Genomic DNA, 57,671 nt, shown 5'->3' on the forward strand with positions numbered 1-57,671 from the left:
GTCGCACTATGATTCGGCCATTCAGTCTTATTTTGCCGGAACTACACAACGTGCGGGCACAACCGGGCCCATTTATGATTTCAAAACCCTCCCACCTAATCACCTGCGCTATGGCGAAAATCCGCATCAGCAGGCAACGTTTTACGGTGATTTGGAGGCTATGTTCGATAAGCTCCATGGTAAGGAGTTGTCTTATAATAACCTCGTGGATGTTGATGCCTGCGTGAGTTTGATTGATGAATTTTCTCATGATGAAGCCAAGGCGTTTGCCATCATAAAACATACCAATGCCTGCGGGATTGCTACCGCTCCAACAAGTAAAGGGGCATATCTAAGTGCACTCGCCTGCGATCCGGTATCGGCTTTTGGCGGTGTGGTAATCACCAACGCGCCAGTTGATCTGGAAACCGCCGAAGAACTGAATAAGCTCTTTATGGAAATTCTGATTGCGCCCGATTATGCACCCGAAGCCCTGAGCCTGCTCAAGTCGAAAAAGAACCGAATATTGCTCAAACGCAACGCTGTGGCACTACCCACGGTCATGTTCAAAACGATTTTGAACGGAGTATTAGAGCAGGATAAGGACAACCAGACCGAAACAACCGACCAATTCAAGGTTGTTACGCAGAAAGTCCCAACCGATAGTGAAAACCGAGCTCTGGAATTTGCTTTGAAAGTGTGTAAGCACACGAAGTCAAACACAATCGTTCTGGCGAAAGAAGGTCAGCTTTTAGCTAGTGGTGTTGGGCAAACGTCACGCGTGGATGCGTTGAAGCAAGCGATTGAAAAAGCACACTCGTTTGGATTCGATCTGAATGGGTCGGTTATGGCTTCAGATGCATTTTTCCCGTTCCCGGACTGTGTTGAAATTGCGGGTCAGGCGGGAATTACGGCGGTTGTACAACCCGGCGGCTCTATTCGCGATCAGGATTCGATTGATTATTGCAATCAGAACGGTCTGGCCATGGTCACGACTGGGGTAAGGCATTTTAAACACTGACTTTTTTGTCATGCTGAGGAACGAAGCATCTTAATGTAAGTTGACTCTCAAGTTTTGACGCCTTAAGATGCTTCGTTCCTCAGCACGACAAAAACTAGACTTTATGCGACTCCTTTACACAATCTGGTGCGCTATTTGTTTGATAGTGCTGTACATCGTGCTGTTCCCGTTCCAGTTTGTGTTTTTGCAACGCGACTCATGGAAACCCATCGCCCATAAAATCAACTCAATCTGGGGGATGTTGTTTTTTGTCGGAATAGGTATTCCGGTTCGGATTGATCGCCGGTTTCGACCCGATCCTGACCGAACCTATGTATTCTGCGCGAACCATTTTTCGTATCTGGACATAGCCGTAATGGGCGTGGTTGTGAAAAACTACTACGCGTTCGTTGGTAAAAGCGACGTGAAGCATATTCCCCTGTTGGGCTATATGTTCGCTAAGTTGCACGTTCAGGTGGACCGAAGCCAGCCGAACAGTCGGGCTTATTCATTAGCTAAATCGATTCGGACGTTGGCATCGGGACGGAGCATTATGATTTTTCCGGAAGGAGGCATCAAAGCTCCCGAACCACCCCAGATGGTACCTTTTAAAGACGGTGCGTTTACGATGGCCATTCAGCAACAAGTACCGATTGTGCCGGTTTCGCTGCTGAATAATTATCAGATTCTACCTGATAAAAGTCCGGTTCGGTTTCATTGGCATCCGCTTCGGGCCGTCATTCATCCCCCTATCGAAACAAAAGGGATGACATCAGACGACATAGAACGCTTAAAAGAAGAAACGTATAAAATTATAAACGCTGAATTAATGAGCGGAAAGAAAGTAGTGGCTTAACATTCGCTCTTTCAGTCATTCGCTCTTTCGCCATGAAAGTAGATCACGAAACATTGCAGAAAATTGCCCATCTGGCCCGGCTGGGCGTAAAACCAGAAGAGGAAGCCGATCTGCTCAACAGCCTGAATGGCGTATTGACCTGGATGGAGCAACTCAACGAAATTGACACCACGGGCGTTGAACCGTTAACGCATATTTCAATGGAAACTAATGTGTTGCGTGACGACGTGGTAGGTAATCAATTGTCTCGCGAACGGGCGCTTTCCAATGCTCCTCAGCACGACGAGCAGTTTTTTGAAGTCCCTAAGGTGTTGGAATAGAAGAAATAATTAGGGGTTAACATCGGCTGGACCGACCATCCGTAGGCCAATAATGCCTACGGTAATCAGGAGAATAAAAAATAATTCACCCCACGACCAGCTGATCTTCAGCCAGATCACATCGGCCGCTTTGATAAATACCAGTGAGACGGCCATCCAGACCGCAAAAGCGGTTGTTGTGGATATGGTGCGCATGGCAGCTGCCAGCATTACTGTATTAACTATACCGAAAACAACATAGGCTATCCAGGGTAGCAAGGCAGGCATTCCCCCATCGAGTCGGTAAAATGTGGTCCAGCGAAGGGCTTTCAAATCATCCCATCGCATATATTTGAGCGAATACGTCCAGGCCATTTCGCAGGCTGCTGCACCAAATAGATACAGCCACGATAGGATATTTTGCTTTATCACGGCTTTTTCTAAAAAGGCGAAAGAAACGAGTATTCATCCCTGAATCCAACCGTCTCTGGTTAACAAATTGTTTCTATTTTACCATAACAGTTAAGAATGGAATTTGTCTAAAAACCCGTTGTAAGAGCCTAATAATGCGCATAAAATGAATCATTTATTGCATAAAAAAGGACCGAGGTTAGCTCGATCCTTTTTTAGTATTGGCTAAGGTAGTTACGCCAAGATAGGTTTTACAATCTTTCCCGCCACGTCTGTCAATCTAAAGGGACGGCCCTGGAACTGGTAGGTAAGTTTTGTATGGTCGAAGCCGAGCAAATGTAAAATAGTGGCCTGAAGGTCGTGGACGTGTACTTTATCTTTTACCCCATAATAGCCAATATCGTCGGTTTCACCATAGGAGAATCCTTTTTTAACGCCACCGCCCGCCATCCAAACCGTAAAGGCATCAAGATGGTGATCGCGTCCCATGAAAGGAAGCACCTGCCCGTCGCGATTTTCCTGCATGGGTGTTCTGCCAAACTCGCCCCCCCAAACTACCAGCGTATCATCTAACAAGCCCCGCTGCTTGAGGTCTTGCAGTAGCGCAACAACAGCCTGGTCTGATTCTTTACACTTTGTGTGAAGACCAATGTCAATTGAGCCGTCGGCACTGGTGCCGTGGGTATCCCAACCCCAGTCAAAAAGCTGTACAAACCGAACCCCACGTTCAACCAGCCGACGGGCCAACAGGCAGTTCCGGGCAAACGAGCCTTTGTTTGGATCGACGCCGTAACTGTCCAGAATATACTGTGGCTCGCTCTTAATGTCCATTGCATCAGGTACGGACATTTGCATCCGAAACGCTAATTCGTATTGGGCAATACGGGTCAGGATTTCGGGATCTTTAACATCGTCGTACTGCTGTTGATTGATCTGACTGATGGCGTCGATGGTTTGCTTCCGAACATCCCGGTTCATGCCACTAGGATCTGATGCGTACAGCACCGGATCGCCATCGGTACGGCATTGAACACCCTGATACACCGTTGGTAAAAAGCCACTGCCCCAGATGGACTTACCTGCATCGGGCTGTTTGCCGCCCGATGCCAAGACGATATAACCCGGCAGATTATCGTTTTCAGTGCCAAGCCCGTACGTTACCCATGATCCCATACTTGGGCGACCCAGCCGGGCACTTCCCGTATGCATAAGCAACTGGGCAGGCGCATGGTTAAACTGGTCGGTGTGCATGGCTTTCAGGAAGGTGATATCGTCTACAACACCCTGCAAATGGGGCAAATAGTCAGACACCCACGCACCCGATTGCCCGTGTTGGGCGAATTTGCCCTGTGGGCCCAGCATTTTCGGAACCCCCCGAATAAAGGCAAACTTTTTGCCTTCGAGCAATTCCTGCGGACAGTCTTTACCATTATACTTGGCTAGTTCAGGCTTATAGTCGAACAACTCCAACTGACTCGGCGACCCAGCCATATGGATGTAAATGACCCGTTGTGCTTTGGGTAAGAACTGCGATGGGTGAGGGGCTGTCGGTTCTCCAGAAGGCAAAGCACTCCCAACGGTATTATTTTGAGGGTCGTTTTTTCCGAAAAAGCCGCAGCTTTCTAAAACAGAGCTAAGTGCCATAGCACCCAGTCCTGTTGAACAGGTATGTAGAAAATGCCGCCTTGTTTCGCGTTCGGCCGCTGCCTGTTGGAGTTCCTGAAGGAGTTTGTTCATTGTGTAATGCGGGTGGAAACCCGCTTTTTGTCACTATGAAATGTAAAAGTGGGTTTCCACCGCACGGACCGCCCGCGTTGCTTATTCTTTCGTAATTACTTCATCCAGATTCAACATCGTATTGGCCGTTACGGTTAAAGCGGCTAACTCAGGCGAAACCTTTTTACAATTGAAGCCCAGTCGATCTAGTAAGTTCTCTGCTTCACCGGGTTTCTGGCGGTAGTATTGCTCGGTATTTTGGTAAAGCCGAAGCAGTACGGCCAGCTTTTTCTGAGGTAGGTCGCGGAGCATAACTCGCCGGAAACCGGCTTGAATCTGTCGTTCTGGCGATGAACCATGAGCCTGCATGAAGCCCGCTAAATTCTGGGCGGCTTCAACATAAACAGGGTCGTTGAGGGTCACTAAAGCCTGTAAAGGCGTATTAGTCCGAAGTCGGCGTAGTTGACAGAATTCCCGACTGGGGCTATCGAACGTTACCATCGACGGATAAGGTGCGGTTCGTTTCCAGTAGGTGTACAAAGCGCGTCGGTGCAGGTCTTCTCCCGTGCTTTGTTTCCAGCTTTCGCCATCGTAGGGCGACTGCCAGATGCCGTCGGGCTGCATGGGCATTACGCTGGGCCCGTATAATTTATGGCTCAACAGGCCACTCACGGCTAGGGCCTGATCGTGTACCGCTTCGGAAGATAAACGAACGCGTGGCCCACGAGCCAATAGTTTGTTATAAGGGTCTTTGGCGATCAGTTCCGGCGAAGCATTCGATTGTTGCCGATACGTAGCCGACATCACCATCCTTTTTAAGAGTTTTTTTACACTCCACTGGTCTGTTTCCATGAACTCTGCCGCCAAATAATCGAGCAGTTCCTGATGGGTGGGTTGAATGCCCTGCGTACCCATATCTTCCACGGTTTCAACAATACCTGTACCGAACAGCTGTTCCCAAAACCGGTTTACGGCCACGCGCGCCGTTAGCGGGTGCTCCCGACTCACCATCCAGCGGGCCAGACCAAGTCGGTTTTTAGGCTGGTTAGAGTCCATTGCCGGAAACGACTTGGGTACATCGGGTGTCACCCGTTTGCCTTTTACCATCCAGTTGCCGCGTTCAAAAACGTGGGTTTCCCTGGCCAGATCGCCCGATCCATCGAGCATGATGGGCGTTTGTTCTGTATCTGTATTCAGAAGATCCAACAGCACTTTATCTTTCTCCCCAATAGCGTTCTGTGGCTGACCGGGTAGGACAGCAACAAAAGCCACCCACTTTATCTGCACCCAGTCTTTTGGTTTTTCGGGACTATTCAGCGATAGATACAAACTATGCCGTCCCTGAATAGGTGGCAGCAGAATCATCTGAACGGTATCTTTCCCCGGCTTGGGTGTGGGAAATTGCGCTAGAACAGGACCATCCAGCTTATCCTGGTGAAGTGTAACTGTAGCATTGGTTGCTTTTGTACCCCATTTTAGTAGTAGTCGTGGTCGTCCGGTTAGCGTTACGTTTTTGATCCGGCATGAGCCTTTATCCTGAAAACCAAAATACTTCGCATCAAGAAGAGACGCATTCACATATTGATCGAAATCGTGCGAATTAATTTTAGGCTCAACCGTTCGAACCAGATGGGTAAACTGATTGATGCTGGCCTTGGCTTGTTGCGGATTACGGAGGGTACTGGCTATATAGTGTTGTAAACCAACAAGTTTGAGTGAGTCTTCGGGTTTATAAAATCGGAGTGTTGGGGTATCGCTCGTCACATCTTCGTCGCGGGTATTGTTGAAAAACGCGAGGTATTTGTAATATTCGTCGTGCGTAAATGGGTCGTAAGGGTGACTATGGCATTGGATGCAGGCAAAAGTTGTTCCCCCAAATACATCCCAGGTTGTGTTGACCCGGTCGATCACGGCCGCCGTGCGAAACTCTTCGTCCTGCGTACCGCCCTCGTCATTCGTCATGGTATTGCGATGGAAGCCCGTTGCAATGAGCTGATCATCAGTAGGATCGGGTAATAAATCGCCCGCCAGTTGCTCAATCGTGAATTGATCGAAGGGTTTGTCCTGATTAAAGGCTTTGATGAGCCAATCCCGATAGCGCCATATTTTACGGCCTGGATCGCGTTCATACCCTTTGGTATCGGCGTAACGGGCCAAATCAAGCCACATACCGGTCCAGCGTTCGCCATAAGCCGGTGACTTAAGCAGCCGGTCAACAACTTTTTCGTAGGCATCCGGCGATTTATTACCCAAAAAATCGGCTACTTCCTTTTCGGTAGGTGGGAGGCCTATCAGGTCAAGCGATACCCGCCGGATCAACGTTGCCCGATCGGCTTCGGGAGAGGGTTTTAAGCCATCCTGTTTCAGTTTATCAAGAATAAAATTGTCGATTTCATTCGTTGCCCAATCGGTTTCATCATTTGCTGAGATACCCAGCCGACTCAAAAACGTACCAATTGCGGGAACAGCTGGTTTTTGAACAGGTTGGTACGCCCAATGGTCACCCCACTCGGCTCCCTGGTCAATCCATTTTCGAAGTAGATCAATTTCGTCGGGTTTCAGAGCCGGATGATCGAGTGGCATTCGTTCGTCAGGGTCGGTCAGCGTAAGCCGACGGATCATTTCACTGGCTTCGGCATCGCCGGGAACAATGGCGAGTTTACCCGATTTGGCTGGAGCAAGGGCTTCCTGCTTAAACAGGAGCGAAAAGCCGGCTGCTTTTTTTACGCCCCCGTGACAGACAATGCAGTTTTTGTTGAGTAAAGGCTTAATTTGGGTATTGTAGTCCACTCGCTTCTCGAAAATTCCGAGAAATGATGAAAGCAATAAGGCCATTGCCAAGCCTGCCACGCCAACAAGTATCCATTGAGTTCTCATAAAATTGATACAGGCACATCGCCAGCTACTAAAAGCAGATGAACTCGTTTTTGTACTAGTCAACTCACTGAGGAATGTAATTTTAACGAAGAATTAGCCTAAACCGTTCAGGTTGAGCGGCTACGTTACCGCACACGGACGTCTACCTGAGCTGTGTCATCTTCGCCATTCGTAGTGCCGTTTCCTGGAACGGAGTCTGGGTCAGATGTTGTAGCAGCCACAATCTGGGCCGTGCACACTCCTCGCCCAACAGCTGTTGCGGTTGCTCGAAAAATCAACGTAAAGCTACTGCCAGCAGGCAAACTGCTTATACCACTTGTAGGATTGCCGCCTGATAAACCAAAGTCGTCACCCGGTAAGAATGCCTGGCCAGCAGGCAAGTAAGCCGTTATACTTAATCCCGTTGCCGATAAACCGCCTTGATTGGTAATGGTCAGCGAGTAACTAATAACTTCATTCAATCTTGGGGTTCGATTATTGACCGACAGGCGTATGCTCACATCGGCTTTGGCGGGGTCGGGTACAGGCTGATTGCTAATGACATTAGGTAATGGAACCTGATTTGGGTTGGGGGACACGAACACAGAGCCACCAACCTGACGGGTTCGGAAGTCTACCTGAGCGGCATCATCCTGGCCATCGCCTGTACCCGAATTGGGCTGGCTATCAGGATCATTGGACGTGGCCTGCGAAATTTCCGCTGCATTTTGGTAGGTGCCGCTAGCCGTTGGCTGAGCCACAAAACTCAGTGATTGCGTGGTGCCCGCCTGTATATTCATGATCGAACTGGTCAGTACGGAGCCATTAGCCGAAAAATTTGCGGATGATACAAAGGTTAAATTAGTTGGCAACCGATTTCGAACCAGTACATTAGTTGCCTGTCCTGGTCCATTATTACGAACGAGTAAACTGATTGTAACAGGTGTATTCAGGTCTGGCGTTCGTTGCGAAACAGCCATCTCCAGGCTCAAATCTGCCTGCGTTTGGGTGGTTATCTGAAATAGGTTGGACGGTACGGCGGGTATAGCCGGTGATGTCGATACGACCCGAATCTGAAAATGCCCACTTTGCAAATTGCTGGGCAATGTTACCTGAATCGGGCTGGTGGAGCCGCTACCCAGAACACTTTTATATTGCCCCAGCGAATCGAGCAGTTGCACCTGCCATTGGTTACCTGAATTGAATGTGCCGAGCGTAACGAAGGATACCGCTACTGTAGAGCCGGGTAGTACATAATTCGCCAGATTTCCCGTAGCTGCAAATTGAATGGGTGTAATTGGCTGTGCATTCTGAAAAAATGCATTGTCCAGGCTATTATTCCAGTTTCGGGCAAATCGAGACAAACCCATGTTCAGAGGAACTGAAGCTGGGTTCAGGTAATATTGCGGATGGGGAGAAGGACGACTGTTGTTACGAAAGTGTACATCATTTGTCCCTGCATTTCGGAGTTGGATTGTATCATTGTAGGGCCCCTGAAACACGTTTAAACCCGACGTATTAATGACCTGCTGTTGCTTCGTGATTACATCAGACCGTGTTACACTCCCGTCAAAAGAAACACGGGCTACCATCCAGGGTAGATTCCGTCCTCCAAAATCCTGTCGTGACTTTTGAATAAGATTGGTTAAATTAGTTGCGTATGCAGGGATACTACCAGATGATAGATCGCCATATTCTGCTTCTCCCTGATGCCAAAGCACTGCCCGAGCTCCCGACACGGACAGATAATACTGCATTACATTTTTAAGATTTGTGTATGGTTGCAGATTAGGCCAGTTCCCGCTGTCGCAATTATACCGATTGCAGGTTGGAATGCCGTTGGCCGAGTTAATCCAGTTTTCTATCGTTGAGCCGTCCCAGCCTGTGACATAGAAGGCCACCGGAACATTGTACCGATTGACAATGTAATCACCTAATTCACCCCAGCCCCATGAACTCTCGGCCATAGGAAATACACGTCGTTTGGCCGTAAGGGCTTTAAAGACTGGCACTGGAGAAGGATCACCCGATGAGAAAAGGGCAACATTACCCGGCGGATAGTAATGATTGATGGAATCAATAGCGTTGACCCGGTCAGTATTTGTACCGAGGTCATTATCACCAATGCCCAAACCTCGTGCGTTTGATTGACCAGCTGTAACGAACACTTCGCCAATGCCAACTGGCTGCACGGTGGCCTGTGCTGTTACAACATTGTTTACAATGCTCCTCACTGTAAGTACATACCAGCCGCCAGTGCCAGTTATGTACCCCAGAAAAAGATTATTGGCCGGATTGGTCTGCACGGTTTGCCAGGCCGTTGTTGTGCCCTGCCCTGCTGCAACTGGTGTTAACTGGGCTTCTACCCGATCAACTGTGCTTGTTAACCTGCCTGCTATGTAAAGGCGTCCGTTGCCGTCTGCCCCACGTTGCACCACAAGGCGCGACATAGGGTGCGAAATCTGGAGTTGGGCTACACCCAACAACGGAGATAAAATTAGGAGTAAAGCCCATTTAAGAAATGTGGACATGAAGCAACAGGTACATTTACTGCTGCGAAATTACGGGAAAGTTCGTTTGTAGCCTAGAACTACATTTTTGATACCCTAAAGCTCTAGGCTACAATAGATATTAAACTTTCCCCTTCAGATACTCCGCCGTATAATTCCCATCAGTCAGTTTTACCATTTCTTCGGGAGTGCCGGTAAAGGTCACGTAGCCACCTGTTTCGCCACCTTCCGGGCCGAGGTCAATAATGTGGTCGGCATTTTTGATGACTTCCATATTATGCTCGATGATGATGACCGAATCTCCCTGATCGACCAGCGCGTTGATGGCAGAAAGCAATTTACGGATGTCATGGAAGTGCAGACCCGTAGTGGGCTCGTCAAAAATGAATAGGGTACCGCCTTTGTTTGGATTTCCTTTTCCTAAGAACGATGCCAGTTTAACACGCTGGGCCTCACCGCCAGAAAGTGTATTTGCCGATTGCCCCAGCCCAATATAACCCAGGCCTACATCCTGTAACGGTTGTAGTTTATCGGCCATTTTAGGCTCGAATTTCCGGAAGAAGTCAATAGCTTCATCAACCGTCATAGCCAGAATATCCGACACGTTTTTGTCGTGCAACGTTACTTCCAGGACTTCCTGCTTGAACCGTTTTCCGCCACAACCTTCGCACTTGAGGTAAATGTCGGCCATGAACTGCATCTCGATCTTCACTTCGCCTTCGCCCTGACACACCTCACAGCGGCCACCATCCACGTTGAACGAGAAATGGCTCGGTTTATACCCCCGCGATTTTGATACTGGCTGATCGGCCATCACCTGTCGCAGATAATCATAGGCTTTGATATAGGTAACTGGATTCGAACGGCTCGATTTGCCAATTGGATTCTGGTCAATCATTTCAATAGCCGCAATCCGGTCAAGTGAACCCGTCAGGGCATCATATTTACCTGCCTCTTCGGCTGCGTCGCCTTTTTGCCGCATCAGCGCTGGATACAGCACTTTCCGGATCAGTGTACTTTTACCCGACCCTGATACGCCCGTTACAACTGTTAGCGTATTAAGCGGGAAGCGTACATCTACATCCTTAAGGTTGTTTTCCCGCGCGCCTTTCAGTTCAATAAAGTTGGTTGCTTTCCTTCGAAAAGTAGGCACAGGTACAATCTCGCGGCCTGTGAGGAAGTCGAGGGTGTGGGACTGAAATGGATAATGATTAATGGCTAATGGATAATGCTCGGAGTCTGATGGTCTATTATCTGACGCCCCCTGTTCATTATTCATTAGCCATTTTGCATTATCAACTTCATCCCACGTTCCCTGAAATACCAGATGGCCGCCTAGTGAACCGGCATCAGGACCAATGTCGATGAGCTGGTCGGCGGCCCGCATCACTTCTTCTTCATGTTCAACTACAATGACTGTATTGCCCATGTCACGTAGCGATTCCAGGACACTGACCAGGCGTTTCGTGTCGCGGGGATGCAGACCAATACTGGGCTCATCCAGAATATACATAGACCCAACCAGTGCCGAACCCAGCGAAGTAGCCAGCTTAATGCGCTGATATTCACCACCCGAAAGTGTGTTGGTGAGTCGATTTAGGGTAAGGTAGCCCAGACCGACGCGTTCCATATAATCCAGGCGATTTCGAATTTCGATCAGTATCCGATTCGCAACCTGCCGCTGCGTTTGAGGAAGTTCGAGCGTCCGGAAAAAGGCTGTTACCTGCGTAATAGGCATCAGTACCAGATCGGTAATGGACTTACCAGCCACTTTTACGTAGCCCGCATCTTTGCGTAACCGTGATCCCCGGCACTCTGGACAGGTTGTTTTGCCCCGATAGCGGGAGAGCATAACCCGATACTGTACTTTGAAGGTCTGACTTTCAACAAAGTCAAAGAAGGCGTTCAGCCCATCGAAATAGGTATTGCCTGTCCAGAGCAATTCCTGCTCGGCGGGCGTAAGGTCTTTGTAAGGCCGGTGGATAGGGAAATCAAAACGAATCCCATTTTTAAGTAAAGGACGCAAAAACTCCTCGCTCATTTTCTCGCTTCGCCAGGGGGCAATGGCTCCTTCAAAAACAGAAAGGTTTTTATCGGGAATAACTAAATCAGGATCAATGCCCAGCACTTTCCCAAATCCATCGCATCGACGGCAGGCGCCATAGGGGTTGTTAAACGTGAACAGATTGACACTTGGCTCTTCAAAGACAATGCCATCCAACTCAAATTTATCGGAGAAGATGCGTGATTCCTTCCCAACTATATCGACCCGGCAACTGCCTTCTCCCTCGCTGAAAGCGGTTTGGACGGAGTCGGAGAATCGGTACTGGTTGTCTTCGTCAGGCTGACCGTTCTCGTCGTAAAGTACGGTTCCCCGGTCAACGAGGATTTCCAGATCGTTGGCAGAGAGTTGCTGCTCAACAAGCGTGTCCAGCGGCTGTTGTCCGTCAGTAGCAAACGCTAAAATATCCTCAATTTGTAGCACGTTGCCATCAGCAACAATACGGGTATAGCCTTTTTGAAGCAGGATATTCAGCTCATACGCCAGTGTCCGGCCTTCGCGAACCCGCAACGGAGCCATAATCATGACCCGCTGACCCGCTTCGTAACCGTACATATAATTGACAACATCCGTAACCGTATCTTTCCGAACTTCGTGGCCCGAAATAGGGGAGTAGGTAACGCCCGCCCGCCCAAAAAGTAATTTCAGATAGTCATAGATTTCGGTAGAGGTGCCAACGGTAGAGCGCGGATTTCGGGTCGATACTTTCTGCTCGATGGCAATGGCTGGCGAAACCCCTTTTATATACTCGACTTCGGGTTTCTCCATCCGGCCCAAAAACTGCCGGGCATAACTGCTCAGACTTTCGACATACATGCGCTGGCCTTCAGCAAACAGGGTATCGAAAGCCAAAGAAGATTTGCCCGAACCCGATAAGCCAGTCAGGACAACTAATTTGTTGCGGGGTATGGCAACGTCAATTCCTTTTAGATTATGTACTTTCGCCCCTTTGATGATAATGAACTGTTTGGGGTCAAGATGGTCAACCGAACGCATCGGACTGGCCGTCTGGCGTTCTGTTTCCGTGATCTGGGTCATTCTATAGTATTGAGGGTAAACTCTATCTAAATTTTAACGGTTTATTTCGAAATATGGTTTCTCCTGAAAGCTTTTCTTCGCGGACAAATACAACGTTGTGCGGTTTCTGAGGGTCATCTAGTTGCTAACGAAACAAATGGATTTTGCAGAAGAAGACATTATTCGATTAAGTGCCGCGCTGGTTATTGGTGGGCTGATTGGGGTTGAACGCGAGTATCACGGTAAGGCCGCTGGTTTTCGGACCATGATTATGATCTGTGTCGGCTCGGCTCTATTTACCATGGTCTCGGGCCGAATTGGTGGATCTGGAGATCGGATTGCGGCCAACATTGTTAATGGTATTGGCTTTCTGGGGGCTGGGATCATCTTTCGGGAAGATAGTCGTGTAAAAGGCCTTACTACGGCTGCAACGGTTTGGGCTGTATCTGCGTTAGGTATGTGCGTGGGCGCGGGTCATTATGATATTGCTATCGTTGGGTTCGTGTTTATTTTAGGCTCTCTGCTGTTATTGGTAGGATTTGCCAATCGGATTCAGAAAATGAACCAAACCCGCGATTATAAAATTGTGACAGCGTTCCATAATAAAACGCTGAATCAATACGAGACATTTTTCGAAGAATGCGGCCTGTCACCAACGCGAAGTCAGCAGCAACGCATTGGTACCGAAATTATTGGACACTGGCGTGTTGATGGTTCGGAGAAAAACCATGAAAAATGTATTAAACGTTTATTGAATGACCCTGAAGTAAAAGAATTTACGTTCTGATTTCGTTACTTAGTATAAGTTTTATTCTGTACAAAACAACATGAATCATATTCGAAAGTTACTGTTTATCACCGCTTTATTGAGTAGTAGTCTGGCATTTGGGCAACTTACCGAGGATCCTGATGATCGGCGTGACCAGGGACGTGATCCGTTACGGACACAAACACCCGAAGGCCGTCCTTTACCCTTCGGACAGCGGCTTCGGTTTGGGGGCGGCATCAATGGATTTCGTTTCGGCAATCCGTTTAGTTTGGGCATTTCACCCGTTGTTGCTTACCAGGCTACGGAGCGTATGATTGTTGGTATTGGTGGAAGTTATACCTACACACGTTATAAAGCGTATACAAACACCGGAGCAACTGTTCCGTACCTGACTTATAACCAGTATGGTGGCCGGGGTTTTGTGATGTATGAATTTATTCCGTCGATTCTACCAAATCTGTATCTGCATGGGGAACTTGAGAGCACCACTATTCAGGAAACGGAGAACCAAACCGGACTTAAGTCGAGTGCAGCCTTAACCTCTCCGTTGGTGGGTGTAACATACTCACAACCGATTTCGCGCCGATTTGGGGTCAATCTAACTGCGTTATACAACTTGAATTATAACGATAACTCATTAGCCCGTACCATTTACGGTAGCCCGTTTGTGTTGCGGTTATCGTTCTTTTAGAGAGCTGGCGAGGGAATTAGGCAAAGGGATCAGGGAGGTATAATGGCTCTTTGATCCCTTTTCACATTCTGGTCCTTTCCGCTAACTTTGGCCTGACTTATTGTCTGGAGTATGCTCTTTAGTTCGGCCATCTTTTTATTTCTGTTTCTCCCGTACTTCCTGATTATCTATTACTTGCTGCCTCAGCGTTGGCATGGTATGCGCTGGCATAATGCTTTTTTGTTTGGTGCCAGTTTACTGTTTTATGCCTGGGGAGAAGGAATAATTGTGTTGGTGTTGCTGCTGTCGGCGGGTATAAATTTCCTGGCCGGATGGCTTGTTGAAAAAGGGCAGCGACGGGCCGGGGTACTGCTGTCACTGATTGGTAGTTTGTCATTACTGTTCTATTACAAATACACCAATTTTCTGGTCGATTCGGTACATGGTTTTGCGGAAGCATTTGCGTTACCTTTCTCCGATAGTCTTACCGTATCACCCATTGCACTCCCGATTGGCATCAGTTTTTATACATTTCAGGGCATTTCCTACACCTTAGACATTTACTGGGGTCGTATTCGGGCCAACCGTAGTTTTCTGGATTATGGTACGTATGTGGCCATGTTTCCGCACCAGATTGCAGGTCCCATTGTTCGATATGCCGACATTGCCCCCGAACTCGCCGATAGAACTGTTAGCCTGGAAAAGGTTGGCGTTGGGGCTGAACGCTTTGTTATTGGTCTGGCTAAAAAAATCATACTCGCCAACACATTTGCCGGTGTGGCCGATACAATTTTCAAGGCTCCGCCGGATAGTTACTCCACCGCAACGGCCTGGCTGGGAATCGTTGCCTACTCACTTCAGATCTACTTCGATTTTTCGGGCTATTCCGATATGGCAATTGGCTTGGGAAAGATGGTAGGATTCGATTTCAAAGAGAACTTCAATTACCCTTATATTGCCCGTTCTATTCAGGATTTCTGGCGACGCTGGCATATCTCCTTGTCAAGCTGGTTTCGTGATTACCTATACATTCCACTGGGTGGAAACAGGGGGAGCAAAGCCCGAACCTACCGTAATCTGCTGATCGTATTTTTTGTAACGGGCCTTTGGCATGGAGCCAGCTGGACGTTTATTATCTGGGGATTGTATCATGGTGCCTGGGTAATGGTGGAGCGGGCAGGGCTGGGTAAATGGCTGGAACGGGTATGGGCTCCAATTGCTCACCTGTATGCGATCCTGGTGGTGTTGATTGGCTGGGTATTCTTCAGGGCTGAAGACCTGGCATCAGCAGTGACTTACTTGCAGAAAATGGCTGGTATGGGGTCAGTAGGACGCCTTGCTTTTCCATTGACTTATTTCCTGAATACTGAAGTCAGCAGTGCGCTTATACTTGGGTTCATCTTGTCGATGCCTGTTTATCAACGGTTTCAGTTGGTCTGGTATCGGTTGCTACTACGTATCGTGTCACTGCCAGTCCAGACTACATTAAGTGTAGCCTACATGCTGGGGCTTGTTGGTCTCTTTGTGCTTTCAGTAGCGTATCTGGCCGCTGACACCTACAATCCATTTATCTATTTCCGGTTCTAACGTTTGACCAGGCTCCCGTAACTCATGCAAGTACGATCACGCTTAATTGCTGTTGTTTTCGCCATTATGCTGCTCCTTCCAACGCTTGATCAAGTTGTTGGACTGTCAACCTTGTTCAGAAATACCGAGAACCGGCAACGCAGTCGTATGCCGTTGTTGCATTTTCCCTACGTTCGGCAATTTGTAATCCGGTTTGATCGCTATTACAAAGAGAATTTTGGGGGGCGGAATGCGCTGTTTTATGTGTATAGCCGATGGAAATACAAGGTACTGGGGCAATCGCCCTTACCCGAAAAAGTTGTTGTTGGAAAAAAAGGCTGGTTTTATCTGGGGAACAGTTATAACCGGGTTGTCGATCAGCATCGAGGGTTAGTTCCACTAGCTGATACATCAGCCGCACGCATTGCCACTCATCTGGCCCAAAAGCAGCAGGAGTTAGCTGAGCAGGGAATTAAGCTCTATGTGTTGATTGCTCCTGATGCACAAACAATCTACCCTGAATACGTGCCCGACCATCTACAGCAAACGAAAGGGCCTTCACGTCTGGATGTACTCAAACAGGCAATTGCCAAGACTAGCCTACCATTTATCGACATTCGGGATACGCTACTGGCTGCCAAGCGCGATCATATAGTGTATTATCAGACTGATACTCATTGGAATAAGTACGGAACACTGGTTGGCTGCGCGGCTTTACTGAAACGTATCAGACAGGATTGGCCTATGTTTCCGCTGATGAATGCATCAGATTATACCATTAAGCATTGCCAGGGTACAAGTGGCGATTTAACCACCATGCTGACCTTGCAGGATGCTATAAACGAAAATGGAGAGTACGTAATTCGCCCTGACGCTAAGCTGGTAAGCCATCAACTAGCTTCTATACCGAGCGCGAATATCGCGTTCCCATCCCAACGTTTTTCGGGATCAGGATCCGGCCGTTTGCTGTTCATCGGCGATTCATTTAGTAACAGTATGATGCTGTACTTGCCCGCCTATTTCCGTGAATCCTATTTTGTGCGGGATGGTAAACTAGATCTCACACTTATTCAGTCCGAGCGGCCTACTATTGTTGTACTAGAAATTGTGGAGCGAAATATCAATCAATTGGTAAGTTTTTGATTTGGTGGGGTAGGTGAAGTGAGTGGAGTAAGGCTAGGGTATGAAGTAGTGCTTGGGATTTACTTCACCTATTTCACTCACTCAACTTACTTCACTAAATTCCCAAAATAAGATCGGCGGCTTTCTCCGCAATCATAATAACGGGTGCGTTGGTGTTGCCTGATACAATCGTTGGCATAATAGACGCATCGACTACCCGGAGGCCTTCAATGCCATATACCCGAAGCTTATCATCCACCACGGCTAGCTCATCAGACCCCATTTTGCAAGTGCCTACGGGATGGTATACCGTTTCGAGCACGGACAGAATATGCTCCCAGAGTGCATCATCGGAGCTATGGTGAATGGGTAAGTTAATGCCTTGGCTGTAGGGACGAAATGCATCAGCATTCATTATATCGATGGCTTTTCGAACCCCACTAATCAACACCAATCGATCAGATTCTTCGGTTAAATAGTTTGGCTGAATAACTGGGGCATCAAGCGGATTGCTGGAGCGTAAGCCGATATAGCCCCGGCTTTTAGGCTTGAGTAGTGTCGGTAAAATGGTATAGCCATCCGTGAAGGGATAAGTCGCTAGATCATAAAAATCAGCCTTGCCGTCATTGCCAAAGTGAACTGGTGCAAAATGCAACTGCATATCGACTCGGCCTGAATTGCCATTCGTTGATGCATACTCGGTTTTCAGGAAGGCAACGGCTTCGAGCGGGCTCATCGTTAGTGGCCCTTTATGGGTTATGAAAAACTGAGCTAATCCCTTCAGTTGATTGAGTGGTTTGAGATGGAAATTGGCCGATGCGCCCCGTTGCGAACACAGGCTGCTAACGCCCGTAAAAACATGATCCTGCAAGTTTTGCCCAACTCCCGGCACTTCTTTTTTTATTGTAATACCAGCCGACCGGAGCGTATCCACAGGACCAATTCCTGATAACATCAACAACTGAGGTGAATGGAAGGCCCCTGCCGATAAAATGACTTCTTTGCGGGCAGTGGCTCTTTCTGTCTGATTTTTACCCGTACGAAACTCAACCCCGGTCGCCCGGTCATGCTGAATATGTATCTGAGTGGTTTGTGCCTGCGTAATAACGGTCAGATTAGGCCGATTGAACGCTGGTTTTAAGAAGGCTGAGGCTGTACTATGTCGTCGACCATCTTTAATCGTAAACTGAAAGAGCCCCGTACCTTCTTGCTTAGCTCCATTATAATCGGAATTGGCACAAATACCCATTTGAAGGCAGGACCTTACGAATGCGCCCGCCAAAGGTGTTTGGAAACCAGTTGCGAACGTGACATTCAAAGGACCTTTATTGCCATGATAGCCCGAATCAAGCTGATCGTATTGCTCATTGTGTTCTGAGCGGATAAAATAGGGAAGAACATCCTGGTAGCTCCATCCTCGATTACCCAGTGCTGCCCAATCGTCGTAATCAAGTCGATTGCCACGCACATAGGCCATGGCATTGGTTGATGAACACCCACCTAACGTTTTACCCCGTGGTTGATACATCCGTCGATTATTGAGTGCCATCTGGGGTTCCGTCCAGAAGCCCCAATCAACAGCTGAACCGTGCAGTTTGGTGTAAGCAGCAGGAATTTGAATCTCCAGTTTTGTGTCCGGACCACCCGCTTCTAATAAAAGCACTGATAAAGACGGATCTGTCGACAGGCGGTTTGCCAGTACACAACCTGCCGATCCAGCACCAATAATTATGTAGTCGAACCTCATACCGGAGAGGAGTTATTTGTTCGTTGAATATATAATTAATTCATCAAATAGTTTAAATTTTAGTGTATAGGCAGTCGTTAGCCAGTAGCTGATTTTGTGCTTACCTGTTCGTATGATAAGGTTTATGAACAAAAATTGATTGGCTGTCTTTACACTTAATGGTCAAAATTTTAATGTAGCCATTAGTGGATAGCACGGCACATTTTTTGAATGGAATACAACGACTCAACGATGATATGTTATGGATACTATACGTGTACTGGCAGAAGGCCTACGCTTTCCCGAAGGCCCGGCATTCGATACGAACGGTAACCTTTGGTGTGTAGAACAAGAAGGAGAGGGGCTTTTTTGCCGCTACAGCAATGGCAAAACAAAACGAATTCAGACGGGTGGACGCCCCAATGCACTCGCCTGTAACATGGGTTTTATGTGGTTCTGCGACTCGGGCCAGAATGCCATCCGGCGCTTAAACCTAAAAACAGAAGCTATTGAAACGGTCATTAGTCATGTCAGTGGTCAGCCATTGAATATGCCTAATGATTTGACCTTTGATGATCGTAACAATTTATTAATTACATGTCCAGGGCCGCCCGATGCAGGCCAACAAGGATATGTGGTAGTTTATTCAGCTAATGGCTTTGTTGAAATTATTGCCGATGGATTACTGTATCCAAATGGATTAGCTTTTTATCCAGATAAACAAACACTGCTGATCGCGGAAACGCATCAACAGCGGATTTGGAGTGGCTATTGGGATTCAGAAGGATTAAGTTGGGAGACCATTCGTGTATGGGCAACTGTTATTGATGCACCTGTTGGAGCGTCGATCCCTGGTCCGGATGGGATAACACCTGGTCCCGATGGAAACCTATACGTAGCGGTTTTTGGCGCAGGTATTATTCGAGTTTTTTCAGCTGACGGTGCCTTTGTCCGTGATATTAAATTGCCTGGGCAAAATCCATCGAACTGTATTTATGATCTTTCCGGAAAGCTGGGCCTTATTGTCACAGAGACCGAGAAAGGACAATTATTGAGTATCGTATAGTAGTGAAGTGAGTAGAGTTTGCAAACTCTACTCACTTCACTTACTTCCCTACTTCAGTTCTGCAATAACAGTAACGCCCCCTTTGGTAACATCGCCGATATTCACTTTAATTTCAGCGTCTAAAGGAAGAAACACATCAACACGCGAGCCGAATTTAATAAACCCAAATTCGTCACCCTGTTTTACGGGTTGTCCCTCTTTTACGTACCAGATAATCCGTCTGGCAACGGCGCCGGCTATCTGGCGTAAAAGTACTTCTACGCCATTGGCGGTTTGGATAACTACAGTTGTCCGTTCGTTCTCAGTGCTAGACTTTGGGTGCCACGCCACTAAATATTTACCTGGAAAATACTTGAAATACCGAACAATACCCGATACAGGATTTCGATTCACGTGTACGTTCAGGGGCGACATAAAGATAGACACCTGCCGCCGACGATCTTTAAAATACTCGTCTTCATTGGTTTCCTCGATCACTACCACTTTTCCGTCTGCGGGAGCTATAACTTGCGTGTCACCGGTTGTTAACAACCGGTTTGGTATGCGAAAAAATTGCACAACCAGCAGAAACAGCACCAGACTTACGACCCCTAATAAAGTTGTGGCAGTTGGGTTATCAGAAAACAGGTAAAAATAAGCGAGCAGGTTCAGGGCCAGTAAAACCAGCCCTGTTGTAAGCATTATTGTATTGCCTTCACGATGTAAGCGCATAGAAAGATGTGTGATATATTATGTATGATGTATTCTTAATGCATCAAGTACGAGCAAAATTATACATCATACAGTATACATCATACATTTTAAAATAAATCAATAGCCTCCCCGGTATTTATAAGTGCTGGCGACTTTATCAATGGCTACAATATAAGCGGCCAGACGCATAGGAACCTGGTAGCGCTGTGAGGTTTCAAAGACGCGATCGAAGGCATCTTTCATAACACGGTCGGCCCGGCGGTTGACACGGTCAAGTGTCCATTTGTAGCCAATACGGTTTTGTACCCACTCGAAATACGAGACAGTAACCCCACCAGCATTGGCCAGAATGTCGGGTACCACCAGAATGCCTTTGCTGTTAATAATTTCGTCGGCACTCGCTGATGTGGGCCCATTCGCGCCTTCAACAATCATTTTGGCCTGAATGGAAGCCGCATTGTCTTCTGTGATTACGTCTTCTTTGGCTGCTGGTACCAGCACATCAACCGCTAGCGAGAGCAGTTCCTCATTAGAGATTTTCTCTGCTCCGTTAAACCCTTCCAGCGTTCCTTTGTTCGAGTTACGATAACTAACAGCGGCCGTAATGTCAATACCGCTTTTGTTATAATATCCTCCCGAAATATCGCTTACAGCTACTACTGTAACTCCTCGCTCGTGGAGTAACTCGGCCGCAAATGAGCCCACATTACCAAAACCCTGAACAGCCGCCGTAGTTCGGTATGGGTTCATCCGCAATTTGTCCATAGCCGCTAGCGCAGCTACGGTAACGCCCCGTCCAGTTGCTTCAGTGCGTCCTAGTGAACCACCTAATACTAGTGGCTTGCCCGTTACTACATTATTGACGGTCATGCCTTTTGCTTTGGAATACTCATCCACGATCCAGGCCATTTCACGAGGGCCAGTTCCCATGTCGGGTGCTGGAATGTCGCGATCAGGCCCAATAACGTCAAGCATAGCAACGGTATACTGGCGGATAAGCCGCTCAATTTCACCTGCCGACATTTCGCGTGGGTTACAGGCAATCCCTCCTTTGGCACCCCCATACGGAATATCGACAACGGCGCATTTCCAGGTCATCCAGGCGGCCAACGCGCGAACTTCATCGAGATGGACAGCCGGATCAAGCCGGATACCTCCTTTAGCGGGGCCCAGAATGTTGGAGTGAATAACCCGGTAGCCCTCAAATACTTTGATACTTCCGTTATCCATTGTAACGGGTAGCCCAACAATTACCTGCCGGGCTGGCACTTTAAGAATATCATACATTTCATCAGAAATGCCCACTAATTTGGCCGCGGCATCAAATCGCGACATCATTGACTCAAGCGGATTCTCTTTATCTTTTATTGGAGCTGGTTCAATATATCCCATGGCTATACGTTGACTTCGGTTTTAAAACAAATTTGGTGATGAAGTGTCCCACAAACTTAATAAATCATGTATGATATTGTGAAAGGTATATTTTTTCTAAGATTAATATAATGTTAATAAACCATAGAATTAATCTCAATATTTTCTCTTTGCCAAAGAGTTTTCCATAAAAAAAACAATATACCAAAGATTCATTTGGAAAAGGATTGAATGCCAATTTGAGAAAATTTTATAAAAAAAGGTCTAATATTAAACGAATCATTGAAATACCGGATACAAAACATTAATTTTGTGGCTGAAAAACAGAGCACACCGTCTAACGTAGGATTGGGTATGGTTATGGAAGAAAAAAAGCGTTATTCAGAAGAAGATCTGAAAGAGTTTGAAGTGCTGATCAGCCAGAAGCTCGACGCAACCCGGAGTGAGTTAAACTATATTAAAGAAACGCTTAGCAAACGCAATGATAGCGGTACCGACAATACCTCGGGCAACTCTAAGCTGCTAGAAGATGGTGCCGACACCAGCGAACGCGAAAATTTGAGCCAGTTGGCCGCCCGGTTGCAGAAATTTATACAGCAACTAGACGCAGCTATGGTTCGGATCAAAAATGGAACTTACGGTATTTGTAAAGACACCGGTAAATTGATTCCGAAAGAGCGACTTCGGGCTGTACCACATACACAGCAAACGATTGAAGCTAAACTGCGTCAGTCGCGCTAATTCGCTAACAATCCTATTGCTTGATTTTAGACTGCTAAAATTGATGGCAGAGTAGTCGACTTTATGCGCTGCTGTTATCTGTTTATTGTAGATTAAAAACGGGCAATCAGACGAGTTGGTCATTACGGAAGAGTTTAAAGAATTTTGTAGAACCTACCCTCACTTTTTGTTACCAGTTAGGCAGCATTCGTGCGTAATGTAGGTAATACTGAAACGGCTTCAGCACACCAGTGTTGAAGCCGTCTTTATTTTTATCGCTTTTTTGAACAAATTGAGCGGTTATTTGTAAATACCGAGGAGCGAAACTAATTATTGACGACCATGCTGGAACATTTGGAAGAAATTCGGGAGAATATATTCCGTTATCTGGAAGCCCGCATCGAATTGTTTACGCTGGAGAGCCGGGGCAAAATAGAGGAAGGAGTTGTTGTAGGGATACATGGCATCATACTGGCACTGTTCAGCACGATGACACTTATTTTCCTGTTTATTCTGCTAGCAGCCTACCTCAATCAGGTACTGGATAGTAAATACCTTGGTTTTTTAATCGTAGCTGCCTTTTTCATGCTGATAACTATTCTATTAGTGGCAGCTAAAGATTTCGTTAAGGGGAAAATTCGGGTTGCCGCGTATAGCGCAATGAAAAAAAGCCAGGAGAAAAAAAGTGAAGAAAAAACGGAAGCTGTTGAGGAGTTGATGGCCCAGACCCGCTCGTCAATAAACGAGTCGGGAAGTTTGACCCGGAAAGCATAATAATGAGTTCACCCGTTTACGAAGCAGATACGAAATTTGACGCAGTGTATTTTTACACACATTCAGTATAAATAAAATGGAAGATCCTAAAGTGCTATTCGCTGACACAACAGCCCGTCGGGCACAGTTGATGGCTGCTACTGAGCGATTTAAAACATCAATTAATGATGGAGTTGAGTCGATAAAAGAAGACGCAACTGAGATTGGTAAAACAACCGCGTTTGTTGCAGGTGCCGCTTTAGCCGTATATTTGGTAGTTAATGCCATTCTGCCCAAGTCCGATGAGTACCGGTATGCCGAGAAGTACGGCGAACCAGACGAACTGGACTATGACGACGAGGCTATTGAGGATGACGAAACAAACGTTCAACCGTCAAATCCGAGAGCTGTCAGGCAGCAGGCAACTGAAATTAAAAAGTCGGCAGCCGCGAGCGGATTAATTGGAGGAATTATTACTTCTGTATTAACCAATATTGCTCGTGAGCAGCTAACTGGATTTTTAGCCCGCATCCGTACAAATAATGCCATCAATCCAACTGCCGAACCAACTCAATATCACGAACAGGCCCCAACCGAGCCTGTTGACTATACTTCGTACTAATAGGCTATCCGGCCAGAAATCAATTGGTGTCCTGCTCGATCCTGATAAAATTGAGCAGGACTCATTAATTAATTTACTTACCCAAACGGCTGAGTACCCTATCGACTTTTTTTTGGTTGGCGGGAGTTTGGTGACCGATTACCTGCATAAAGAACTGATTGCCGTTATTCGATCTCATACAAATACACCTATTATCCTGTTTCCGGGCAACCCACTTCATATTGAGCCGTCGGCTGATGCAATTCTTTTTCTGTCGCTTATTTCGGGCCGAAACCCAGAGTTCCTGATTGGGCAACACGTTATTGCAGCTCCATTACTGAAAAAAAGTGGCCTGGAAATTCTTCCAACAGGCTATATGGTTGTAGATAGTGGCACACAAACGACTGTTTCTTATATAAGCGGTACAATGCCGTTACCGCATGATAAGCCCGGTGTAGCTGCCTGTACGGCTATGGCGGGCGAAATGCTGGGCTTGCAACTTATGTATCTGGATGCAGGCAGCGGTGCAAGGCGTCCAGTATCTCCTGAAATGATTGCCGCTGTTCGTTCTGTAATTGAACTACCCATCATTGTTGGGGGGGGGATTAATTCAGGTGAAAAAGCCTATCAGGCTTTAAAGGCTGGTGCCGATATGATTGTGGTCGGAAATGGGATTGAACAGGATCCGGATTTGTTACCACAATTATCGACCGTAGTGCGGGAGTTTAACCAATCAGTTGTACGCGCCTAATTCATGAAACGTTTTGTCTTCGTAATCCTGTGTCTGACCAGCTCGGTTTGTACACTCCCATTTATCTGTTCCCATGCCGTTGCCCAGACCCAAACCGGGAAAGTATATACAGTTGCTGAGCGCCAACCTGAATTTCCTGGTGGTAAGGCTGCTCTAAGCCTCTATCTGGCAGAAAATATTAAAGTTCCAGGTATGCTCGTACGGAAAAATTATAATACGGGCCAGATTGCTGCCAAATTTATCGTGGATGAGCTTGGCTATGTGCACGATGTTCGAGTAGTGACGAAACCGCTCGACAAAAAGACGCGCAAGGGTATGGAAGACTTTATGGCCAGTATTATCACTGCCGTTGAAAAAATGCCTCGCTGGGAGCCTGGAGAAGTGGGTGGTAAGCGCGTACTAGTGTTTTATACCTTGCCGATTGAGGTGAATATGCAATAGAGGGAGAAAAGGAGGAGAGGCAGGAAAGAAGCAAAAGGAAAAACGATTGTATTCCTTTTGTCCCTTTCCTGCCTCTCCTCCTTTTCTCCCTCTTTCTATACATTCATCAGGGATTCCCGACGGCGCATTTTGCCTGCTGGGATTCCGAACATCATTTTAAAGCGTCGGCAGAAATAAGCTGTGTCTTTATAGCCAACTTCCGCACCAATGGCCCGAATGCTCTTTTTGCTTGTGCGTAATAGGCCCACAGCGGCTTCCATTCGCTGGTATTCAATATAATCCTGCGGATTAATACCCGTCAGCATCTTAAAATACTGGCCAACGTAATCTTCCGAGACGTTCGCTACGTTCGCTAACACTTTGTTAGAAAGATCTCCACCAAGGTTTTCTTTGATGTAAGCGAAAATATCAATCAGGCGCGGGTCTTTGAAATACGTGCTGTTTGTGACCAGTTGTTCAACAAACAGGTGATTTTTTAGAATATATCGAACAACCTCGATAACAATTTCTTCGGTTTTAATCTTGATGATCCGCCCTTTACCCGCCAGATCGGTCATTTCTTCGGCCAGAATCTGGTCAATGGTTAAGGCTAAATGCTCTTCCCGTTTAATGATAAACGGTGGTACATCGAGTGAGTTGAAGAAGTTAACCGAATCGAATACTTTGGCTTCGAAGGACACATAACCGAATGAGTTAGGCAAATGCCCAATCAGTTTAGGGTCATGATTTCCTTCCCAGTACGATTCGCGGTGCGTCATGAATTCTTCATTCGAGACGGTTTTGGGATTTGTAGGGTCGCCGTAGGTGACGGTAACGTGTTTACCGCCCGGAATGAACAGCATATCACCTACTTCTACCTTTATTTTTTCGTCGCCGATGGATACGTCGCCATTGTACAAAATCAGCAGCGTGTTCTCAACATCATAGAAGTTCTTGATGGTGATTGGCTGCAGAATCCGAATGTTGCGGGCCTTAATAAACTTCACGCCCAACGATTCGATAATTTTATTATAGTCTTCCATAGCTGAAAGGAGTGTATCCGTAAATATAGGTTTTGCACAAAGTTGCACAAAACTAATAATTTGTACAAAACTAATACAACTATAAAAGTTTCCAAAAAATAAAAAAAATAATGCGTATTCGCTTTGAACACGCATTATGCAGTGAGAAAAATTCTATTTTAAGGAGAAATACCCTATCGAATGAGTTCGCGGGCAATCACTAATTTTTGGATTTCAGACGTACCTTCGTAAATCTGAGTGATTTTTGCATCACGCATTAGACGCTCTACATGAAATTCTTTGACGTAGCCATATCCACCATGAATTTGTACGGCTTCGGTGGTGGCCCACATGGCTATTTCTGAGGCAAATAACTTAGCCATTGCAGCAGCCTGCACGTAGTCTTTGTGCTCGTCTTTGAGCCGGGCGGCTTTATAAACTAACAGTCGAGCCGCTTCGATCTTGGTTGCCATCTCGGCTAACTTGAACTGAATGGCCTGATGTTCAAAGATTTGCTTTCCAAACGATTTGCGTTCCTGACTGTATTTTAGGGCTAATTCGTAAGCACCAGCGGCAATACCCAGTGCTTGCGCAGCAATACCAATCCGGCCTCCATTCAGGGTTGACATGGCAAATTTGAATCCGAATCCATCGTCACCAATACGGTTTTCTTTAGGTATTTTTACGTCGGTAAAGAGTAATGAATGGGTGTCTGATGAGCGGATACCCATTTTATCTTCTTTTTTGCCGACCACAAAACCGGGTGTTCCTTTTTCAATGATCAGGCAATTGATACCCCGATGTTTCTTCTCCCGATCAGTTTGGGCAATAACGAGGCAAATACCGGATGAATTGCCATTTGTGATCCAGTTTTTGGTGCCGTTCACTAAATAATAATCGCCTTTATCTTCGGCTGTTGTGCTTTGTGAAGTCGCATCGGAGCCTGCTTCGGGTTCTGACAGACAAAAAGCACCAATCGTTTCGCCCGTGGCTAGGCGGGTTAGGTATTTCTGCTTCTGCGATTCGGTACCAAATGCTTCGAGCCCGTAACAAACCAACGAATTATTAACCGACATGATTACGGAGGCTGACGCGTCAATTTTGGAAATTTCTTCCATCGCCAACACGTAGGAGACTGTATCCATGCCACCACCGCCATAATCAGGCGACACCATCATGCCCAAAAAGCCAAGTTCTCCCATCCGCTTGACTTGTGAAGCTGGAAAACGGGCTTCGTTGTCCCGTTCAACGATGCCGGGTAATAGTTCATTTTGAGCAAAATCGCGGGCTGCTTCTTTTACAGCCACATGCTCTTCTGATAAATTAAAGTTCAATCCCTGTAACTCCAGCGATGCCGTTGCCATCTGAATTGTATTGAGTTTAGTTGATAATTACTAGTTGTTGTGAAGTACGAAAGGTAAGAATTAGTTCGAATAAATAGTATGCAAGCATACTATTTATTCGAATAACAACGTAATCAACTCTGCCACACAGGCTGGTTTAGGATTGCCTTCTATTTCGAACGTACATTCTGTAATAACCCGAACCCCGTTGGTTTGCTCTTCAACGCTTTGAAGTTGGGCTCTTAGTCGCAAGTGGCTACCTACTGGTACTGCGTTCGTAAACCGAACTTTATTGGAACCGTAATTGATGCCCATTTTCACGGATCCAATTCGGTAAAGCTCGGCCATCAGCCTGGGAGCCAGCGAGAGAGTCAGGAATCCATGCGCAATAGGTGTTTTATAAGGGGAAAGTTGTGCGGCTCGCTCAGGATCGGTATGAATCCACTGATGATCGCCGGTGGCTTGAGCAAACAGATTGATCATCTCCTGCGTAATAGTCATATACTCGGATTCGCCGAGCGATTGACCGGTATGGGCTGAAAATTCAGCCAGATTGGCAAAGGTTAGCATAGGTGTTGGGGTTTTTGCAACTTTGTTGATATGACCAGGGCCAATAAATATACGTTTCAGGTTGAAGGTAATGGTATTGCTTACCACAAAACCGGGAATGGGCCGGCTATTCTATTGGCCTTTCATGGTTTTGGGCAGAGTGGCGAAATATTCAGGGCACTGGAAGCATCGCTCGGTGCCCAATTTACCATTTTTGCGATTGATTTGTTTTTTCACGGTAATAGCCAATATACAGGGAATCAGCTACTAAAGAAACAGGACTGGCAGCGATTTATAGCCGCATTTTTAGAAGACCGACACATCGACCGCTTTTCGTTGATGGGGTTTAGTCTCGGCGGGCGGTTTTCGCTGGCACTCGCAGAGGCTTTTGCAGATCGCCTGGATCAATTGATTTTACTGGCACCCGATGGCATTACACGTAGCCCCTGGTATCGCCTGGCAACCGGTTCGGCTGTAGGGCGTGGCTTATTTCGGTATGTGCTCCGGCATTTGTCAGTGTTAAATGCGTTCGGGCATACGCTCACAAGGCTAGGCTTATTGAACCGAACGGCCATGCGCTTCGCAGAAATTTCACTTGGCACACCCGAACAGCGCCAATTGGTGTATCGGAGCTGGACACAGTTCCGGCTGATTACACCCGATCTGACGCACATAAGTAAGTTGCTGAATGCCAATCCCGTTCAAATGCGGTTTTTTATCGGCGCGTTTGATCGAATTGTTCCCGGTAGCTATATTCTCCCGTTAACGAAACGACTTCGGCATTACGAAGTCACTGTGTTGAAAACGGGCCACAATCGGTTGATTGAGTTAATGAGCGAAAAATTCGCATAACTTGATTTTCAGCCGACCGTTCCGATTGGTTTTACTTTAACGAACGCTGAATAACCTGCCAAAGTCCGGCAATGGAAACGATAATCAATCCAACTACCACTATTTGTGTCCAGGAGCTTTGGTTGGGATTTTCCAGCAGTGCTTTAATTTCCCGTGCTTCATGACCCGACCATATGGCTAGCAATGTTCGGGGAGTCATACCCAGAAAGCCACCCAGCAAAATATTTCGGAGTTTCGCGCCCGAAAGGGCAAACAATAAATTAGTCAGTCCAAATGGAAGGATAGGCGATAGCTTTGCAAAAAAAATGACCTCTAATTCATTGTTCAGAATACGGTCGAGTACGGATTGGGCCTTGGGGTTTCGCTGAATAAAAGCCAGAAATCGGTCATGGTCCAGCCAGCGAACAAGCAGGTTGATGAACAGAATACCACCAAAATTGATAACAAAAAGGGGCAATACTGCCTGCCAGCCCAGAAAATAGCCAAAGATCAGCGCAAGCATTGTTGGCGGGGTCAGCCCTGCCGAGGTGATAGCACAGGCAACGGTGATTCCTGCCCATTGCCAGGCCGAAAGCTCGGCAATAGCAGCCTCATGAACTACTGCATAGTAGGTCAATAACGATGTAAATACAATTGGTGTTACCGATAATGCAAGACCAGCAAGGGCCGGACCAGTAACTGATTTAGGAATAGCTAATTTCACACTCTATCAAACGGGTAAATGGTGGTTGTGGTTTAAACCCAGTTTACAAGCTCGGCTCTATAGTATATTCTTCGTTACATTTGACTATGAAATTCGGAACCAAAGCCATCCATGCCGGTATTGAGCCGGACCCCACAACGGGTGCCATTATGACACCTATTTACCAGACGTCGACCTACGTACAGGAGTCGCCGGGAAAGCATAAAGGGTATGAATACGCCCGGACCCAGAACCCTACCCGAACGGTGCTGCAAAATAACCTCGCAGCACTCGAAAACGGTAAGCACGGTATTTGTTATTCATCTGGACTTGGCGCTACGGATGCCATTTTAAAGCTGTTCAAGCCCGGTGATGAAATTATTGCCAGCAATGATTTATACGGTGGCACCTACCGGATTATGGTACGCGTGTTTCAGGAGTTTGGGCTAAAATTCAAGTTCGTCGATTTGTCGAACCCGACTAATCTGGATGGGCTTATTACCCCCGCTACAAAGATGGTCTGGATTGAAACGCCAACAAACCCCCTGCTGCGGCTAGTGGATATTGCGGCTATTGCAGCTATTACTAAGCCACACAACATCAAACTGGTAGTCGATAATACGTTTGCCTCGCCCTATCTGCAAAACCCACTCGATTTGGGTGCTGATATTGTCATGCATTCCGTTACGAAATACCTGGGGGGACACTCGGATACGGTTATGGGAGCTATTGTCCTGAATGACGACGAAACGGCCCAGAAGCTAGCCTTTATCCAGAATGCCTGCGGGGCCGTGCCAGGTCCGCAAGATTGTTTTCTGGTCCTTCGGGGCATCAAAACGCTACATATTCGGATGCAGCGGCATTGCGAAAACGCTATGAAAGTGGCGCAGTATCTACAGCAGCACCCAAAGATAAGCCAGGTTTATTATCCCGGACTGGAATCGCACATTGGCCATGAACTAGCAAAGAAACAAATGCGGGGTTTCGGTGGTATGCTATCCTTTGAGCTCAAGGGCGATTCGATGCCCGAAGCTGTGCGTGTGATGGAAAGCTTCCATGTATTCTCCCTGGGCGAATCCCTGGGTGGTGTGGAGTCGCTTTGTACGCACCCGGCCAGTATGACCCACGCCAGTATTCCGAAAGAAGAACGCATCAAGAATGGTCTGAAAGACACTCTTATCCGGCTCAGCGTTGGTATTGAAGATGTTGAGGATCTGATTCAGGATCTGGAGCAGGCAATCGGAACCGGGATTTAGCTGATTTGTGGATTTACTGGATTTTGCTCTGCGCTTCTTCGAAGCGAATCATAAAACAAAATCCAGTAAATCCATAAATCAGCTAAATCCCGGTTCCGACAGTTAGAATCTAATCCTCACCCCCGCCAGAAAATTCCGCCCGGCTTGTGGGTAATAGGCATTATCCGCGGCCACTTTCCCTTCCGAGATGTAAGCGTAGGTGTAGCCGTTTGATTCATATAGCTCATTCAGTACGTTGTTGAAGAGCAGCGTAAAGGCGATTTCCTGCGCGAATTTTGGCTTGATACTGTAAATGAATCGGATATCATTTGTGAAATAGGAATTCAGTTTCCGGCTATCGTTGGACGTATTATCCAGATACTGCTTGCCAACATATTTCGAGAGTAAACCCAGTTCCAGTCCTTTTGCGGGTGTGAATAATAATTGAGAGCCTGAAATTACATTGGGAGAAAACGAAATATCCGTTTGGCTATATTGACGACTGTCCTGATTTCCGGTATCGAAATTATCCAGATACTCCGTGAAATTCTTTACCTTATTACGGCTAAACGTAGCGTTCACATTCCAGCGAAGTTGTTTCGCCAGTCGGGCACCCACTTCCAATTCAAGCCCGGCGCGGTAACTGGTGGGGATATTCACCCGGTTATAAGCGCCCACATCATTTATTTGCCCCGATAAGACCAACTGATTCTGGTAACTCATGTAGTAGCCATTGACCGTAAACGCCAGTTTTTCTGATTGGATTTTATAGCCAGCCTCATAATCAATCAACTGCTCAGCTTTTGGCCGACTCTCGGGCGTTGATTGAGTGTAATCGTCGCGGTTGGGTTCACGGTGGCCAACGCCTACCGATGCATAAGCTGTGCTATGGTCATTGATTGTATAGGTCAGTCCCGCTTTGGGATTAAAAAAAGTCAGGTTGGCATTCTGTTGAACGTTCTGGAGCTTACTGTTAAAGCCCAAAAACGAGTAACCAACCGTTCGTACCTGCAAGTCGAGGAAACCGTTAAGCTTGTTGCTAAACTGATAAAATGCCTTTGCATACAGATTGAAGTCTGTTTTTATGGCATTGTCATCATAATAATGATCCCCGATGTTGGTGTTCCCGGCTACGCGCGCCCAGATAATCTCGCCGAAGTGAGCGCCCTGATACTGATTCCAGCCACCGCCAATGTTGGCCGTTAGCTTCCCAAAACTGTTATAGTCGAGTGAGAAAACGCTGCCGAAGAAATCATTGTCCAGCCATTTTCGACGGATGAGGTCGGTGCTTTTGATAATCGAATCACCGATAACTACGTTAGGCAGATTATACTTGCTAAAAGGGTCATTGGGCTTAAGTTCTTCATAATATCCTTTCCCTTTTGTGTAGAATAAGGACGCATTCAGTCGCCAGTTCTTACTTAAGCCAAATGAACTAATTAGCTGATAGTTATCCTGTTGATAATTGTCCGTCTGATTATCATACGTGAATGAGTTATACGTCCGATTCGTCTTCAGAATATCTTCCGGAACACCATTCCAGGCCTGATAGGTTTGTTCCTGACCTGAAAAGACATTCAGGCGTATAAAACTCTTATCCGTATAATAACCCCCCGACAGATAAAACGATTTCAGGTTTGAAAAGGCTCGGTCAATAAATCCGTCGGAGTGTATGGTCGACAAGCGGGCATCCAAGACAAAATGATTGTTAATTAGACCAGTACCTGCTAGCACATTCGCTTTTCGTGTTCCAAATGAGCCGCCCGAGAGATTCACTTCGGCATAGGGTTTCGTTTCCAGCTTGTTCGTCTGGATATTGACAGATGCCCCAAAAGCCCCGGCACCATTGGTTGAGGTACCAATACCTCGTTGAATCTGAATACTGCTCACTGATGAAGCAAAGTCGGGCATATCTACAAAATACGTTCCCTGCGATTCAGCATCATTATAAGGAATCCCATTCAACGTTACGTTTACCCGTGTGGCATCGGACCCGCGAATACGAATGCCGGTATAACCTACGCCCGCCCCTGCATCGGAGGTTGTTACTATGGAAGGGGTAAAATTCAGCAGTTGGGGCACATCCTGACCCAGATTCAGTTTGTCTAAATCCCGGCGTGTTACATCCGTATAAGCAATAGCCGATTTCTGATTAGCACGCGTCGCACTGACCACGACTTCATCGACCGCAACTGCTGTTTTGGTCAATTTGATTGCAAGCGTCGTGTTTTCAGTCAGGTTGACTGGCTGGATATGGGGCTCGTAACCCAGCAGCGATATGCGCAGAGATAAAGTACCTGACTTAAGGTTTGTGAGCTGAAATGCGCCTGTTGCGTTTGTGAACGTTCCCTTGTAGGTGCCTTCAAGTGTAATGGCTGCGCCTGGCAGCGTACCCCCATCGGCATCTGAAACCGTGCCGGTAATAGATAATTGAGCCCAGGTGGGCAGTGTCGATAGCCACAATAGGGCCATCAGCATAAAGTAGGTCGTCGGTTTTTTCATGACGAAAAAGCGTGACGATAGGCAAGGGGCCAAACCTACCTTTGGTTAAAGATGATTGTTTGTAAACACTCACAGATTAGTTCTGTGAATTCATTTCCCTTCGCAGCATTACCCGCGCAGGTTCAATGGGTATAATCTCAGCCCGTTATATTAGGGCACCCCTTAATAAGATTAGCGAAGCAAAGTTAAGTTAATTTTACGAAATAAGGGGTAGGATATAGCGTTTCTCTACTTAAAAGAGGGTACTTATGTAGATATGAGCGAATTCGATTTAGTTGTATTGCAGGAAGATTTGGCAGACGGAAATCTGAAAGCTGGCGATGTTGGCACGATTTTAACGGTGTATAATGGAGGAAAAGCGTTTGAGGTTGAATTTGTAACGTTAACCGGCGAAGCAGTCGCTATTGAGACGTTACTGGCCCATCAAATTCGGGAAGTTCGGGCATCAGAAATTATGGCCGTGCGCGATATATCTCAATAAGTAGCACAGGATTCATAAACTTTTGAGGCTTACGCTTTTCCGCAATGGTAAATATTCCTAATTTTGCGATCCAAATTGCAAAAGCATGAGCAAAAAGAATAGCGGACTGGAGTTTCTGGAAGACCCAGACGCATTAGAAGGAAAGTTAGAGGATGTTGGCGATTACTTCCAGCAGAACAAGAATATTGTATTAGGTATTCTCGGCGGCATTGTATTGCTGGTTGCTGGGTACTTTGGCTATCGTTATTATATCAGTAGCCAGGACGAAACGGCACAAATCGAAATGTTCCCCTCGGTTTATCAACTCGAAGCCGATTCGCTGAAAAAAGCCCTGAATGGCGATGGTAAAACCCCAGGTTTGTTAGCGGTCGCTGACAATTATGGCTCTACCAAAGGCGGTAATCTGGCCGAATTCTATTCGGGTGTTGCATTGCTGAAAGAAGGCAAATATGATGACGCTATTGAGCACCTGATAAGCTTTAGTTCGTCGGATCTGCTGGTTCAGGCACGTGCTTATGCTCTTACGGGTGACGCTTACATGGAGAAGAAAAGCTTTGATGAAGCTGCTGACTACTATAGAAAGGCTGCTGACTATAAGGCGAACAAATTCTTTACGCCTGGCTACCTCATGAAGCTGGCTATTGCTTACGAGCAAGCCAAACAAAATGATAAAGCGATAGAAACGTATAGCGAAATTATTGAGAAATACGGTGAGTCCGCTGAAGCTGGTAGTGCTAAAAAGTACAAATCCGTACTGGAAGCAACCATCGGTGAGTCGTAAGCGTACTTGACTAATCAATACAGCAAAGGACAAAACCGACTCAGGTTTTGTCCTTTTTGTTTTTGTCATACTGACGAAGGAAGCATCTTCGGTAAGAGCGATTAAATATAGTGGTAGCTAAAAACTCATTTGACGAAGATGCTTCCTTCGTTAGCATGACAAAAAACACATGGCATCTGACTTAAAAAACCTAAGCGTCTTTTCAACCGACGCGCTACCCGATATCAGCCGTCGACGGTTCGCTATTCTGGTTTCAGAGTGGAATACGGAAGTTACAGAAGCGCTTTTCGAAGGTGCTTACCAGGTCTTGCTTCAGCATGGCGCAAAATCCGAAAATATCATTCGGGGTAATGTGCCGGGGAGCTATGAGCTAAGTCTGGGAGCTCAGTGGTTTGCTCAGCGCGATGACATTGATGCCGTGATTGCACTCGGTTGTGTCATTCAGGGAGAAACCAAACACAATGACTACATTAACCACGCTGTAGCACAGGGCTTAACAAACGTTAGTCTCAAAACCGATAAGCCCGTCATATTTGGCGTCCTGACACCTAACGATCAGCAGCAGGCGCTTGACCGAGCGGGTGGTAAGCACGGTAACAAAGGCGACGAAGCGGCTATTACAGCCATTAAAATGCTCGGATTACAACAACAAGTTTATAGTAAATTCTAATTCAGAATGAGTGAATGATAGAATGAGTGAATAACGTAATACAAACTATTTGCTCATTCTATCATTCGCCCATTTACTAATTCACTCATTGAAAATGTACGTCTGGAAATTTGGCGGTACGTCTGTCGGGAAGCCCGAGCGTATGCGGTCGATTCGCAACTTGATTACCGAAGATAACACGCGCAAGATTGTTGTCTTGTCAGCTTTGTCTGGCTCAACGAATAACCTGCTGGCCATTGGCGAATCGCTTAAAGCGAACAATGATGCCGAGGCTAATGCTAAAATTGATACGCTTAAAGCGCATTACGACAGCTTTATCGACGAGTTGTACAGAACGACCGATGGCAAAGCGGCCGGACAAAAAATTATAGATAACGAATTTTCCTTTATCCGGTCTCTAACGGGTATCAAGCCATTCACGCTGAAGCAGGAGAAAGAGTTAGTGGCTGAAGGCGAATTACTCAGCACACAAATTTTTCAGGCCTATCTGGATGAGGAAGGTGTAACATCCACTTTACTACCTGCGCTGGAATTCATGCGGATTGATGCCGATAACGAGCCGGAAATCCATTATACCGAGCAAAAGTTAGCCGAGATATTGCCTCAGCATGCCGATAAACAAATTATTGTTACACAAGGCTTTATCTGCCGAAACCCGCGTGGAGAAGTCGATAATCTCAAACGAGGAGGCTCGGATTACACCGCTTCGCTGATTGGTGGTGCCATACGCGCGGAAGAAATCCAGATTTGGACCGATATCGACGGGATGCATAATAATGACCCGCGTATCGTGAAAAATACATTCCCGGTTCGCGAACTAACGTTCGATGAAGCGGCTGAACTGGCCTACTTCGGGGCGAAAATTCTGCATCCGTCCACTATTACGCCTGCGCGTATGTTCGGCGTACCGGTACGCTTAAAAAACACAATGGACCCCAGCGCCCCTGGTACGCTCATTGCCGACAAAACCAGTGATCAGGTGTTTAAAGCGATTGCGGCTAAGGATGGCATTACCGCTTTGTATATACACTCAACCCGTATGCTAAATGCCTATGGTTTTCTGCGCCGGATTTTCGAGATATTCGAGAAATACAAAACGCCGGTCGACATGATAACTACATCCGAAGTGTCGGTGTCGGTCACAATCGATAACACAGAGCGTATTCAGGAAATTACGGATGAACTTAATACATTCTGCACGCTGGAAGAACCCGATTATGATCAGACGATTATTTGCATTGTAGGGAATTTTAGTGCTGATAATGAGGGTGTTGCAGTTCGAGTATTCAATGCCATGAAGAACATTCCAATCCGGATGGTTTCCTACGGAGGTACGGAAAGTAACCTGTCGTTACTCGTTCATGGCCGCTACAAAGCAGAGGCTTTGAATGCCTTGAATGATGGGTTGTTTTCTAAAGCATAGTCTGCTAATTACTATTGACTCACTATCGGTCTTTTAGAAAGAGGGCTGAACCTCAATTACACTAATGCTTCAACTCAATTATATCCGCGAAAACAAAGACATCACCTTAGCAGGTCTGCGCAAACGAAATTTTGCCGACGCCGAGACTGTTATTGAGCAAGTGCTTACACTCGATCAGAAACGACGGGATACGCAGCGCGATCTTGATGATGTTTTGGCCCAATCCAATGCGAAGGCTGGCCAAATTGGGGCCTTAATGAAGGCCGGTGATAAAGTTGCTGCCGAAGCTGCTAAGGCTGAAACGGCGGTTCTGAAAGCACGCTCTAAAGATCTTGCCGATACGCTTCGCCAGATTGAAGCCGATCTGCAAGCGGTTTTAGTGACGATTCCCAATATACCTCATAGTAGCGTTCCCGCAGGGCGTACTGCCGATGATAATGAAGTGGTATTGGAGCATGGAGAAAAGCCAGCACTTCACGAAAAGGCGCAGCCGCATTGGGAGCTTATTAAAAAGTATGACATTATTGACTTTGAACTTGGAGTCAAAATTGCAGGAGCTGGTTTTCCGGTTTACAAAGGAAAGGGTGCCAGGATTCAGCGGGCGATGATTAACTTCTTCCTCGATGAAGCCCTAAAAGCCGGATACGTAGAAGTACAGCCGCCTATTCTAGTTAATGAAGATTCGGGTTTCGGTACCGGCCAGTTGCCAGATAAGGAAGGGCAAATGTATTTTGCCACGGAGGATAAATTATACCTGATCCCAACGGCCGAAGTACCGATCACCAATATTTACCGAGATGTGATTCTGCCCGAAAATCAGTTGCCGGTTAAAAACGTGGGTTATACGCCCTGTTTCCGTCGTGAAGCGGGTTCGTGGGGAGCGCACGTTCGTGGATTGAACCGGTTGCATCAGTTTGACAAGGTCGAAATTGTTCGGATTGAGAAACCAGAAAATTCATACGCAGCTCTGGAAGAAATGAGCCAGCATGTGCAGGGATTATTGCAGAAACTAGAACTGCCTTACCGTGTTCTGCGGCTTTGTGGGGGCGATATGGGCTTCACCTCGGCGCTTACGTATGACATGGAGGTCTGGTCGGCGGCTCAACAGCGTTGGCTGGAGGTTAGCTCAGTATCTAATTTCGAAACCTACCAGGCTAATCGACTCAAACTTCGCTCGAAACTTGAGGGTAAGATGCAACTGATGCATACGCTGAATGGCTCGGCCTTAGCCTTGCCACGTATTCTGGCGTCAATTCTCGAGAATAATCAAACGCCAGAAGGTATTCGAATGCCAAAGGTGCTGGTGCCGTATTGTGGGTTTGAGATGATTGATTAGATCGTAAACGTGTGGCAGAACCCAGTTCTAACTTTACCTCGTTATTTGATGAGCGAGGAAATTTAAAACCTTATCAGGTCATCGAAATGACTATGGTAAAATTTGAAGAGGTATTTAGTAATGGATTTCCTGGCCCATTGACTCGGCAGGAGTTATTAAAAAGTTTCAGGACTCTCTGTAAGTCAATACATCAACAAGTCAATAACGAATTTACAATCTGGGTCGATGGGAGTTTTGCAACACAAAAACTAGACCCAAACGACATTGATTGTGTATTCTTTATTGGAAGCACTGATTACCAAATTCATGAAAAAGCGTTACGGCAATTAGTAAATCGGGAATATTGCCGGGAACGGGGATTAGATTGTTACTTTGTTCGGGTATATCCATCAGAGCATCCAAATTATCTGATAGAGACTGACGCCGATAGGAAAGAGTGGTTATCTTTGTTTAGCAGAACTCGCGTTCATCGAAATGGCAAACGATATCCTAAAGGCATTGTTCAATTATCTTTTTAGTTATGGAGGAGCTACCAGACATCTCTCAGGAAGATTATATAAAATTAGCCATTAATGATTTACTGGGTCTTATTGATAGAGCTAATGCTTCTATTAAACGACATCAGCAGTTAACGCCGTCTAACGAATTAGCCATCGAAGGCTTTATCCGTAGTCGGGAGCAGTATGTGGAACAACTCAATCAATTAATGGCCACGTTTGATCTTAGCGTTAATCCCCATGTTCAGGCTGCCTAGCAATCACATGAATAGTTGCCATAGCCAGGATATTTCGGGGATAGTTTGCCTGAAATACTCACAACTCGATCAAGCGGTATTGTCTCGCCAGTAGCTAACTCAAGCCACTCTGCCCCATTTTCCACAACAAGTTGCTTGATCATCACGTCAGCTTTGATAAACTCACTAATGTCGGCCAGGTATTCAAGCCGCACGAATTTGCCAGGAACAATAGCCGCACGAAAGTCAGTATCGGAGGCAATAAAATCAGATTTAACTAGGTTCGTTTCCATATCCTAATAACAATACCAAAATGCGAAACGTGCCCCGTATTGTAGTAAGGGCACGTTTCGCGAAATTAAACCTGTAGTATAAGAATCTTAATACCCTGCTGTTTCCAGTTGCTTCTGTAGCTCACGCAGAATCGTTTCTTTCATCGCGATTTTACGCTTCTGGGTATTGATTTTATTCAGAATCTGCTTGTCTTCGTCATTGTTCGGATCGAGACCGTCGGCATCCTGTAACGCAAACTGAAGATCGTTTTTCTCGCGTTTTACAAGATATTCCATCTCCCGGATTTTCGTCCGAATCTGTTCTGACTGGCTTTTGAGTTCAAAGGCTGGGTATTTCCGCGTTAGCACACGGCCTAGATAACTCAGTTCAAAAATTTTGTCGCAGGCAGCCCGGAAGCGTTCATTAACAACTTTGTCCTGTAGTTTAAACGGCACCCGGATTTCTTTCCAGCTGTTCAGCAATACTTTGGCTCGTTCGGCAGCCGCGAAGATGTCGGATTGTTTAGACAGCTTTTCTGCTTCATCGGCCATTTTCATTTGAGCCTCTATGCGGGGGTCAATCTTTGGAACCAGAACAATGCCTTTCGCGTCGTTGTACTTCGCGTAGAACATGGTTGTGGCTTTCTTAAACTGCTTGTACAGTTTACCACTTTTCTTGATCGGAACCTCGCCAACCGCCTTCCAGGCATTATTGAGCCGCCGGACTTCCTGGAACGCAGCATCCAGATCGCCCAAGCGATTAGCCCGGAAAGCCAGCCGGATAAGCTCGTCGTATTTATCCAGGCGTTCCTGAATAACCTTGTTCTGTTCGTTGAAGAACTCACGTCGACGCTGAAAGAACCCATCCAGAAGCTCCTGGAACCGACCCTCCACTTCTTCCTCAACCGACTTGTCTACAGGGCCGGTTTTAATCCACTTGGTCTTGATTTCCTGTAACTCATCGGCCGTTGTTCGCCAGTCAGTACTGTCAACAATGGCTTCAGCTTCGGCAATCAAGGCCCGCTTAATGTCATGATTTTTCCGTTGGTTGACCGTAATCAAATCGGCCAGCAACTTCTCTTGTTCGTCCAGCCGATCGAGCAGCGGGGGGAAATCCCCTAATGCATCGAAGCCGAGCAGTTTCTTGCGGAGTTGAACCAGTTTCGTCAGGTACGAACCTTTGTTCTGAGCTTCGTCGATGTCTTTTTCTAACTGACTGACTTTGTTCTCAGCAATGATGAAGCGGTTTTTAAAATAATCGAGCGCTTCCTGCTCGGTGCGTTTGACTTCGCCGATCTGGCGGTCTTCGTAATTCAGGTAGCCTTTCAAAAATACCTTTCCGTCTTTGACGTAACCGTATTCATCTACCAGTGAAGCGTTTTCCATTACTGTGCTTGGTTAAGGCTGCGCTGTGGGTTAAATTTGAGGATTATTGCCAACACAAATCTATCAGAAATTAATGAGTCAGGAAACCATAATTTTCTCTATGGCAGGCGTGAGTAAAAATATTCCGCCTAACCGACAAATCCTAAAGAACATCTACCTTTCCTTTTTTTATGGTGCAAAAATCGGCGTTCTGGGGCTGAATGGTTCCGGTAAGTCGACCTTATTGCGCATCATTGCAGGAATAGACAAAAATTATACCGGAGAAGTTGTTTTCTCCCCTGGCTACTCAGTTGGGATGCTTGAACAGGAACCAAAATTTGAGGCTGGCAAAACAGTACGAGAAGTTGTAGAAGAAGGTGTACAGGAAGTAGTGAGCCTTTTGAAAGAATTTGACGAAATCAATGAAGCCTTTGGCGATCCTGATGCCGACTTCGATAAACTTATTAACCGGCAAGGTGAGGTTCAGGAGAAACTTGACCATTACAACGCCTGGGAGCTTGATCAGAAACTGGAACGAGCAATGGATGCCCTGCGCTGCCCTCCATCTGATGCGCTGATTGATAATCTATCCGGAGGAGAAAAACGTCGGGTAGCGTTGTGTCGTTTGCTACTCCAGCAACCTGATGTATTATTGCTTGATGAGCCTACTAACCACCTTGATGCAGAATCTGTATTATGGTTAGAAGAGCACCTTCGCCAGTATACGGGCACGGTTATCGCCGTAACCCACGATCGCTATTTTCTGGATAATGTAGCCGGCTGGATTCTTGAACTTGATCGGGGCGAAGGTATTCCCTGGAAAGGCAATTATTCTTCCTGGTTAGAGCAGAAACAAAACCGGTTGGCCAAAGAGGAAAAAACAGAATCGAAACGTCAGAAAACGTTGCAACGCGAGTTGGAATGGGTGAAAATGGCCCCTAAAGCTCGTCAGGCCAAATCAAAAGCTCGTTTAGGGGCCTACGAACGACTCTTGAATGAAGACGCCAAACAGCGCGATGAAAAACTCGAAATTTCCATTCCTGCCGGGCCGCGTTTAGGCGCTAAAGTCATTGAAGCTGAGGATGTTTCTAAAGCTTTTGGCGATCGACTTCTGTTCGAACATTTAGAGTTCCGGTTACCGCAGGGTGGTATTGTAGGAATTATTGGTCCCAACGGAGCTGGGAAAACGACGCTCTTTAAACTCATTACAGGTCGGGATAAACCCAATTCAGGTACGTTTGATGTTGGCGAAACGGTAAAAGTGGCTTATGTTGATCAGGAACACGACGGTCTTGACCCCAATAAAACGGTCTATGAAACGATTTCGGGGGGCAACGATTGGATTATAATGGGCGGAAAGCAGTCCAATGCGCGGGCCTATGTAAGTCGGTTTAACTTTGGTGGAGCCGATCAGGAGAAGAAAATTGGAACTCTATCAGGTGGGGAGCGCAACCGGGTCCATCTAGCCATGACCCTTAAGGAAGGCGCGAATCTGTTGCTCCTGGATGAGCCTACCAATGATCTTGATATCAACACATTGCGAGCGCTGGAAGAAGGTCTGGAAAACTTCGCGGGTTGTGCAGTTGTCATCAGCCACGATCGCTGGTTCTTAGATCGCATTGCAACCCATATTCTAGCCTTTGAAGGCGATTCGCAGGTGTATTGGTTTGAGGGTAATTTTTCGGAATACGAAGAGAACCGCCGTAAACACTTAGGATCGGAGGCAACGCCCACTCGGATAAGGTATAAGAAACTGGGGTAAATTAAAAGGGACTGATTTTAAAATCAGTCCCTTTTAATTTAGAAAAGTAGAATCAAAACTTTGGACAAGGCAATTTCTTATCCCGGCGTTTTACACCCGGTCGACGGCCCTCTGGCTTGTCGAAAATATACGATAGTGATAACTCGTGCGAACCACCACTGTTGCCGAGGGTTGAAATTGTTAGATCGTAGCTGTAGCCGATGGAGAACTTTTCCATACGCCAGCCAATCAACGCAGCTACCGCATCATGATTGTTAAGCGTCTGATCGTATTTTTTGAAAGGAATACCCCGATAATAAGCGCCGATCGTTAAGGGAGAATACGTTAGATAAGCACCCAAATCCAACTGATCGTATTTGCCCTGATGCTTATACATAACTACGGGCGATATACTAATTTCCCGATCCTGTTCGTCGGCTAGCCCAGTAAAGCCAGCCAGTGGAATGCGCAGACCAGCCTGAATGCTGGTTTTCATCGGCAATCGCTCGTTCTCGCTGTTGAAGAACCCCTGAGATGGGCGATTGATATGGTGTGCTGATGCACCAATCCAGAACCAATCGGAGTAAAAAAGGCCACCCGTCGAAAAATCAAGATATTTATTCGTGGGTAAACCTCCTTGCAACGCTGGATCGCCGGAAACGCTGCCTGTTATAAAGCCCCGATCCGTAAATTGATCGCCGGTTGTCAGGCCAAAATAGTTAATACTACGGTTCACGTAAGAACCCTGCAAGCCTAAACGTACAAATGATGACTCACTTACCTGGAATTGGTATGCATATTGCAACCCTATATCCGTTGACTGAATCCTTCCCTGTCCCTGGTTGTCACTCTGAATCATCAGACCAACACCGCTATTATATTTTTCGATAAAATGATCTACCGCAACCATCGTTGTCACATAGTTGGTAATGGCAGGCCATTGATTTCGGTAATTTGCCGTGATACGCGGAGCCAGTGCCGAACCAGCAAAGGCTGGGTTCAGATAAAGAGGGGCAGCATAAAACTGAGTGAACTGAGGGTCCTGGGCAAAGGCCATCCGGCTCAGGGTCAGTGTCAAAATCGTCAGTAAATATTTCTTAAGCATGATAACAAAATCAGGGCAAAGACTGGGCCAACTTTATTGTTGCAACGTTATCAGTACGAACGAAGTATTTAACAACACAACAATCTATAAAATTAGGCGAATTTTAAGGGCTTTTACGGTGCTCAGGGAATAAAATTTTAACGAAACACCGTCGTTTATACTAACGTAATGCCCCTGTTGTTGTTATGCCGAGGGAGTGAATTTGAGAGGGTGGCTTTATTCAGCGTTTCTTCATGTTAAGGTTTAGCAGTTATATCCGTGTAGTTGGAGTTTGGGCTGTGCTGTTCCTAATGGCAGGACTGACTACGTCCTGGGCACAGGAAATTAAAATTAGTGGAAAGGCATGCATTCCCGATCAGGAATGCAAAGCGGATTCCCTAACGTTTACAGATAGCGTAACAACGGGCGTAACAACCCGGGTCTGGAGTTTTGGTGACGGTGGCACAATTACGACGCAAAAGGATTCCGCGGCCCGGCATGTTTATCTGATGCCTGGTAACTACACCATCACCTTGACCCGTACCGTCAGTGGAACGGTACAGACAGCAACGCGAAGTATTAATATCAGTACTCCTCCTCCGTCTTTTACCAACTGGAGGACGGATACCACCATTTGTAAAGGCGAGAAAATAACACTTGATCCCTACGCTGGCACTACTCAATCGGGTTACCGGTATATATGGTACCCTAAAGGAGATACAACGCAAAGTATACAGGTCGATAGTTCTGGCTGTTATTCGGTGGAAGCTATTAGTCCTAATGGCTGTTCGTATCAGAATCGGATTAACGTCGATGTTTGTGGCGAAAAGAAAGAGTCGCAGGGGGTGAAGTGGTATTTTGGCCAGAACTCCGGTTTGGATTTTAGTGGTGGCGGTACACCTAAACCCATCACAGATGGAAGTTTAAGTACTATTGAAGGTTCTTCGTCCATTGCCAATACCAAGGGCGTTTTACTGTTTTATACGGATGGTATCATTATTTACGGCAAAGATGGTAAGCCACTGAAATCGCTCGTGCCGGGAGATACAACTACCGTCCAGATTCCGCTGGATGGTAGTACGCACTCTACACAGTCGGCTTTGATTGTCCCAAAACCAACCTGCCGGGGCTGCGAGTACTTGTATTATGTGTATACCACTTCCGAAATTCGGGGTAAGAAAACATTAACGTATAGTGTTGTTGATATGCGCCAGAATGGTGGGAAGGGTGCCATTGTTGAAAAGAACGTTCCGATCTCTAATCAGAGTACCGAGCAGTCGGCTTCCGTAGAAAATACACGCGATTCAACCTTTTGGGTTATTACACGGAAATACGGAACAAATGAATTTCAAATTCAGCATTTAACCCGGGCCACATCGCCTATTGTCACTACATACAAAGGTGGACAGGTCATTGACTCGCTGGCTAATGCCGAAGGGTATATGAAAATTGGGCCAGCCGATACAACAAGTGGGAATGAAGGCAATCGCCCATTGGCCGTTGTTATTCCTGGGCCACCTAAAAACTCCATTGATCTCTATACGTTCAATGATTCGACGGGTGCAATGACGTTCAATCGAACGCTTGATTTAGGCCCGGCACCGCCCAAAGCATATGGGGTAGAGTTTTCGCCCGATGGCAAGAGTCTGTATGTTACAATGCTCGCCGATACAAATAGCGACGGTAGTTTGAAAGGAGCTTCTTATATTTTAAAGTATGACCTGAGTCAGAAGGATTCGCTATTAACCAGTTCAAAAACGGTTGTTGATAGTAGTACAACGAGGCAGTACGGGTCCATACAGATTGGTCCCGACGGTCGAATTTACGTAGCGATAAAGGGAAGTACTTCATTGGGTACCATCGAAAATCCAAATGGGGGGCTGCTTGATAGTTTACAATTTAATCCAGCGGGACAATCGCTCGGCGGAAAAACCAGCCAATTAGGGTTGCCTAACTTAGTGGCCAACTTTAACGATAATTCCAGTGGACCGGGGCTAACGTATGCGGATACATGTGTTAGCGCACCAACGGTATTTCAGATAGGACCAAACTGCCCGAAATTGAAGGAGGCTTATACCTTAGATTATGGAGATGGAAGCCGCCCGTATTCAACCACGTCGGCGCAGCCCGTTACACACAATTACACGAAGCCTGGACAATACTTCGTCAGCCTTCGAATTATCACGAAAACAAGCACAGGAGGGATCTGTAAAGACACCCTGATTAAAGATACACTGACCATTTTAGAAACACCACCCGATATACATTTGGGAGCGGATACCGCTATCTGCAATAAAAAAGGCATTACACTGGATATAAAAGTGCAGGCAAAAGTATATGTCTGGCTTGTGAATGGAGCGGTAGCGAGTAGGCAAAAGACAATCACACTCACCAGGCCCGGTTATTACATCGTAGTAGGTCTGGCTGCTAACGGTGAATGTTTTAAGAGTGATACCATTGAGGTGCAGATAAAGCCGACGCCATCGCTCGATCTTGGACCCGATACCGTTTTCTGTTATCGATCATCAGTCAATTTAACCGTTCCCCAACAAACCTGGACGCAGTTTCAGTGGAGTAACGGTGGGAATACACGAACAATTACCGTTTCCAAAGGCGGTACTTATACGGTTACGGCGCAGTCAACCGTAAACGGCACTACCTGCGAAAACTCGGATACGATCCGGGTTAGTGAACTGCCTAAGTTGCGTTTGGCTGCGAATCTGACCGGTCCAACAACCTGTACATCGGCAGATGGTTCTATCCAATTAACGCCTACTCCGGCTGGTACCTATGAGTACGTATGGACTCGTTCAGATGGTGCTATTTTAACCGGAGTGGGTAGTCAGCAAACAAGTCTGGCCGAAGGTGGGTACAAAATTAGCGTTACTGATAGTGTTCATGCCTGTAAGGCTGATACGGCCTTTACCCTGAAATCGCCAGCCAATCAACTAGTGCTTACGCCACTGGTTAAGGATGCCTTGTGTAGTGTTCCCAATAGTGGCACTATTAGTCTGACTGTTTCAGGAGGGACAGCGGCCAGTTATACCTGGCTGGACCAAAATAATAACCTGATCACAACGACGACTAATCTGGATAAGGCCTCCCCTGGGCTTTATACAGTTCAAGTGATTGATACAAAAGGGTGTAAAGCATTGCTGGATAGTATTAAGGTAGGCCTTGATAGTACTGGATTTGCCCGACTGGGACCTGATACGCTTAAGTGTAACGGGCTTGGGGTTGTATTGGTACCTCTGTCAGGCGATCAGCCGGGTAATGTCTATCAATGGAGTACCGGGGCCTCTACACCATCAATCACGGTGGTGCAAGCGGGCGCGTATAGCCTTATCGTTAGGAATACACAGACAGGTTGCGTTGGACGCAGTAGTATTCGTGTCGGGGATCGACCACCGCCAGCGTTTTCGCTCACTCAACTAGCGTCCATTTGCGAAGGTGATCTGGGTAAAGCACAACTCTCAGCCAATGGTGCGCCTGGCTTGCGCTATTTATGGCTGACACGAAATGACACCACCAAAACGATAACCGTAGACCGAGCGGGCAATTACTCCGTTCAGGTGACCGATCCGCAGGGTTGCACGGCAACCGGCTTAGCCCGTGTGATCAATCAGTGCGAACCGCGCGTTAATGTACCCGATGCGTTTACGCCAAACAACGACGGTGTAAACGATGTGTTACAGATTTTTACGGCTTATATTACCGACTACGACTTCAGGATTTATAACCGCTGGGGGGAGGTAATTTTTTCTAGTAATAATCCAGAGCAAAAATGGGATGGCACCTATCGCGGATCTACCTATCCATCAATGCTTTATCCGTACATAATCACCTTTAAAAGTGAGTCGTTTCCTGAGCGCGAACGCGTTGTAAAGCGGGGTTCTGTATTGCTGATTCGATAGCGGTTTTCTGCTCTTTTTTTTGTAAATTTGACGTAAACGACCTGGCAAAATAAGGCTGTTTTCTGGCTGAAATTTTGCCAGGTCTACACGAATCAAAACCATGCGAAACGACTTTTTGAAAGGCTCGACAGATGGCATGAGTGCTACCGACAAAGAGATTGAACGGGCGCTGAGGCCGCTCTCATTCGAAGACTTTACAGGGCAGGCTAAGATCCTCGAAAATCTCGAAGTATTTGTTCGGGCCGCCATGCAACGCGGTGAAGCCCTCGATCATGTGCTCCTTCACGGCCCTCCGGGTCTGGGCAAGACAACGCTGTCGCACATTATTGCCAACGAACTTAATGCCAACATAAAAATGACCTCGGGTCCTGTGTTGGATAAACCCAGCGATCTGGCTGGCCTGCTAACGAATCTGCAGCCTAACGACGTATTGTTTATTGACGAAATTCACCGGCTCAACCCAATTGTGGAAGAGTATCTGTATTCAGCAATGGAGGATTATAAGATTGACATCATGCTGGACTCTGGGCCCAATGCCCGGACTGTGCAGATTAAACTGAATCCATTTACGCTGATTGGGGCTACTACTCGTGCGGGTATGCTTACATCGCCCTTGCGAGCTCGTTTCGGTATTAGTTGTCGGTTGGAGTATTATGATGCCAAACTGCTGACGACCATTGTACAGCGGTCGGCTGCAATTTTGGGGACGCCTATTGATGAGACGGGTGCTTATGAGATTGCTCGCCGAAGCCGGGGAACACCTCGTATTTCCAATAACCTCCTGCGCCGAACCCGGGACTTTGCTCAGGTTAAAGGTAATGGATATATCAACGTTGACATTGCCGAAATTGCGCTGAGCGCGCTTGAAGTTGATCAGAATGGCCTGGACGAGATGGATAATCGGATTCTGACAACAATCATTGAAAAGTTTAAAGGAGGGCCGGTTGGCCTCTCAACGATAGCTACTGCCTGTGGCGAAGAAGCTGAAACGATTGAGGAGGTCTATGAGCCCTTCCTGATTCAGGAGGGTTTTCTGAAGCGAACTTCGCGTGGGCGTGAAGCGACTGAAAAAGCCTATATTCACCTTGGTATTGTGCCCAATTACCGTACCGGGGAGTTATTTGGGTAACTAGCTAACGGACAAAAAAGTGTGCCAGAAAAGACTAACAAAACTGTCTTTTCTGGCACACTTTTTTGTACTTTTTAAACGAACTAGCTTAAAAGTTTACTCTGGTAAATACAATCAATGATCTCTGCTACTGCGGAGTCAACCAGGAAGTAGTAAATATTTTTGCCGCTGCGCCGGATGTCCAAAATGCCCTTATCCCGCATATTAATTAAGTGGTGCGAAATCAGTGATTGTTCCGCATTCAGATTCTTATAGATTGCTGAAACGTTCAGTTCTTTGTTCTCATTCAGCATCTGAATAATCTTGATTCGCAAGGGGTGAGCTACGGCTTTAAGCACATAAGCTGCTTTATCAATACGCTTCTCATCATCTAAAATTTTTTCGGTAGCCATGATAGGGTGGGTTATTGTCCAGAGGATAATTGGCCGAAATATACTTAGAAAATATACATATGTAAAGGACTAACATGCTGAAAGTGAGCACGACTTTATTAAGTGGTTGTTTTTTTTGATCCCATTATTACATGAACACTCTTTTGTGGGTATGGGTGGTTACCTGTAAGTAAGTGATCCCCAGGGAATAGACACAATTCAGGCTACTGTCAAACCTAATCAGGAGTAGCTAAGTATCGTTCATTGACGAACTATACCCGGCTACTCCTGATTAGGTTTGAGCTGCTAGTTGATAACTTTATTTTTGCCGGAAGAATACCGTGATTGGTACGCCCGTAAAGTCAAAATGATCCCGAAGTCGGTTTTCTAAAAAGCGCTGGTAAGCCTCCTGAACGTATTGGGGAAGATTACAGAAAAATACAAACGTGGGCGAAGGAGTTGGTACCTGAAGCATATACTTAATCTTGATATGCTTGCCTTTGATGGCTGGCGGAGGATACTTTTCGATTTCGGGCTGCATAGCCTCATTCAATTTCGAGGTTGCCACTTTCTTAGTCTTATTCTCGTAGACCTCCATCGCTTTTTCCATTACCTGAAAAATGCGTTGTTTCTCATGAACCGAGGCAAAAATGATTGGCAGATAGTCAATGGGCATCATCCGCTGAATCATTTCCTTCCGGAGTGTATCGGCAGTACGATGGTCTTTTTCAACGGCATCCCACTTGTTCACCATAATGACCACACCCTTTTTCGCTTTCACGGCCTGGCCAATAATGGTCAGATCCTGCGCTTCAAGTCCTCGTGTAGCATCGAGCAGAATAATGCAGACATCCGAATCCTCCATCGCTTTAATCGAGCGCAGGGTCGAATAAAACTCAATATTGGAGTCAATACGAGCTTTACGCCGAATACCGGCGGTATCGGTCAGGATGAAATCTTTACCATAGGCTTTGTAACGGGTGTCGATAGCATCGCGGGTGGTGCCGGCAATGGACGTTACGATACTGCGTTCCTGCCCGGTCAGGACATTCAAAAACGACGATTTACCCACGTTAGGGCGGCCCAAAATAGCGATACGAGGAATACCCGCGTCAGGATTTTCAACACCAGCTGTTGGAAAATGCTTGATCACTTCGTCCAGTAGATCACCTGTGCCTGTTCCAGTTTGCGACGAAATTGGATATGGATCACCTAAACCTAGTGAATAAAATTCGCTGGCAGCGTGCGCCCGTTCTCCGGTTTCGGCTTTATTAGCCACTACATACACCGGCTTTTTAGTCCGGCGCAGCACGTTAGCAAAATCTTCGTCCAGTCCTGTAATGCCCGTTTGCGTATCAACCACAAAGAGCAATACAGTTGATTCCTGAATGGCAATTTCGACCTGTTCACGAATCGACTCTTCAAACACATCTTCGGAACCAACAACGTACCCCCCTGTGTCGATAACGGTAAAATATTTATCATTCCACTCGGCCGTGCCATAATGCCGGTCGCGAGTAACACCACTTTGGTTATCCATGATGGCCTGTCGCTGTTCCGTCAGGCGGTTAAACAGCGTGGACTTGCCCACATTTGGGCGGCCAACGATTGCAACTATGTTTGCCATTTTTTTTGAAGGAGGAAAGGGAGGAAGGGGAGAAGAGGGAGGAGAAGGCATGGATTTTAAACCCTTTTCCCTTTCCTCCCTTTTCGCCTTCCTCCTTTAACAATTATTCGTCATATCCCAACCGCTTGAGCATACGCTCTTTTTGGCGCCAATCGGGTTCTACCTTAACGAACTGTTCTAAATATACTTTCTTGCCGAAGAAACGCTCGAGTTCTTCGCGGGCCATGATTCCCGTTTTCTTAATCATATTACCCCCCTCACCGAGCAGAATTGCCCGTTGAGTAGCTCGTTCGACCAAAATTTCGGCCTGGATAACAATGATGTCTTCCTTCTCTTTGAAGCCTGTAATGACAACCTCGCTACTATAAGGGACTTCCCGCTTATAATTCAGGAAGATCTTCTCCCGGATAATCTCAGACGCGAAAAACCGTTCGGGTTTGTCGGTTAGTTCATCCTTTGGGAAGTAGGGTGGATGTTGCGGCAGACGGCTGATAATACCTTCAAATACCTTATCAATATTGAAGTTATTCAGGGCTGAAATTGGAATGATCTCCTGCGCATGGAAGTGCTCCTGCCAGTAGGTGATCTTCTCATTAACCTGGTCCTGTGTAGCCTGATCAATTTTATTGATCAGCAACAGAACGGGAACTTCAGATTTTTGAAGCCGTTCGATGACGTCATTCTCATCGTGTTCTTCGAAGATGTCTGTTACAAATAGAACCACATCGGCATCTTCAATAGAGCCACGCACAAAACTCATCATAGACTCATGAAGTTTGTACTGAGGCTTAATGATACCAGGCGTATCGGAGTAAACGAGTTGAAATTCCTGACCGTTGTGGGTTCCATTGAGGATACCCATAATGCGGTGGCGTGTAGTCTGGGCTTTCGAGGTGATAATAGACAGCCGTTCGCCAACGAGCTGATTCATCAGGGTGGACTTACCGACATTGGGCTTACCAACGATACTGACAAAGCCAGCCTTATGATCGGCCGCTGGATCGTCGGCCGGAAAATTTTCAATGATTTCCTTATTCATCTTTGAGGTGATCCCGCTGGCTGATTACCAGCGGCTTTAGCAAACAACTCCCTGCCGACAAAAAACGTTTCAGGCAGTGCGTAAACTTTTTTTTACAAAGATAGTTGTTTTATAAGAAAGTTGCCGTACTTTTGCAGTCCCAACATCGCGGGATGGAGCAGTTGGTAGCTCGTTGGGCTCATAACCCAAAGGTCGCTGGTTCGAGTCCAGCTCCCGCTACTCTGAGAATAAAGCCGTTACGATTCAAAACCGTAACGGCTTTTTCGTTGCACCCCAATAAAGAGTAATCAAGCCAGTTTAAGGCGTCAAATACAATTGCAGTATACGACCAATCTGCGCAATGGTTGCTGGCTTACTGAACAACGAGTTATGTTCACCAAGCAGTTGATGTACTTCAACGCCCTGACGGGCATAGCGACCCCAACCAAAATCTACTTTGCCCTGGCTTGCCCCAAACGCATCCAACTGGGTAACCCGCAGAAACACAAGTTTCCCCTCATAGGACTTAAATTTGTACCGACTATACGCTTCCCGAAAACTTCTGGTCAGCAAATCTTCGGCTTCAACGCTGAGGGATTCAGTTGGACTAGTACCTGCTGAACCCGATAAGCTGGGTACCGATTGCCAGATACGCCGGAGCAAATAGTGACTAATCCAAGGGACTTTTTGTCGAAGAATGGGCAAGAGCACCGCAGGTTGTTTAGGTAAGGAGCGCCAATAATGATAATAATACCGGACGAGCTGATGGATTGGAAACTTGGTATGATTAGCCGCATCTGGATTGATGGGGTAGGCATCAATCAGGGCAAGTAAATGTATCTCTTTGCCCATTTCCTGAAGCTGACGAGCCATTTCAAAGGCAATAATACCACCTAATGAAAAACCACCAATAGCATAAGGGCCATTCGGTTGCTTCTGGAGGATAAGCTGAATGTAGTAAGCGGCCATAGCCTCAATGGACTCCAGAGGCTGGGTAACTCCATCCAGTCCAACCGCCCGCAGGCCATACAGTGCCTGTTTCTCCGGCAAGTAGGGAGCCAATTGATAGACATAATTCACATCTCCCGATATAGGATGAATTAGGTAAAGTGCATTTCCGTCCCCTGGTGTCTTCACGCCAACCAGCGATTGCCAGGCCACATCGGATTGACTGGTTTGCAGATAAAGGGTCAGCTGGCGAAGGGTGGGATGGGCAAATATGCTGCTAATAGGCAGTGAATGAGTAGTCTGACGCTGAATGGCAGCGGTCAGCTGAAGGGCCAACAGGGAGTGACCGCCCAGCGTAAAGAAATCATCATCCAGGCCAACCGTTGGTAAGTCAAGCAGCTCACACCAAATCGTTTTCAACAGCCTGACGACTGACTGATTTAACGATGGAGTATGCCGGACTTGTTCTACTGGATGGGTTATTTCGATAGGGGCTGGTGGGGTAAGTGGAGGAACCGGTTGGCTACCAAATAACTGTCCGAAGCCTTGATCGGGCTGGGTTAGAAGTTGCTCCAGTGTCTGAATGAACTGATCGGCCAGTGTGCTCACGGCTTGCTCCGTGAATAAATCGGTCCGGTAGGTAAAGGTACCCATCAGCCCATCCGCGGTCTCCTGGCAGGAAAGACTCAGGTCGAATTTGGCCCTGTGCTGCTGGAAAGGGGCTTGCTCAATCTCTAGCTCGTTTAGTCTCCAGAAGTTCGACGTATCTTCCTGCAAGTCAAAAAGTACCTGAACTAATGGCGAATACGCCCGGCTTCGCACGGGACTAACCTCCTCAACAATCTGTTCAAAGGGTAGGGTCTGATGCGTATAGGCGTCTAAGGCTAACTGGCGTACGTTACGGAGAAGTTGCCGGAAGGACAGATCAGCGGAAATGTCTATACGAAGCACAAGCGTATTGACAAAAAAACCGATCAAGCCGTCCAGTTCAGGCTGAGTACGTCCAGCTACGGGGATGCCAATGACGATATCCTGAGTACCCGTGATCTGACGAAGCCAGACTGCGTAAACAGTCAGAATCCGTAGAAATAGTGTCGTGCCTGCCTCCTGAAAGTCGTGCCGAAGCGGCTGCCAGTGTGACTTAGGAACTACAAAGCAGTAATCGGCACCCTTAAATGACTCGATGGCTGGACGGGGTTTATCAATCGGTAACTTAAGTAGGGGTGCTACCCCCGCTAGCTGATTCCGCCAGTAGGCCCGCTGGTGAGTCAGTGTCTCTGGTAGGAAGTGCTCAGTTTGCCACCGCGCATAATCCGCATATTGAATAGGCAAGGGGGGCAGACTTACTGGCTGATCCTGTAGTTTAGCCGTATACAGTAAACTAAGTTCCTTAGCCAATACCTGCGTTGATAACCCATCAAAAATAAGGTGATGGAAATTCAGCAGTACCATCCAGGATTGATCCCCGAGTTTCGCAACATTTACCCGTACTAAAGGCCCCTTTTCCAGATCAAAGGACTGGTAACCTACCTCCCGTAGCCAAGTGGCAATCGTCTCGTTTTGGGCCAAATTCGTTGGTTCGACTAAAAAACTTACCGGGATATCTATTAAAAATGCAGGCTCAATTTTTTGAAAAGCTTCCCCATTAAAATGTCCAAAGGTGGTGCGCAGGATTTGATGTCGGTCAATAAGTTGGTTTAAACTCTGCTGCAAGAACGGTAGGTTCAGCGAGCCTCGAATGCGAAGCACAATCGGTACATTATAGGTCTCCTGTAGAGGATGAAGTTGCTCCAAAATCCATAATCGGTTCTGAGCAAAGGAAAGCGGAAACTGGGCTGTTGAATCTGTTCCGTCTGGCGTGTTTACTATGGGTGAAATGGACTGTCGAGGTAACTGATCCAGGTAAGTAATCAGTTGTTGTAAGGTCGGGTGTTTGAAAACATCATTCATGCTTAGCCGTACCCCAAACTGCTGAGAAATAAGAGCGATTAACTGGATCGCCATCAGGGAACTTCCCCCCAGATCAAAAAAGTGATCAGTCTCGTTCAGTTCTGCTACATTCAGTACCGATGTCCATAAGGAGATCATCGCTTGTTCGGTCGAGGTCTGTACATCGCTCTGACGGTGGGTTGCGTTTGGGGAGGCCGTTGGCAAGTTTGCCTTGTCGACCTTCCCATTTATCGTTAACGGAATGGCCGTCAAGGGAACAAACACATTCGGAATCAGATAATCAGGCAGGCTGGTTTTCAGAAAAACCCGCAAACTCTCGACCTGAATAATTTCGCCGGATTTAGGGACGATATAGGCTACTAATCGGTTCATCCCGGAGCTTAATTCATCAGCTACCACCAAAGCCTCGCCAATGGTAGGATGCTGACAAAGCGCCTGTTCAATCTCCACAGGTTCAATCCGAAAGCCGCGTATTTTTAACTGATCGTCCAATCGCCCCAGAAAGTCAATAGTGCCGTCGGACTGATACCGGGCCTGATCGCCGGTTCGGTAAAGCCGACTTCCCGGCCGATCACTGAAGGGGTCAGGAATGAATTTGAGTTGCGTAAGCTCGGGTTGATGGAGGTATTCCCGTGCCAGCCCATCACCGCCAATGAGCAGTTCGCCCGGTACGCCCACGGGCATGGGATTCAGAAATGAATCAACAATGTAGAGCTGGGTGTTGCTAAGCGGTTTGCCAATCGGTACAGAGCTGGTTTCCCAATGGCCCGCCGATAGGTTATAAAAACTGGCAAATGTGGTGCTTTCTGTCGGGCCATACCCGTTAATTAAGGTGCAGTTAGGCAATTGATGTCGCGCCCGAATGACGTGCTTGGCCGATGCCGCTTCGCCACCAGTTGCCAGTTGGGTCAACGTCACTAAGGAATCAATGCCGCTGTCGACCAACACATTAAATAAGGCGGCTGTAAAAAAAGCAGCATTTACGGAATTAGCCTGAATGGTTTGTTTAATGTCGTCCAGCGACGGCGGATTTTCCATTACCAGAACTAGCCGTCCGCCATTGGCCAGACTTCCCCAGATCTCCAGCGTAGACGCATCAAAAGCCAAGGGAGCCAGTCCCAGCATACAGATTGATTCGTCCAGTCGCATGTAGTTTGCCCCCTGAACGGTGCGCAGGATGGCCCGGTGCGGAATGGCTACACCTTTTGAGCGGCCGGTGGAACCCGATGTAAACAGAACATACGCCAATTGATCGGATCGGATTGGCAGCGACAGGTTATGAACGCTTTGCTGGGTAATCAGGGCCTGGTTTTCATCGATTAGAACTGTGGTAGTCGCTGCTGGCAGGCGATCCAGCCAGATTTTTCGGGTAATGATTGTGTGAATACCTGTTTGAGCAACTAAGCCCGCCAACCGGGCGGCTGGAAACGTAGGATCAAGGGGTACGTACGCTCCCCCAACCTTCAGAATAGCCAGTAAGCTAACGATCATATCGGGCGAACGCTCCAGACAAATACCGATTAACGTCTCAGATTTCACTCCCTGGTTTCGCAGGTGCCAGGCCAGTTGATTGGCCCGATGGTTTAGTTGCTCGTAGGTCAGGGCAAGCGCCCCAAAGCGTAGTGCTTCGGCTTGAGGTCGGAGCTGGACCTGCGCTTCGACCAGTTGATGAATGGTCTGATTGGCTGGGTAGGGAACCTTGGTTGCATTCCAGTCAATGAGCATACGCTGCCGCTCATCTGGAGTCAGCAAGGACACCGAGCGAAGAGGTTGATCTGGATGAAAAACCAGATCTTCCAACAGCATTAGCCAGCGATTCACTAAATCAGTCACCCAGTGGACTGACCAGATTGCCGGGTCAAACAATACCTGACTGTCTTGATTCCCTTCTGTAGACAGAATGATCTGTAGCGCCTTTTTCGGAGGGAGTGAATAATTCAGTTCAGCGGTCTTGCAGCCAATAACAATAGGGAACAAAACCGGATCGTTCTCAACAGTCAACGGCTTTAAGGTAGTCTGAGCTGCTAGATTGTCCTGAGCAAAGGTCAGGTGCTGGTCTATCGCTACAAGTGCCTCTTGTGTGGTCCTCAGCGCCTTTTCAAACCTAGCATCCCAATCAAATGCCACCTCAACAGGGATATATTCGGCAAACAATCCGACGGTTTCAGCCGATATCTGCGCACTTCGTTCGGATCGATACCCAACACTAACGGATTGCTGATTGGTCAGGCGGGCCAATAGAATCAACAGGGCTGCCATGGCCTGATGACTGTTCTCCGTGCTTTTTAAGCCATTTTTGCCTTCAAAAACCTTATAGAGCGGGATATTGATTTGGCTACGTTCCGGCTGGTTTTCGTTTACTTTATTGGCTGGGACTGACCAGGGGAGCGTTGTAGGTTGAAAATTACTAAGTTTATTTACCCAGTAGGACTGATAAACAGCGCATTGCTTATCATTTTTCCCAATGGCCTGAATGACTTCCGGCGCGGGTAGGGTTAGCAATTGACCTTCAGTAAGCGAAGTCTGTTCATAAAACGTCGCCATTGAAACGGGTTGGCCAGTCAGATTCTGGATCGCACCAATGGCCAACAGATAGTCGTTGGTGGCGACCAGCAGTTTGTCAGGCAAAAGGGCTTCGATTGATCCGGAGAGGCACTGTGCCTTTGTTTGGGTTGCCGTTACCTCCCTCACCAGCCAGAACCGTCCCCCCGCCCATAGCTTCAAAAAACCAAAAGGGTTTGACTGAAACCCAAAATCCAGCGCCCTATGCAGACGAGAAATCGTAATTGCTGACTGAGCGAAATTAAGGACCAGATCAGGCCGTTTATTCCGGGCGTAATAGGACCGATGCGTAGGATCCTGTGGCTGTGTCGTTAACGTACCGACTTCTAGTTCATCAAGTATGTCTCGAAAGCAATCAACGGCAACCGAATAACATGTAATATTTAGGCTGATCGAGGTCTCGGTTTCCTGAATCGGGAAGTGCTTTTGCTTTACAATAGCCCCCGTATCAACACCCTTATCGATCAGATGCCAGGTTACGCCATGTGTCTTTTCACCATTGGCCAGTGCCCAAAATGAGGCATGTACCCCGGCATAAGCGGGCAGAGGCCCATCGTGATAATTAAAGGCATATAAGCGGGGAAGCGCCAGTAGTTCCTCGGAGAGGATATATCCGTTCGAAATGCTGAACAAGTAATCGAAAGGCTCCTGGTTTAAAACGGTAATAAAGTGCGACGATGAATCAATAAAAGGAAGCCCGGCCTTCTTGCAATAAGAATGCACCTGAGGGTCCTGACTGATAATTCCTTTAACTAGAAAATCTCGCTGGCAGAGGATTGTTGAGCACTCAATCAGCAGGGTACCCTCACCGATTATAAAACAGCTAGGGGGCATAGAAAAGAACGATATGGATAGACAGTGGGACCATCTATGGATGAGTGCCTCTCCAAAATTAACTACTTTTTAGTAACATATTATCATCTAGATTTTCGATTTAAACCACTAAATGCCAATGAATACCAAATGTCGTCCTGCAAGGCAATACTAAGTGGCTTACTTATGTACTAATTTGTCAATTTCCTAAATAGGATGTTCTGTATGGCGAGAAGTAGATAGCTCAACCATTTTCCAGAAAGGGTGGACGAGTTCGTCTATGAGTAATAATTTCTTCAAGTTGCTTCTGGTAAAAGGACTTACTAGATGGTTA

General features: G+C 46.8%; 45 protein-coding genes and 1 tRNA gene. 26 read left to right on the forward strand and 20 right to left on the reverse strand.

The features are described from left to right. The 3 genes from purH to gatC form a co-directional block, all read left to right on the forward strand. Positions 1-1,000 (forward strand): bifunctional phosphoribosylaminoimidazolecarboxamide formyltransferase/IMP cyclohydrolase (gene purH / locus ACYVGO_RS01945; protein ID WP_460967164.1); only part of this gene is annotated, 1,000 nt, incomplete at its 5' end. Positions 1,001-1,103: 103 nt separating this feature from the next. Then, on the forward strand, positions 1,104-1,835 hold the full coding sequence (locus ACYVGO_RS01950; RefSeq protein WP_142770168.1) for a lysophospholipid acyltransferase family protein: 732 nt from the start codon (positions 1,104-1,106) through the stop codon (positions 1,833-1,835). Positions 1,836-1,867: 32 nt separating this feature from the next. Then, positions 1,868-2,155 carry an Asp-tRNA(Asn)/Glu-tRNA(Gln) amidotransferase subunit GatC gene (gene gatC, locus ACYVGO_RS01955; protein ID WP_460967166.1) on the forward strand — a complete coding sequence of 96 codons (288 nt, stop codon included), beginning with the start codon at positions 1,868-1,870 and terminating at the stop codon, positions 2,153-2,155. Positions 2,156-2,164: 9 nt separating this feature from the next. On the opposite strand, the gene ACYVGO_RS01960 is transcribed toward gatC, so the two are convergent. The 5 genes from ACYVGO_RS01960 to ACYVGO_RS01980 form a co-directional block, all read right to left on the reverse strand. Continuing rightward, positions 2,165-2,566 (reverse strand): DMT family transporter, encoded by a 402-nt coding sequence (locus ACYVGO_RS01960; protein ID WP_246859377.1) that lies wholly within the window; start codon positions 2,564-2,566, stop codon positions 2,165-2,167. A gap of 213 nt (positions 2,567-2,779) precedes the next feature. Further along, complete coding sequence (locus ACYVGO_RS01965) at positions 2,780-4,282, reverse strand: DUF1501 domain-containing protein (RefSeq protein ID WP_460967168.1); 1,503 nt, start codon at positions 4,280-4,282, stop codon at positions 2,780-2,782. 81 nt (positions 4,283-4,363) lie between these two features. After that, positions 4,364-7,138, reverse strand: coding sequence for a DUF1553 domain-containing protein (locus ACYVGO_RS01970; protein WP_460967170.1), 2,775 nt, complete (start codon positions 7,136-7,138; stop codon positions 4,364-4,366). Between the two features lie 125 nt (positions 7,139-7,263). Continuing rightward, on the reverse strand, positions 7,264-9,648 hold the full coding sequence (locus tag ACYVGO_RS01975; protein WP_460967172.1) for a DUF11 domain-containing protein: 2,385 nt from the start codon (positions 9,646-9,648) through the stop codon (positions 7,264-7,266). Positions 9,649-9,748: 100 nt separating this feature from the next. Then, complete coding sequence (locus ACYVGO_RS01980; RefSeq protein ID WP_460967174.1) at positions 9,749-12,727, reverse strand: excinuclease ABC subunit UvrA; 2,979 nt, start codon at positions 12,725-12,727, stop codon at positions 9,749-9,751. Positions 12,728-12,863: 136 nt separating this feature from the next. On the opposite strand from ACYVGO_RS01980, the gene ACYVGO_RS01985 reads away from it, so the two are divergent. The 4 genes from ACYVGO_RS01985 (at position 12,864) to ACYVGO_RS02000 (ending at position 16,854) form a co-directional block, all read left to right on the forward strand. Further along, complete coding sequence (locus tag ACYVGO_RS01985) at positions 12,864-13,493, forward strand: MgtC/SapB family protein (RefSeq protein WP_460967176.1); 630 nt, start codon at positions 12,864-12,866, stop codon at positions 13,491-13,493. Positions 13,494-13,533: 40 nt separating this feature from the next. After that, the gene (locus tag ACYVGO_RS01990) at positions 13,534-14,166 is read left to right on the forward strand and encodes a hypothetical protein (protein WP_142770175.1); all 633 of its coding nucleotides are present in this window, start codon (positions 13,534-13,536) and stop codon (positions 14,164-14,166) included. Between the two features lie 111 nt (positions 14,167-14,277). Next, positions 14,278-15,732, forward strand: a complete 1,455-nt coding sequence (locus ACYVGO_RS01995; protein WP_460967178.1) for an MBOAT family O-acyltransferase — start codon at positions 14,278-14,280, stop codon at positions 15,730-15,732. A 24-nt stretch (positions 15,733-15,756) separates the two neighbouring features. Then, a complete protein-coding gene (locus tag ACYVGO_RS02000) occupies positions 15,757-16,854 on the forward strand; it encodes an alginate O-acetyltransferase AlgX-related protein (protein WP_460967179.1) in 1,098 nt (365 codons plus the stop codon). A gap of 94 nt (positions 16,855-16,948) precedes the next feature. On the opposite strand, the gene ACYVGO_RS02005 is transcribed toward ACYVGO_RS02000, so the two are convergent. Next, a complete protein-coding gene (locus ACYVGO_RS02005) occupies positions 16,949-18,580 on the reverse strand; it encodes a GMC family oxidoreductase (protein ID WP_460967181.1) in 1,632 nt (543 codons plus the stop codon). A 241-nt stretch (positions 18,581-18,821) separates the two neighbouring features. On the opposite strand from ACYVGO_RS02005, the gene ACYVGO_RS02010 reads away from it, so the two are divergent. Continuing rightward, positions 18,822-19,625, forward strand: a complete 804-nt coding sequence (locus ACYVGO_RS02010; RefSeq protein WP_460967182.1) for an SMP-30/gluconolactonase/LRE family protein — start codon at positions 18,822-18,824, stop codon at positions 19,623-19,625. Positions 19,626-19,673: 48 nt separating this feature from the next. On the opposite strand, the gene ACYVGO_RS02015 is transcribed toward ACYVGO_RS02010, so the two are convergent. Together ACYVGO_RS02015 and ACYVGO_RS02020 are read right to left on the reverse strand one after the other, a co-directional pair. Beyond that, a complete protein-coding gene (locus ACYVGO_RS02015; RefSeq protein ID WP_460967184.1) occupies positions 19,674-20,336 on the reverse strand; it encodes a phosphatidylserine decarboxylase family protein in 663 nt (220 codons plus the stop codon). Positions 20,337-20,435: 99 nt separating this feature from the next. Further along, positions 20,436-21,710, reverse strand: coding sequence for a Glu/Leu/Phe/Val family dehydrogenase (locus ACYVGO_RS02020; protein WP_305851948.1), 1,275 nt, complete (start codon positions 21,708-21,710; stop codon positions 20,436-20,438). A 333-nt stretch (positions 21,711-22,043) separates the two neighbouring features. Between ACYVGO_RS02020 and ACYVGO_RS02025 the strand changes: the two genes are divergently transcribed. From ACYVGO_RS02025 to ACYVGO_RS02045, 5 genes are all read left to right on the forward strand, one after another. Then, complete coding sequence (locus ACYVGO_RS02025; protein ID WP_142776569.1) at positions 22,044-22,430, forward strand: TraR/DksA family transcriptional regulator; 387 nt, start codon at positions 22,044-22,046, stop codon at positions 22,428-22,430. 321 nt (positions 22,431-22,751) lie between these two features. After that, positions 22,752-23,183: a phage holin family protein gene (locus ACYVGO_RS02030; RefSeq protein ID WP_460967186.1), complete on the forward strand. Its 432-nt coding sequence runs from the start codon at positions 22,752-22,754 to the stop codon at positions 23,181-23,183. A 76-nt stretch (positions 23,184-23,259) separates the two neighbouring features. After that, entirely contained in the window at positions 23,260-23,784 is a 525-nt protein-coding gene (locus ACYVGO_RS02035) for a hypothetical protein (protein ID WP_142770182.1), read from the forward strand. Beyond that, complete coding sequence (locus ACYVGO_RS02040) at positions 23,765-24,514, forward strand: phosphoglycerol geranylgeranyltransferase (RefSeq protein ID WP_460967189.1); 750 nt, start codon at positions 23,765-23,767, stop codon at positions 24,512-24,514. Before ACYVGO_RS02035 ends, ACYVGO_RS02040 begins: the two co-directional genes overlap by 20 nt. 3 nt (positions 24,515-24,517) lie before the next feature. After that, complete coding sequence (locus tag ACYVGO_RS02045; RefSeq protein ID WP_460967190.1) at positions 24,518-24,955, forward strand: energy transducer TonB; 438 nt, start codon at positions 24,518-24,520, stop codon at positions 24,953-24,955. A gap of 95 nt (positions 24,956-25,050) precedes the next feature. Here ACYVGO_RS02045 and ACYVGO_RS02050 read toward each other — a convergent pair whose 3' ends face one another. The 3 genes from ACYVGO_RS02050 to ACYVGO_RS02060 all read right to left on the reverse strand — a co-directional run bounded on the left by ACYVGO_RS02050 (position 25,051) and on the right by ACYVGO_RS02060 (position 27,869). Next, the gene (locus ACYVGO_RS02050; protein WP_142770184.1) at positions 25,051-25,977 is read right to left on the reverse strand and encodes an AraC family transcriptional regulator; all 927 of its coding nucleotides are present in this window, start codon (positions 25,975-25,977) and stop codon (positions 25,051-25,053) included. A 173-nt stretch (positions 25,978-26,150) separates the two neighbouring features. Continuing rightward, positions 26,151-27,320 carry an acyl-CoA dehydrogenase gene (locus tag ACYVGO_RS02055; RefSeq protein WP_460967192.1) on the reverse strand — a complete coding sequence of 390 codons (1,170 nt, stop codon included), beginning with the start codon at positions 27,318-27,320 and terminating at the stop codon, positions 26,151-26,153. 93 nt (positions 27,321-27,413) lie between these two features. Next, positions 27,414-27,869, reverse strand: a complete 456-nt coding sequence (locus tag ACYVGO_RS02060) for a MaoC family dehydratase (RefSeq protein WP_460967194.1) — start codon at positions 27,867-27,869, stop codon at positions 27,414-27,416. 30 nt (positions 27,870-27,899) lie between these two features. Between ACYVGO_RS02060 and ACYVGO_RS02065 the strand changes: the two genes are divergently transcribed. Next, positions 27,900-28,700, forward strand: a complete 801-nt coding sequence (locus ACYVGO_RS02065) for an alpha/beta hydrolase (RefSeq protein WP_460967196.1) — start codon at positions 27,900-27,902, stop codon at positions 28,698-28,700. Positions 28,701-28,731: 31 nt separating this feature from the next. On the opposite strand, the gene ACYVGO_RS02070 is transcribed toward ACYVGO_RS02065, so the two are convergent. Next, the gene (locus tag ACYVGO_RS02070; RefSeq protein WP_142770188.1) at positions 28,732-29,403 is read right to left on the reverse strand and encodes a TVP38/TMEM64 family protein; all 672 of its coding nucleotides are present in this window, start codon (positions 29,401-29,403) and stop codon (positions 28,732-28,734) included. An 86-nt stretch (positions 29,404-29,489) separates the two neighbouring features. Here ACYVGO_RS02070 and ACYVGO_RS02075 point away from each other — a divergent pair, with 86 nt between their 5' ends. Then, on the forward strand, positions 29,490-30,638 hold the full coding sequence (locus tag ACYVGO_RS02075; RefSeq protein WP_460967198.1) for a cystathionine gamma-synthase: 1,149 nt from the start codon (positions 29,490-29,492) through the stop codon (positions 30,636-30,638). 102 nt (positions 30,639-30,740) lie between these two features. Here ACYVGO_RS02075 and ACYVGO_RS02080 read toward each other — a convergent pair whose 3' ends face one another. After that, positions 30,741-33,119, reverse strand: coding sequence for a TonB-dependent receptor (locus ACYVGO_RS02080; RefSeq protein ID WP_460967200.1), 2,379 nt, complete (start codon positions 33,117-33,119; stop codon positions 30,741-30,743). 256 nt (positions 33,120-33,375) lie between these two features. Here ACYVGO_RS02080 and ACYVGO_RS02085 point away from each other — a divergent pair, with 256 nt between their 5' ends. From ACYVGO_RS02085 to ACYVGO_RS02115, 7 genes are all read left to right on the forward strand, one after another. Beyond that, a complete protein-coding gene (locus tag ACYVGO_RS02085; protein WP_142770191.1) occupies positions 33,376-33,600 on the forward strand; it encodes a DUF4926 domain-containing protein in 225 nt (74 codons plus the stop codon). A gap of 85 nt (positions 33,601-33,685) precedes the next feature. Beyond that, positions 33,686-34,381, forward strand: a complete 696-nt coding sequence (locus ACYVGO_RS02090) for a tetratricopeptide repeat protein (protein WP_460967202.1) — start codon at positions 33,686-33,688, stop codon at positions 34,379-34,381. A 169-nt stretch (positions 34,382-34,550) separates the two neighbouring features. Then, positions 34,551-35,051 (forward strand): 6,7-dimethyl-8-ribityllumazine synthase, encoded by a 501-nt coding sequence (ribH, locus tag ACYVGO_RS02095; RefSeq protein WP_142770193.1) that lies wholly within the window; start codon positions 34,551-34,553, stop codon positions 35,049-35,051. A 94-nt stretch (positions 35,052-35,145) separates the two neighbouring features. Then, positions 35,146-36,474 carry an aspartate kinase gene (locus ACYVGO_RS02100; RefSeq protein ID WP_460967205.1) on the forward strand — a complete coding sequence of 443 codons (1,329 nt, stop codon included), beginning with the start codon at positions 35,146-35,148 and terminating at the stop codon, positions 36,472-36,474. 64 nt (positions 36,475-36,538) lie between these two features. Then, positions 36,539-37,810: a serine--tRNA ligase gene (gene serS, locus ACYVGO_RS02105; protein ID WP_460967207.1), complete on the forward strand. Its 1,272-nt coding sequence runs from the start codon at positions 36,539-36,541 to the stop codon at positions 37,808-37,810. Between the two features lie 11 nt (positions 37,811-37,821). Continuing rightward, the gene (locus tag ACYVGO_RS02110; protein ID WP_460967209.1) at positions 37,822-38,328 is read left to right on the forward strand and encodes a DUF6932 family protein; all 507 of its coding nucleotides are present in this window, start codon (positions 37,822-37,824) and stop codon (positions 38,326-38,328) included. Between the two features lie 2 nt (positions 38,329-38,330). Next, complete coding sequence (locus ACYVGO_RS02115; protein WP_460967211.1) at positions 38,331-38,564, forward strand: hypothetical protein; 234 nt, start codon at positions 38,331-38,333, stop codon at positions 38,562-38,564. On the opposite strand, the gene ACYVGO_RS02120 is transcribed toward ACYVGO_RS02115, so the two are convergent. Together ACYVGO_RS02120 and ACYVGO_RS02125 are read right to left on the reverse strand one after the other, a co-directional pair. Then, on the reverse strand, positions 38,561-38,836 hold the full coding sequence (locus ACYVGO_RS02120) for a hypothetical protein (protein ID WP_460967213.1): 276 nt from the start codon (positions 38,834-38,836) through the stop codon (positions 38,561-38,563). The two genes, ACYVGO_RS02115 and ACYVGO_RS02120, sit on opposite strands and share 4 nt — an antisense overlap. Positions 38,837-38,923: 87 nt before the next feature. Continuing rightward, complete coding sequence (locus ACYVGO_RS02125; protein WP_142770197.1) at positions 38,924-40,201, reverse strand: DUF349 domain-containing protein; 1,278 nt, start codon at positions 40,199-40,201, stop codon at positions 38,924-38,926. A 73-nt stretch (positions 40,202-40,274) separates the two neighbouring features. On the opposite strand from ACYVGO_RS02125, the gene ettA reads away from it, so the two are divergent. Then, complete coding sequence (gene ettA, locus ACYVGO_RS02130; protein ID WP_460967783.1) at positions 40,275-41,942, forward strand: energy-dependent translational throttle protein EttA; 1,668 nt, start codon at positions 40,275-40,277, stop codon at positions 41,940-41,942. Positions 41,943-41,994: 52 nt separating this feature from the next. On the opposite strand, the gene ACYVGO_RS02135 is transcribed toward ettA, so the two are convergent. After that, positions 41,995-43,026 (reverse strand): PorP/SprF family type IX secretion system membrane protein, encoded by a 1,032-nt coding sequence (locus ACYVGO_RS02135; RefSeq protein WP_460967215.1) that lies wholly within the window; start codon positions 43,024-43,026, stop codon positions 41,995-41,997. A gap of 290 nt (positions 43,027-43,316) precedes the next feature. On the opposite strand from ACYVGO_RS02135, the gene ACYVGO_RS02140 reads away from it, so the two are divergent. Next, the gene (locus ACYVGO_RS02140) at positions 43,317-46,919 is read left to right on the forward strand and encodes a T9SS type B sorting domain-containing protein (protein ID WP_460967217.1); all 3,603 of its coding nucleotides are present in this window, start codon (positions 43,317-43,319) and stop codon (positions 46,917-46,919) included. Positions 46,920-47,019: 100 nt separating this feature from the next. After that, positions 47,020-48,048: a Holliday junction branch migration DNA helicase RuvB gene (gene ruvB / locus ACYVGO_RS02145; RefSeq protein WP_142770200.1), complete on the forward strand. Its 1,029-nt coding sequence runs from the start codon at positions 47,020-47,022 to the stop codon at positions 48,046-48,048. A gap of 83 nt (positions 48,049-48,131) precedes the next feature. Here the strand turns inward: ruvB and ACYVGO_RS02150 are convergent, their stop codons facing one another. The 3 genes from ACYVGO_RS02150 to era all read right to left on the reverse strand — a co-directional run bounded on the left by ACYVGO_RS02150 (position 48,132) and on the right by era (position 51,085). Then, positions 48,132-48,440 carry an ArsR/SmtB family transcription factor gene (locus tag ACYVGO_RS02150; RefSeq protein WP_142770201.1) on the reverse strand — a complete coding sequence of 103 codons (309 nt, stop codon included), beginning with the start codon at positions 48,438-48,440 and terminating at the stop codon, positions 48,132-48,134. 298 nt (positions 48,441-48,738) lie between these two features. Next, on the reverse strand, positions 48,739-50,046 hold the full coding sequence (der, locus tag ACYVGO_RS02155; protein WP_142770202.1) for a ribosome biogenesis GTPase Der: 1,308 nt from the start codon (positions 50,044-50,046) through the stop codon (positions 48,739-48,741). A 103-nt stretch (positions 50,047-50,149) separates the two neighbouring features. Next, positions 50,150-51,085: a GTPase Era gene (era, locus tag ACYVGO_RS02160; RefSeq protein WP_142770203.1), complete on the reverse strand. Its 936-nt coding sequence runs from the start codon at positions 51,083-51,085 to the stop codon at positions 50,150-50,152. 146 nt (positions 51,086-51,231) lie between these two features. Here era and ACYVGO_RS02165 point away from each other — a divergent pair. Next, positions 51,232-51,304, forward strand: a tRNA-Met gene (locus tag ACYVGO_RS02165). Between the two features lie 78 nt (positions 51,305-51,382). On the opposite strand, the gene ACYVGO_RS02170 is transcribed toward ACYVGO_RS02165, so the two are convergent. Then, the gene (locus tag ACYVGO_RS02170; RefSeq protein WP_460967220.1) at positions 51,383-57,358 is read right to left on the reverse strand and encodes an amino acid adenylation domain-containing protein; all 5,976 of its coding nucleotides are present in this window, start codon (positions 57,356-57,358) and stop codon (positions 51,383-51,385) included. Positions 57,359-57,671 lie beyond the last annotated feature (313 nt).

This window comes from Spirosoma migulaei (genome assembly GCF_054776855.1).

Coding starts and splice junctions, on each gene's coding strand:
- ACYVGO_RS01950 (WP_142770168.1), top strand. CDS start 1,104: ATGCGACTCCTTTACACAATCTGGTGCGCTATTTGTTTGATAGTGCTG.
- ACYVGO_RS02050 (WP_142770184.1), bottom strand. CDS start 25,977: ATGGAAGACTATAATAAAATTATCGAATCGTTGGGCGTGAAGTTTATT.
- ACYVGO_RS02065 (WP_460967196.1), top strand. CDS start 27,900: ATGACCAGGGCCAATAAATATACGTTTCAGGTTGAAGGTAATGGTATT.
- ACYVGO_RS02010 (WP_460967182.1), top strand. CDS start 18,822: ATGGATACTATACGTGTACTGGCAGAAGGCCTACGCTTTCCCGAAGGC.
- ACYVGO_RS01995 (WP_460967178.1), top strand. CDS start 14,278: ATGCTCTTTAGTTCGGCCATCTTTTTATTTCTGTTTCTCCCGTACTTC.
- ACYVGO_RS01970 (WP_460967170.1), bottom strand. CDS start 7,138: ATGAGAACTCAATGGATACTTGTTGGCGTGGCAGGCTTGGCAATGGCC.
- ACYVGO_RS02100 (WP_460967205.1), top strand. CDS start 35,146: ATGTACGTCTGGAAATTTGGCGGTACGTCTGTCGGGAAGCCCGAGCGT.
- ACYVGO_RS02080 (WP_460967200.1), bottom strand. CDS start 33,119: ATGAAAAAACCGACGACCTACTTTATGCTGATGGCCCTATTGTGGCTA.
- ACYVGO_RS01990 (WP_142770175.1), top strand. CDS start 13,534: ATGAATCATATTCGAAAGTTACTGTTTATCACCGCTTTATTGAGTAGT.
- ACYVGO_RS02035 (WP_142770182.1), top strand. CDS start 23,260: ATGGAAGATCCTAAAGTGCTATTCGCTGACACAACAGCCCGTCGGGCA.
- ACYVGO_RS02140 (WP_460967217.1), top strand. CDS start 43,317: ATGGCAGGACTGACTACGTCCTGGGCACAGGAAATTAAAATTAGTGGA.
- gatC (WP_460967166.1), top strand. CDS start 1,868: ATGAAAGTAGATCACGAAACATTGCAGAAAATTGCCCATCTGGCCCGG.
- ACYVGO_RS02015 (WP_460967184.1), bottom strand. CDS start 20,336: ATGCGCTTACATCGTGAAGGCAATACAATAATGCTTACAACAGGGCTG.
- ACYVGO_RS02150 (WP_142770201.1), bottom strand. CDS start 48,440: ATGGCTACCGAAAAAATTTTAGATGATGAGAAGCGTATTGATAAAGCA.
- era (WP_142770203.1), bottom strand. CDS start 51,085: ATGAATAAGGAAATCATTGAAAATTTTCCGGCCGACGATCCAGCGGCC.
- ACYVGO_RS01965 (WP_460967168.1), bottom strand. CDS start 4,282: ATGAACAAACTCCTTCAGGAACTCCAACAGGCAGCGGCCGAACGCGAA.
- ACYVGO_RS01985 (WP_460967176.1), top strand. CDS start 12,864: ATGGATTTTGCAGAAGAAGACATTATTCGATTAAGTGCCGCGCTGGTT.
- ACYVGO_RS02075 (WP_460967198.1), top strand. CDS start 29,490: ATGAAATTCGGAACCAAAGCCATCCATGCCGGTATTGAGCCGGACCCC.
- ACYVGO_RS02090 (WP_460967202.1), top strand. CDS start 33,686: ATGAGCAAAAAGAATAGCGGACTGGAGTTTCTGGAAGACCCAGACGCA.
- ACYVGO_RS01980 (WP_460967174.1), bottom strand. CDS start 12,727: ATGACCCAGATCACGGAAACAGAACGCCAGACGGCCAGTCCGATGCGT.
- ACYVGO_RS02055 (WP_460967192.1), bottom strand. CDS start 27,320: ATGGCAACGGCATCGCTGGAGTTACAGGGATTGAACTTTAATTTATCA.
- ruvB (WP_142770200.1), top strand. CDS start 47,020: ATGCGAAACGACTTTTTGAAAGGCTCGACAGATGGCATGAGTGCTACC.
- ACYVGO_RS02125 (WP_142770197.1), bottom strand. CDS start 40,201: ATGGAAAACGCTTCACTGGTAGATGAATACGGTTACGTCAAAGACGGA.
- ACYVGO_RS02135 (WP_460967215.1), bottom strand. CDS start 43,026: ATGCTTAAGAAATATTTACTGACGATTTTGACACTGACCCTGAGCCGG.
- ACYVGO_RS02115 (WP_460967211.1), top strand. CDS start 38,331: ATGGAGGAGCTACCAGACATCTCTCAGGAAGATTATATAAAATTAGCC.
- der (WP_142770202.1), bottom strand. CDS start 50,046: ATGGCAAACATAGTTGCAATCGTTGGCCGCCCAAATGTGGGCAAGTCC.
- ribH (WP_142770193.1), top strand. CDS start 34,551: ATGGCATCTGACTTAAAAAACCTAAGCGTCTTTTCAACCGACGCGCTA.
- ACYVGO_RS02120 (WP_460967213.1), bottom strand. CDS start 38,836: ATGGAAACGAACCTAGTTAAATCTGATTTTATTGCCTCCGATACTGAC.
- ACYVGO_RS02045 (WP_460967190.1), top strand. CDS start 24,518: ATGAAACGTTTTGTCTTCGTAATCCTGTGTCTGACCAGCTCGGTTTGT.
- ACYVGO_RS02000 (WP_460967179.1), top strand. CDS start 15,757: ATGCAAGTACGATCACGCTTAATTGCTGTTGTTTTCGCCATTATGCTG.
- ACYVGO_RS02020 (WP_305851948.1), bottom strand. CDS start 21,710: ATGGGATATATTGAACCAGCTCCAATAAAAGATAAAGAGAATCCGCTT.
- ACYVGO_RS02085 (WP_142770191.1), top strand. CDS start 33,376: ATGAGCGAATTCGATTTAGTTGTATTGCAGGAAGATTTGGCAGACGGA.
- ACYVGO_RS02170 (WP_460967220.1), bottom strand. CDS start 57,358: ATGCCCCCTAGCTGTTTTATAATCGGTGAGGGTACCCTGCTGATTGAG.
- ACYVGO_RS02005 (WP_460967181.1), bottom strand. CDS start 18,580: ATGAGGTTCGACTACATAATTATTGGTGCTGGATCGGCAGGTTGTGTA.
- ettA (WP_460967783.1), top strand. CDS start 40,275: ATGAGTCAGGAAACCATAATTTTCTCTATGGCAGGCGTGAGTAAAAAT.
- ACYVGO_RS02060 (WP_460967194.1), bottom strand. CDS start 27,869: ATGCTAACCTTTGCCAATCTGGCTGAATTTTCAGCCCATACCGGTCAA.
- serS (WP_460967207.1), top strand. CDS start 36,539: ATGCTTCAACTCAATTATATCCGCGAAAACAAAGACATCACCTTAGCA.
- ACYVGO_RS02030 (WP_460967186.1), top strand. CDS start 22,752: ATGCTGGAACATTTGGAAGAAATTCGGGAGAATATATTCCGTTATCTG.
- ACYVGO_RS01975 (WP_460967172.1), bottom strand. CDS start 9,648: ATGTCCACATTTCTTAAATGGGCTTTACTCCTAATTTTATCTCCGTTG.
- ACYVGO_RS02025 (WP_142776569.1), top strand. CDS start 22,044: ATGGTTATGGAAGAAAAAAAGCGTTATTCAGAAGAAGATCTGAAAGAG.